Source organism: Gloeothece verrucosa PCC 7822, assembly GCF_000147335.1.
In the GTDB taxonomy this organism is placed as follows: domain Bacteria; phylum Cyanobacteriota; class Cyanobacteriia; order Cyanobacteriales; family Microcystaceae; genus Gloeothece; species Gloeothece verrucosa.
The window spans coordinates 1-47,550 of record NC_014503.1 but is presented as its reverse complement, the minus strand read 5'-3'; the positions used below and the strand labels follow the sequence as shown (position 1 = coordinate 47,550).

The 47,550-nt window shown below is 39.0% G+C and carries 36 protein-coding genes and 2 pseudogenes; 24 read left to right on the top strand and 14 right to left on the bottom strand.

Annotation, left to right across the window (positions count from 1 at the left end):
- Positions 1-16: 16 nt before the first annotated feature.
- The 5 genes from CYAN7822_RS34025 to CYAN7822_RS34005 are packed head-to-tail and all read right to left on the bottom strand — an operon-like array spanning position 17 to position 8,300.
- Positions 17-1,603, bottom strand: coding sequence for an AAA family ATPase (locus CYAN7822_RS34025; RefSeq protein WP_013325772.1), 1,587 nt, complete (start codon positions 1,601-1,603; stop codon positions 17-19).
- Positions 1,604-1,610: 7 nt separating this feature from the next.
- The gene (locus CYAN7822_RS34020; protein ID WP_013325771.1) at positions 1,611-2,858 is read right to left on the bottom strand and encodes a hypothetical protein; all 1,248 of its coding nucleotides are present in this window, start codon (positions 2,856-2,858) and stop codon (positions 1,611-1,613) included.
- Positions 2,859-2,904: 46 nt separating this feature from the next.
- Positions 2,905-6,261 carry a cell division protein FtsA gene (locus CYAN7822_RS34015; RefSeq protein ID WP_013325770.1) on the bottom strand — a complete coding sequence of 1,119 codons (3,357 nt, stop codon included), beginning with the start codon at positions 6,259-6,261 and terminating at the stop codon, positions 2,905-2,907.
- Between the two features lie 22 nt (positions 6,262-6,283).
- Entirely contained in the window at positions 6,284-7,819 is a 1,536-nt protein-coding gene (locus CYAN7822_RS34010) for an FtsZ/tubulin family protein (protein WP_013325769.1), read from the bottom strand.
- A 10-nt stretch (positions 7,820-7,829) separates the two neighbouring features.
- Positions 7,830-8,300: a hypothetical protein gene (locus tag CYAN7822_RS34005; protein WP_013325768.1), complete on the bottom strand. Its 471-nt coding sequence runs from the start codon at positions 8,298-8,300 to the stop codon at positions 7,830-7,832.
- Between the two features lie 220 nt (positions 8,301-8,520).
- On the opposite strand from CYAN7822_RS34005, the gene CYAN7822_RS34000 reads away from it, so the two are divergent.
- Positions 8,521-9,924 carry a hypothetical protein gene (locus tag CYAN7822_RS34000; RefSeq protein WP_013325767.1) on the top strand — a complete coding sequence of 468 codons (1,404 nt, stop codon included), beginning with the start codon at positions 8,521-8,523 and terminating at the stop codon, positions 9,922-9,924.
- A gap of 37 nt (positions 9,925-9,961) precedes the next feature.
- Here the strand turns inward: CYAN7822_RS34000 and CYAN7822_RS35235 are convergent, their stop codons facing one another.
- Complete coding sequence (locus CYAN7822_RS35235; RefSeq protein ID WP_013325766.1) at positions 9,962-11,623, bottom strand: pentapeptide repeat-containing protein; 1,662 nt, start codon at positions 11,621-11,623, stop codon at positions 9,962-9,964.
- A 1,036-nt stretch (positions 11,624-12,659) separates the two neighbouring features.
- Here CYAN7822_RS35235 and CYAN7822_RS33985 point away from each other — a divergent pair.
- The 11 genes from CYAN7822_RS33985 to CYAN7822_RS35230 all read left to right on the top strand — a co-directional run bounded on the left by CYAN7822_RS33985 (position 12,660) and on the right by CYAN7822_RS35230 (position 25,359).
- Positions 12,660-16,259, top strand: coding sequence for a DUF3987 domain-containing protein (locus CYAN7822_RS33985; RefSeq protein WP_013325765.1), 3,600 nt, complete (start codon positions 12,660-12,662; stop codon positions 16,257-16,259).
- A 225-nt stretch (positions 16,260-16,484) separates the two neighbouring features.
- Positions 16,485-16,688 (top strand): hypothetical protein, encoded by a 204-nt coding sequence (locus CYAN7822_RS33980; protein WP_013325764.1) that lies wholly within the window; start codon positions 16,485-16,487, stop codon positions 16,686-16,688.
- Positions 16,689-16,737: 49 nt separating this feature from the next.
- Positions 16,738-17,100 carry a hypothetical protein gene (locus CYAN7822_RS33975; RefSeq protein WP_013325763.1) on the top strand — a complete coding sequence of 121 codons (363 nt, stop codon included), beginning with the start codon at positions 16,738-16,740 and terminating at the stop codon, positions 17,098-17,100.
- Positions 17,101-17,514 (top strand): HNH endonuclease, encoded by a 414-nt coding sequence (locus tag CYAN7822_RS33970; protein ID WP_013325762.1) that lies wholly within the window; start codon positions 17,101-17,103, stop codon positions 17,512-17,514.
- Between the two features lie 93 nt (positions 17,515-17,607).
- Positions 17,608-18,372 carry a ParA family protein gene (locus CYAN7822_RS33965; protein WP_013325761.1) on the top strand — a complete coding sequence of 255 codons (765 nt, stop codon included), beginning with the start codon at positions 17,608-17,610 and terminating at the stop codon, positions 18,370-18,372.
- Positions 18,372-19,352 (top strand): ParB/RepB/Spo0J family partition protein, encoded by a 981-nt coding sequence (locus tag CYAN7822_RS33960; RefSeq protein WP_013325760.1) that lies wholly within the window; start codon positions 18,372-18,374, stop codon positions 19,350-19,352. The genes CYAN7822_RS33965 and CYAN7822_RS33960 overlap by 1 nt, the downstream gene beginning before the upstream one ends.
- A 119-nt stretch (positions 19,353-19,471) precedes the next feature.
- Positions 19,472-19,765, top strand: a complete 294-nt coding sequence (locus CYAN7822_RS33955; RefSeq protein WP_013325759.1) for a nucleotidyltransferase family protein — start codon at positions 19,472-19,474, stop codon at positions 19,763-19,765.
- Positions 19,762-20,112 carry a HepT-like ribonuclease domain-containing protein gene (locus tag CYAN7822_RS33950; RefSeq protein ID WP_013325758.1) on the top strand — a complete coding sequence of 117 codons (351 nt, stop codon included), beginning with the start codon at positions 19,762-19,764 and terminating at the stop codon, positions 20,110-20,112. The genes CYAN7822_RS33955 and CYAN7822_RS33950 overlap by 4 nt, the downstream gene beginning before the upstream one ends.
- 218 nt (positions 20,113-20,330) lie before the next feature.
- Positions 20,331-23,285 (top strand): DEAD/DEAH box helicase, encoded by a 2,955-nt coding sequence (locus CYAN7822_RS33945; protein WP_013325757.1) that lies wholly within the window; start codon positions 20,331-20,333, stop codon positions 23,283-23,285.
- 116 nt (positions 23,286-23,401) lie between these two features.
- Positions 23,402-23,803, top strand: coding sequence for a plasmid mobilization protein (locus CYAN7822_RS33940; protein ID WP_013325756.1), 402 nt, complete (start codon positions 23,402-23,404; stop codon positions 23,801-23,803).
- Complete coding sequence (locus CYAN7822_RS35230) at positions 23,800-25,359, top strand: relaxase/mobilization nuclease domain-containing protein (protein ID WP_013325755.1); 1,560 nt, start codon at positions 23,800-23,802, stop codon at positions 25,357-25,359. Before CYAN7822_RS33940 ends, CYAN7822_RS35230 begins: the two co-directional genes overlap by 4 nt.
- 402 nt (positions 25,360-25,761) lie before the next feature.
- Here CYAN7822_RS35230 and CYAN7822_RS33930 read toward each other — a convergent pair whose 3' ends face one another.
- Together CYAN7822_RS33930 and CYAN7822_RS40065 are read right to left on the bottom strand one after the other, a co-directional pair.
- On the bottom strand, positions 25,762-26,139 hold the full coding sequence (locus CYAN7822_RS33930) for a hypothetical protein (RefSeq protein WP_013325754.1): 378 nt from the start codon (positions 26,137-26,139) through the stop codon (positions 25,762-25,764).
- Positions 26,140-26,313: 174 nt separating this feature from the next.
- A pseudogene (locus tag CYAN7822_RS40065) lies at positions 26,314-26,742 on the bottom strand (transposase); the annotation flags it as partial.
- Positions 26,743-27,037: 295 nt separating this feature from the next.
- Here CYAN7822_RS40065 and CYAN7822_RS40060 point away from each other — a divergent pair.
- From CYAN7822_RS40060 to CYAN7822_RS40040, 6 genes and pseudogenes are all read left to right on the top strand, one after another.
- The gene (locus CYAN7822_RS40060; RefSeq protein WP_245602877.1) at positions 27,038-28,099 is read left to right on the top strand and encodes a TnsA endonuclease N-terminal domain-containing protein; all 1,062 of its coding nucleotides are present in this window, start codon (positions 27,038-27,040) and stop codon (positions 28,097-28,099) included.
- The gene (locus tag CYAN7822_RS40055; protein ID WP_245602876.1) at positions 28,074-29,117 is read left to right on the top strand and encodes a primase-like DNA-binding domain-containing protein; all 1,044 of its coding nucleotides are present in this window, start codon (positions 28,074-28,076) and stop codon (positions 29,115-29,117) included. The genes CYAN7822_RS40060 and CYAN7822_RS40055 overlap by 26 nt, the downstream gene beginning before the upstream one ends.
- Positions 29,026-29,307, top strand: a pseudogene (locus tag CYAN7822_RS40435) (hypothetical protein); the annotation flags it as partial. The gene CYAN7822_RS40055 and the pseudogene CYAN7822_RS40435, both read left to right, overlap by 92 nt.
- 18 nt (positions 29,308-29,325) lie before the next feature.
- Positions 29,326-29,763: a hypothetical protein gene (locus CYAN7822_RS40045; RefSeq protein ID WP_245602875.1), complete on the top strand. Its 438-nt coding sequence runs from the start codon at positions 29,326-29,328 to the stop codon at positions 29,761-29,763.
- Positions 29,763-30,773 (top strand): ATP-binding protein, encoded by a 1,011-nt coding sequence (locus tag CYAN7822_RS33915; RefSeq protein WP_245602874.1) that lies wholly within the window; start codon positions 29,763-29,765, stop codon positions 30,771-30,773. The genes CYAN7822_RS40045 and CYAN7822_RS33915 overlap by 1 nt, the downstream gene beginning before the upstream one ends.
- Complete coding sequence (locus CYAN7822_RS40040) at positions 30,754-31,233, top strand: hypothetical protein (RefSeq protein ID WP_049802735.1); 480 nt, start codon at positions 30,754-30,756, stop codon at positions 31,231-31,233. The genes CYAN7822_RS33915 and CYAN7822_RS40040 overlap by 20 nt, the downstream gene beginning before the upstream one ends.
- 289 nt (positions 31,234-31,522) lie before the next feature.
- Here the strand turns inward: CYAN7822_RS40040 and CYAN7822_RS33910 are convergent, their stop codons facing one another.
- The gene (locus tag CYAN7822_RS33910) at positions 31,523-31,705 is read right to left on the bottom strand and encodes a hypothetical protein (RefSeq protein WP_041934456.1); all 183 of its coding nucleotides are present in this window, start codon (positions 31,703-31,705) and stop codon (positions 31,523-31,525) included.
- 102 nt (positions 31,706-31,807) lie between these two features.
- Between CYAN7822_RS33910 and CYAN7822_RS33905 the strand changes: the two genes are divergently transcribed.
- From CYAN7822_RS33905 to CYAN7822_RS40685, 6 genes are all read left to right on the top strand, one after another.
- Positions 31,808-33,025: an RNA-guided endonuclease InsQ/TnpB family protein gene (locus CYAN7822_RS33905; RefSeq protein ID WP_013325753.1), complete on the top strand. Its 1,218-nt coding sequence runs from the start codon at positions 31,808-31,810 to the stop codon at positions 33,023-33,025.
- 282 nt (positions 33,026-33,307) lie between these two features.
- Positions 33,308-34,168 (top strand): tyrosine-type recombinase/integrase, encoded by an 861-nt coding sequence (locus CYAN7822_RS33900; RefSeq protein ID WP_013325752.1) that lies wholly within the window; start codon positions 33,308-33,310, stop codon positions 34,166-34,168.
- 280 nt (positions 34,169-34,448) lie between these two features.
- Entirely contained in the window at positions 34,449-34,889 is a 441-nt protein-coding gene (locus CYAN7822_RS33895; protein ID WP_013325751.1) for a toll/interleukin-1 receptor domain-containing protein, read from the top strand.
- Between the two features lie 66 nt (positions 34,890-34,955).
- A complete protein-coding gene (locus tag CYAN7822_RS35225; RefSeq protein WP_013325750.1) occupies positions 34,956-36,143 on the top strand; it encodes a toll/interleukin-1 receptor domain-containing protein in 1,188 nt (395 codons plus the stop codon).
- A gap of 2 nt (positions 36,144-36,145) precedes the next feature.
- A complete protein-coding gene (locus tag CYAN7822_RS33885) occupies positions 36,146-39,154 on the top strand; it encodes a WD40 repeat domain-containing protein (RefSeq protein WP_041934454.1) in 3,009 nt (1,002 codons plus the stop codon).
- Between the two features lie 54 nt (positions 39,155-39,208).
- Entirely contained in the window at positions 39,209-39,556 is a 348-nt protein-coding gene (locus CYAN7822_RS40685; RefSeq protein WP_157872072.1) for a WD40 repeat domain-containing protein, read from the top strand.
- Here the strand turns inward: CYAN7822_RS40685 and CYAN7822_RS35220 are convergent.
- From CYAN7822_RS35220 to CYAN7822_RS33860, 5 genes are all read right to left on the bottom strand, one after another.
- The gene (locus tag CYAN7822_RS35220; protein WP_013325749.1) at positions 39,531-41,351 is read right to left on the bottom strand and encodes a WD40 repeat domain-containing protein; all 1,821 of its coding nucleotides are present in this window, start codon (positions 41,349-41,351) and stop codon (positions 39,531-39,533) included. The two genes, CYAN7822_RS40685 and CYAN7822_RS35220, sit on opposite strands and share 26 nt — an antisense overlap.
- Before the next feature lie 15 nt (positions 41,352-41,366).
- On the bottom strand, positions 41,367-42,908 hold the full coding sequence (locus CYAN7822_RS33875; protein ID WP_013325748.1) for an ABC transporter substrate-binding protein: 1,542 nt from the start codon (positions 42,906-42,908) through the stop codon (positions 41,367-41,369).
- A gap of 76 nt (positions 42,909-42,984) precedes the next feature.
- Complete coding sequence (locus tag CYAN7822_RS33870; RefSeq protein ID WP_013325747.1) at positions 42,985-44,334, bottom strand: hypothetical protein; 1,350 nt, start codon at positions 44,332-44,334, stop codon at positions 42,985-42,987.
- Complete coding sequence (locus CYAN7822_RS33865; RefSeq protein ID WP_013325746.1) at positions 44,312-46,804, bottom strand: hypothetical protein; 2,493 nt, start codon at positions 46,802-46,804, stop codon at positions 44,312-44,314. The genes CYAN7822_RS33870 and CYAN7822_RS33865 overlap by 23 nt, the downstream gene beginning before the upstream one ends.
- Positions 46,794-47,543 carry a hypothetical protein gene (locus CYAN7822_RS33860; protein ID WP_013325745.1) on the bottom strand — a complete coding sequence of 250 codons (750 nt, stop codon included), beginning with the start codon at positions 47,541-47,543 and terminating at the stop codon, positions 46,794-46,796. The genes CYAN7822_RS33865 and CYAN7822_RS33860 overlap by 11 nt, the downstream gene beginning before the upstream one ends.
- Positions 47,544-47,550 lie beyond the last annotated feature (7 nt).

The following is a 47,550-nucleotide window of genomic DNA, read 5'->3' as shown; positions in this document are numbered from 1 at the left end:
ATTCTTCCTCATCCTCTTAATAAAAAACCACTTCTCCAAGTTCATAAAGACAAAATTTTCCCGCAGAATCATCCCAATAAACAATAGCCGCTTTCCTTAAAACAAACTTATTAGAACTTCTTTCATCATACCGACGACAATCAAAAACATACTTAACCGATTCATAATTATGTTCGTTAATAATTAAATTTTTCTTCGGAACTAAGAAATAATGGGGCGTTTTAAATTGAGGAACATCTGTTATCCAATAGCTGCCACTATCTAATTCCTCAAAGGTAATCAAAGAATCATAACCCGCTCTTTTATCCTCAACACTTTTTTTTGTTGCTGTCACAATAACTATCTGCTCAAGTAGGGCTTTATAATTATTATTATAAAGAGAAATTAAGTCATCTTCAGTTTTAATATCATCTAAATTTATCTTACTTGTTTCTTCTTTAAGCTGGCGGGAAGGAGATTCTTTATTAAGGACAGTTTTTACGGGATTAGAGCTAGTAGTTCTCCCCATCTGTTGCCATTGAGTTCTTTCTATTTCTTCTGAAATATTAGAAGAATAATCCGTTTTATTATAATAATTTTCTGGTTCTAATTCTTCTAAATTTGTGTTTTCTCTTCTGGTTTTTGACGGATTATTTAACAAATCTCGTTGAGCTTTTTTCCAAAAATTAAACTTGCGAAAAGCCAAAACTCCTATTGCCCCTATAATAACCAAGAAAACCAAGGGAACTAAAAAATTTTTCCCACTAGATGACTCTGTATTAGTTCCTTGATTAGGTACTGTTGTGACTGGTTCTTGTGTTGGGTTTTGTGCTTGTAATTGCCGTACCTGATTGGTTAAATTTTCAATCTGTTGATTTTTTTGTGCTAATTCTCTTTGTAATTGCTCTAACGCTTCCTGTGAATTATTACTCCTTGGAGAAGAATTATTTAACCTCTGTCTTTCTTTAGACAAAACCAGGAATTGAATCTCATCAATATTGTTTCTTATCTCCCCTATATTCTTAGTTAAAATTAGCTCAATTTGCCTCTGAGTGCCTTTGCCAAAAATTCCATCAGTCTCATCAGATGACGCATTTTCCCCAAAAAGCTCTTTTTGATAAGAAATGAGCGCAGGGATTGAAGAAATTGACTTTTTTTTCCGAAGCTGCTCTTGTGACTGTATAATATTATTATTTAAAGGCCCTAACACCCTTTCCATAGATGCCAACTGTTCATCAACCTTAGTCACAAAACTATTAACAGAATTTGGCTCTAGAGAACTCGCATTTAATTCATTTTTCCGTTGTTCCCAAGTTGTTTGTAATTGTTGTAACTTAGTTCTTGGAGTATTAAAATCTACCTGTTGCCGATCAATTTCCTTGTTATAAACTCGTATTAAATCCTGATTTAACCTATCAATTGACTCTTTTAACGACTTAGCTTGCTCCCGCACCGTTTCTAACCCAGAGGGAGAATCCTGTGGCGAATTATCAACTTGCGCGATTATAATAACAGCATCAGATTCCCCTGATGTCGCCATCACTAAGAGCGGTTGATAACTAATTACCAAACTGGGAACTAACGCTACAAACAGCCAAACCCGCCTTAAAAAGTCTTGATTCATAGTTAACCTACCCACTAAAATCTAAAAGCCCTTTCCCATCATTATCAAGCACCCATGTCTCCCCAGAAGACATTACAGATACTTTAGCAGGTTTTTTGAGCCTAAAATTACTTAGGTTTGTTATTTCTTCTATATAACCCTCACACTCGAACAAATTTTGTACCGATTTCATCTGATGATCATTAAATTTTTTATCATGCCTAGGAACTAAATAATATCCTTCTGTTCCCTTAATAATCCAATACATCTTCGTTTCCTCAGAATTACAAGTCAAAATCGCTAAATATTCTCGTCCGGTTCGCGCTTCTAACTCAGTATCCTTAGTGGTTGTCACCTCAATTTTCGACTCTTTAAAATCTACTTTATCATTGTATTTATTAACTACATTTTGTTCTTCAGAGGAGGAAACCGCAACCGTACTACTCGATGTACTAGACTCCTCACTCTCTGTTTCAGAGTTAGCCTCATCAGATGCACCAGAATCAGAATCTCTACTATTTTCATCTGTTTCACTTAATAAATTACTCTCGTCTAAATCTGTTTGAGGATCTTCTTTTCTTTCCTCAGAATCCTTTTTAAAATCTTCTGGCAGCTTACTGACAACAGCTTGAGCTATTATCTCAACAAACTCTGAATCGTCTTTTAGATTTTTTATAACTAGGGGAATAATGTTTTTAAATTGTTCATCTAAATTTTCTTTAACAGCCTGTTTAATATTCTTTGATACTTGCTCCATCAAGATTTCAACTTTAATTGGCTCTGGAATTTTATCATTAAGCTGTTGTTTAACAGTATTTTCAATAGTCGTTTGCTGATTTTTCAGTTCTTTAACTGTTTGATTTAATTCCTCAATTCTCTGGGGAATTTCTAATAGTTTATTAATTGCCTCGCTAATTGTTTTTCCAATATCAACCATTTTTCTCTGATTATAAAAAACTTCAATACCTTTAAATCCTAAAATAACAAAACCTTCTAATAAGAGAAGAGATATAAGAAAATTCATGGTGTTTTGAGAAGAATTTGCTCTAGCTTGGTTGTTATTATTATTTGATGGAGCTTGTTGATTGTTTGTTGAAGAGGGACTCCTTGGAGTAACCGGAGGAGAGGGAGTTGGAGAAACTGGAGGACTGGGAGGAGGAACTTGTGCGATAATAATTGGTGAATAATTATCATCAGCATAAACCCTTCCTGGTTCACCCCCCAAGACTAACCCAAAAGCTAAAACACATAATAGACTTTTAATCAACTGACCCATCCTCCCGATTGAATAATTAAAAAACGCTTTCAAAAGACAGGAAACATTATTTTCCTGCCCATTCCTTTCCTAAAACTTGTAATAATGCTTTCAACCCTAAAATAAATGGCGGCTCCCAACGGATTTTATCAGTGCTTTTGTCATTCTCATTTTTCTTAGCATCCCCATTTTTCTGAGCATCCTCCTTCAGCTTTAATAACATATTATTTAATTCCCTTTCCGTATCGTCCCACAATTTTTTATTTTTGTCCCGTTCAGGGGAACGAACATAACCTTTAAGCGGCGTAATTTCCTCAATATCCAAATTCCTCAGCGCATTATGAAATTCACACAGAAACTTCGGTAACTGCACCAATTCAGGCACTTTAAATTCAATCACATCCAAATCCTCATCAACCCACAACCGTGACTCTGCACTAATAATTTGAGTATTTTCCTCCTCATTATTTGCTTGATTAAGAGTTTTTATCTCAAACTTTTCTCCGGCAATTAACGGATCTTTAACCTTCTTCCCCATCCCTTTTAACTTCGTTCCTTGAAGCACCAACCCACAAGCCGCTTCATCCTTTGGACGTTGACTCAAGCGGGTTAACTGTTCAGTATCCTCAAATCCAGAACCCGCACTCAACATTCGACTCAGCAACTCATTGACCTCTGAATTTTTATTAAACTCCCCGCCATTATCCAACCATTTCAAAAAGCGTGACCCATTTCCCCCAATATAAACCGGTGTAATTTGACCTTTTTGATATTTTTCTTCTGCGTTCAGCACCTTAAGCAAAATGCCCACATAATAATATAACCCTGCTATGCCAATGGCCGTCAGCCGTACTAACCCCTGTAAATCGGGATCATCTTGCAATAAAGTTCTTTGACTCCTTAACCAATTTTCACTCTCTAAACGCAGCCACACATCCATTTTTGCATTAAACGCCCCCCCTCTCAAATCCTTCCATTTTTTCGGGTCAAACTTTAATTTTTGTTCCAAAAACTTCGGATTCATCGCCAAAAATTGTGAGAAAATATCCCGCCCCGCCAACTGCACCGAACACTGATGCAGCAGTTGATTATCTTCCCAAATAGAAATATCAGAAGTTCCCCCCCCCAAATCAATACAAGTGGTATAAACTAAATCATGTCCCTCAAAATCGGCAAAATATTGAGCGACCGCTAAACTCTCAGTCCGGAGATTATCCGAATCAATTTCAGGATGATTTTGCTTAATTCCCGTTGTCTTTTCTAATTCAGTTGTCAAATCTTTCCAAACTTGAGCATAACGTTTTTTATCTCGACGAGAAAAAGCCGAGGGATAAGACAAAGACCACTGAATTTCCTTGACTCCCGCCTTAGCCACCAAAGCCGTAATATATAACGCTAAATCTTTAATAAAAAGCTCATTAAACGGAATGTTTTCCGGTAACCATTTCAAATCTGTTTTTATCCAGTCTTCTTGGGGTTCAAATCTACTGCTATCAGGGACATAAATCCGACCATCTACAATAGACAACATTTTCTCATTTTTCACATTTCTTCCCTTTATCGTCAACACACTTGACAAAGGTAACGGTTTCTCCTTGGGAATAAAATCTTCAGGAATGAAATGTTCAAACAGTACAGTTAACCGAGTTTCTCGGTTACTTTTCGTGACCCGATGCAGCAAATTTTCTAAAAAAAGCGGTTCGGGAACATCTTTTTTATTGACATAAATATTAGTAAACGAAGTCCCTAAATCTACCCCCACAGACCAATTTTTACTTAAAGAAACTGTTTCAGGAGATTTAAGTAAAATTAAGCCAATAATCGTTTTATCCCCATCTAAACAATGAATACACTCAGGAAAAGACTCTAAATGCACCATTTGATAAGTTCCCCTTCCCTGTTTTAAAGCATGGGCGTATCTGGCTTTAGGAAAACTGACTTGAAACGTCGCCTCACCCAAATCTGCATCATAGTAAAACCCATAATACTCCTTCCATCCCTTTGCCTGAAAATTAGGCCAAACTTCTAACACCGGCAACTGGTCTGGCAGTAAATTTTCTTCTTTAAGCTCATAATCTTTGTACAATAAATAATCTTGAAACGGCCTATTATTTCTCGTACCATTACTGTTATTTTCCTGCACACCACTCAAAGGTAAATTGAGCATTAAACGGACTTTATTGCCTTCTCCTTTCAGCGTCTGAAACTTAATTTTATTCAATAAATCTTCAGGAGTAAAATAATCCAACAACATTGGATTCAACGAAATTAACGGAGTTACCCGCTTATTATTAAAAATAATCGAATCATTCCTTCTCGCATCTGGCAATAACGCCCCCGGTAACGCCTCATCTAAATCAATAAAATACAACTCCTCTAAAAATAACTCCTCCTTTTCAAGAACAATGACTTCTCCCTTCCAGCGCGTTTTTAACTCTTCTAACTCCTCTGGTCTTAAAGAGGCCAAAGTTTTTCCGCCATGAATCCAAATATTTTGCGGTTCTTCTCCCCATACCCCAGGCATGGCCGGGTCATAAAGCAATAATGGCAGTTTTTCCCCTTCTTTTTTCCCTGAAGCAATCAACTTGACACTAGACGGTTGCTCCGGTGCTTTTACCGGATAATTTAACCCAATTAACGCCCCCCGATTAATAGGAACTCCAAAAAACTGAGGTTCTTCACTTAAAATCTCTTTTTTAGATGGATCTGACTCCAGAGTGCTTTGAAACTCCCCAATCAACCCCTGTATAATATTTATCGCATCTTCATGTCCATTATGGTTATCTAACTCCTCATTTAAATTCTTCAACCACCCCCATAACAACCCCTTTTCTTCTTTATTTAATTGGGATTGTGGTGCTTCTAAACACTGTTTCTCCAGATTCCACCAAGGTAAATCCTCCCAATTTCCCGCTTCCGACGGCACAACTAAGGTAGAAGGCGAACTCATTCCCACTGGCTTATTATTCCATAAAAATACATAAACATCCTCCCAAGGATGCTTATTATTTAAAATATAAAGATTTCTTCCTTTATAATCTGGCAACAAATCCGACAAAGACTTAGCAAAACTCCTGTTATTTTTCCCTAACTCGATTAGCTGTGCTGTCAGAGGCAAACCTCGAAGTTCTGCTAACGCTAAAGCCGCCAACATCCCCTGCCACTGTGAAACCATTACGGGGCGCAGAGAATGTCGCCTATCATATAACACCATCTCCAGAGTCAGAGGCCGGGCCCACATCGTCGGAACTGAACTTATCCGATTAACCTCCCCTGGCGCATCATATTCTAAACTGTTAGCTACATCATTAAACGCCTTTTCCGGTTGTACATTCCATTGCCCCGCCACTTCTTTTTTGACATCACAATCTGCTTTTAATCGAGGCAGTAATAAAACCGGTTGTTTTCTATTATTTCCAGTCATGGTCATTTTTCCTCCCTTTCTCTTACCATTGACAAAGCACATATAAAGCCTTAGCTAACCCCACTGTTCCCGTATTTGGGGCAGCTAACTCAAGAGCCTTTGGATTCAATTTTTCCTTAATTTTTTGAATCTCATCTTGTTGTTTACGTCCTTCCTCTCGACTATCTCCTAAAACCAAATCTCTCAAATATTGCCCCCCTATTTGTCCATCAAAATTCTTAAACGGGCCAGTGCGAAATAGTTCAATTTCTCCTAAAGCACATTCATGGATTTCCCTAACCCAACGTAAATAATCTTCACACCAAGCCGTCACTATTTCAATCGCTTGCTGTTCAGAAGCATCATTTAAACTGGGTAACTCTTGCCCTTTCTTATCAAGCAGCTTACCCAACGCCCCATGTTCAGGATTGAAAAACTGCTCAAACCAAGGGGCCCCGCGACGAAAAGCCGCCACACCCACTTTTTGCGCCATCATCAACTCCGGCAAAATATTCGACAACCACACATAAGCAAACCGCACCCCAGTGACCAAGTTTGCTTGAACCTCTGCCATCTCCGGCAAATCCCCCCAACTCAGCTTTTGCCCATCTTGACGACTCGCTAACACTACCTTTCCTTGCTCTTTTTGAGCATAAAGTAAAAAATGTCGCGCCGCCAAAGCCGCATAAAGTTCAATAAAATGGGGTTCATTGCGTTGGGTATTCTTGCCAATACTAAACTTATATTCAGAAAAATTTTGATTCCCCAACAGATAAACCTTATCAAAATACTGATTCTGGTCCCGATAATAACGAAGCGCTGCCTCCGTATTCAGCAAAAACTGGTCACAACTAGCATAAACCTCTTGATTTGCCACCTTTCCCGTCGGCTGAAATTGGAAATAAGGCAAGACAAACAAACAAGCGATCTTGACACTCCCTCGAATATTTTCTTCATTTAACTTATTATCAATTAATCGCCCCAAAGTCGGCAGTCCTGCCGCTCCGGTTCCTCCAAAAATAGAGCCACACAAAAATACTTTCGGCTTTTTACTCCCTCCGGTATCCCCTTTAATTTGGGCGATTAAACTTGACCAAGGTTGCTCATCCAAATTATTTAAATCCAAACGACTCATGATTGCCGCACCGATTGACGGCCTGCCCCGAAATCCTACATCTAAATTCGCCTTCCGTTCATCTTCTGTATAGAGAACATCAAACAAATTTCCCAACTCCGGATCATTCTGAATCAAATTGTTATAACCAAAAAAAGACTCTAAGTCCTTATTGATTTTAGTGTTTCCAAAAGGCGACCACAAATCAGGAGTATAAGAATATAACTCCGTTTGCATCCATTGACAAGCCCGTTGTTCACTCTTGAGCAAATCATAGCCGCGTCGATAGATTTTTAGACTCCCTCTGGCCCGTTCCAAATTTCCATTAGTCTCATCCGCATCCACAAACAACATCTTAATTTGGTCTTCTGTGAACAAGCCAACCCCCGCCATTTGCAGAATGGCCTCTAAACATTTCGCCCCTGTTCCGCCAATACCAATTACATAAAGAGTATCCTGTGCCATAACCCTCATCCTAGCCAATTAAACGACGTATTAAAGGAGAACCCGGCGGAATATTCCGAAACAACCCCGGTGAACTGGTCACCGTTGGCAACCAATAGAGCCAAAACAAACCATTAAAAATAAAAAATCCTGCTAAAGATAGAAGCGCGTCATCACTTTCATTGAAAAAATAAAGAGCAATACAAATTCCTAAAATGGGCAACAGTCCCAGCAGCCACCAAACCACCTGCCAGCGAAACACATCAAGAGCGCCCGATGCTTTGGCCCGCGTCGTCATAAAAGTCCAGACTAAAGTTGCCCCCACAGAAGCCAAAAAAACAACCCAAGCCCCGACCGTATAATAATCACTCAGCCATGTCGTCAGGGGCACATCCGCTACCCGAATGAGCCGACTTTGATAGATCAGAGGCTGTCCATAGAACATCAAGACCCATCCCAGGACAGTCAGCACAATAATGCGAATAATCTCTCCAGGTTTCATCACCGCTTTCTCCGCTCACAAGCGTCTACACAAGGATTACTTTTTTTAACTAAACAATATTTACTCTTTGGTTAGGGAATGGATCTAAAATGACTCAATCGTCAAAAAACACTGGTATGGTCTAAAATTAAAATTAACTCCTCTATAATACGCTTAATTCGTCCCTAGTATAGCAACACTTACTGTTGGCTGCTTACATATCGTAAACTTTTGTCACAAGGTGATTCAACCTCAATTTCAACTCAAACGCTATTTAGTAGCCCTTGCTACCTTTTTTTTGCTCGTTTCGTGCAAAAGTCCCTCGGTTTACACAGAGCAAGACTTCCCCTGTAAACTAGAAACAAATATTTCTTCTGTTTCGAGTTCAAGCCCCCTAGAGATTGCCCTTCACGTCGATGGCAGTGGTTCTATGCTAGGGTATGTCGATAATCCCAACAGTCGCTATATTCAAACCCTAGACCTATTAGATAGCATTTTTTTGGGTCAAGGTTCTAGAGACCAAGTAACGCTCTCTTATTATCGCTCAGGAGGACTCAAAAACCAACAACTCAATCGTCAGCAATATCGAAACGCATTCAACCCCGATTTTTACACGGGAACTAACCCCACCTTTCCCAAAGTATCGAGTCAACTCGATAAAGCCATTACCCCCCCTGCAAAAACCGACAAACTCTTAGTTTTCGTCACCGACTTAGAGCAAAATGGAGGAGATGTCAACAACCTAGTCGACACAATCGAAAAGAACTTTTTCAAAGACAAACATAACCAATATTCCGTCGGAATTTTAGCGATAAAAAGTGAATTCAATGGCACAATTTATACAACAGAACCTAGAGTTTATTCAGATTTTTATTATAACACAAAGGGGGAAAAAATTGACCAATATCGCCCGTTTTATGTCGTTTTTATCGCTCCTTACTCTGACTTGGTATACTATTATGAAGCCATGAAAAACCAAGCCAAAGACCTCATCGAAAGTAGCCAGTTGGTGATATTTTCCCCCAACACTTTTATCAAAGAATCCGGCTATCCCAAACTCTCAACACCCCTCCCCAACGAAATTAGTAATCCCCAATCCCTTCAAATTGGCAGAGTTGCCTTTGAAAGCAGCCAATCAAACAGTGGCCAGTCTTCCTATACTCTTTTAGAAATCCCCAAACGCATCGACCAAAAAGAACTTTCTATTCCTTTTACTTTACCTTTTTCTCCAACCGACTACACATTACTTCCAGAGCCTGAAAAAATTAAAACCGAAACTACCATCAAAGCTTCTAACTCATTTGAGAAGAAATTTCTACCGCAAAATAATAACGCTTCCTTAAAACAAGCTTTAGAAATCAAGGATTTAAAACTCACAGATAACCAATTTACATTTACCACCGCAATTCAACCAGAATCCTTTTCTGAACCCGGTATTTATCTATTTACAATAGATTTAAGGGTTGAAAACTTACAAGACGCTTCTTGGTGGAAAGACTGGGACTGGGAAAGCCGAACAAACAGTGAAGATGGCTCAAAAACCTACAACCTTCTCAACTTCATGAGAAACCTAAAAACTCGCATGACAGACGGAGAGACAAAACCCGCCATTAGTCGCTTTTGTTACGCCATTCAGAAAAACTAGAGGGTTATCTGTTGGGTAGAAAGCCCACAATGTAACGTCAGTTCGGTCTGGGTAGTTTAGATTCAATCATTTGAAAGTGATTGACCAAACTTTCACTCAAACTAGAATTAACAATTTCCCAGTTAGGCTTACAAGTTTTTGCTCTCATTAATTCTACTGGATGTTCCGAATTGGTCAGAATAATAACTTCTCCTTTATGTAGTTCTATTTTATATCGTTCATCAGCATATTCAAAAGATTTTTTAGAGCGAATCATTAGCTTAATAATTGGAAGGACAATAGATAATCTAGCTTCCTGATTTTTTGATTCATATTCAACTAATTTTTTTAGATTCTCAATATCAGTAGAAATAATAAGGCTCTGGGTTTGACCATCGGCTAATACAAGAATCTTTCCTGAACGACTTTTTCCCGTCCTAATAGATTCTAAATCTTGAAAGTCGGGAAATATTTCCACCGAAGTCGTCTTTCCCGTTTGCAAAACCTGATACTTGATTCCCTTGAGCGGATTAGTAGCCTCTTCATAATTAATATAAAGCCTATAGTCCTTGGTAGGGCAATATTCTCCGTATTTGTTGAGAAGAATATTAGCTAATTTAATGGCTTCCTCTTCAAGAATTAATTTTTCCTTTAACTTGCTCGATTTTTCCCTTGATTGACGACACAAATAAAAAGTAGGAGCTAATAATAAATCATTAACCGGTAGTCCTGAACGCCCCTCAGAAGATATATATAAATTCTCTACTTCAATTGCATTAGTCTGAGTTCCCCAGACAGAAATTCCATAAATAGTACAGTTTTTCAGAATAGAATTATCTAGGCAAGCTTCGTTAAAATTTACTTCTCTAAGGTCACAATAGAGCAGTTTAGCTTCGCTTAAATTCGCTTTTCTTAAGATAGCTCTACTGAGGTTAACATCAGTCATTTTCGCTCCCTTTAAATTAGATTGCTCTAAATTGACTTCCCTCAACCCCGAATTGCTTATGGAAGCATTCTGAAGATTAGCTTCCCTAAGATTGCTATAATCTAAATTAATATCTGATAGCTCTACATTTTCTAAGTTCGCTTCCGTGAGATTAGCATAACTCAAGTCGGTTTCTGTCAACTTAGCCCCCTTTAAATTAGCTCCTACTAAACTAGCCCCTTCAAAAGAAATAACACAGCCACTAATATCTGCCAAGTTCGCTCCGTCAAGATTAAATCCCTGTAAATCTTCACATTCTTCTGAATTAAGGTCTATTCCAGCTAATTGAGGTAGAATATCAGGGTTTTTTTCTCTCCATTTATTCCAAGCTTTTTTTCCTTTTTTTAGTAAGGCCAAATGTTGTTTGTTAACTAATTCATTTTTAGAACCAAATGAAGTCCACAGTTCTGCCGTAACTCGACTAACTATCTCTAATTGCTCAGGGGCTAAAATTGAAATTTTATGAATTACATCGCTTAATACATCTGATTCTACAGTTGGGCCTACTCCTACATATTCATAGAACTGTCCCAAGTCCATCCCTGCTAACTTAGCTAGAGTCGGCCAATTCCTACGCGCAGGTAAGGCTTCTCCTCGCTCCCATTGCCCGATTGCTTGAGCGCTAACACGAGGCGAAAAGAGTAGGGCTAACTCCTGTTGACTTAAATTATGATTTTTTCGGATATCTTTAACTAATTGAGGAAATACTTCTTTTTCCCTTTTCTTAAAGTCCATTTACATCTACTGCTTCTTAATCTTAAACACAAACGCCATAATAATCTATCCTCAGTTTGACATATTACTGGGCATACACGACAACAAATCAATTGCCGGTGGGGTAACAAGTAAAAGTTGTTTAGTAAATTATAATTTTATATTGTAGACTAGAAAGCAATATCCCATTAGAAAAGAGCAAAATGCTATTGCAGATCTGACACACAACGGCGAGTTTCAAGACCATTACTTTATGTTAAGAGTCGCTTCCCTATCAATTTGTTTCAAAAATACAAATAAGGGGGGTATGGGTCAAGGACAAGTCATCACTCATCACAAAAGTTTAATTTAAGGGTTGCCTATTTCCCTCATCCGATTTTCAGGGTAAACTGAAAAACGAACTCTCGAAAAGCTAGAGACGAATAGTTGAGAGCTTTCCCTAAAAAAGCAACAACGCCGTCCTTTTGATTAGCAGCCAAATGACGACGTTTTAATTTAGGGGCCTCTCCGTTAACTCTATCTCTATAAAGAAAGAAAAGAAAAGGAGGTGCAATATGTAAATTACTAACCTCACATAGCCTTTAAAGCTTTACACGATAGTCAAGCTTTATTAGCTGCGATTGCTATTATGGTAACGCATTGTCGCAGTGATAGCAAGATTTTTTGTGCAAAATTTTTCTTTAAAAGGCGCAGCCCAAAACCGACGATCTCTGAGATCGCCCCACTTGAACCGTTATTCAATCGTTTTCAAAAAAAGAAAACTGGTGCGTTCCTTGGGTTGGGCTTGAGAGAGGAGGAAAAGAAGGTAAGGTTGGAAAAGACCAATCTAGCCAATTACTGAAATTCATTTAAAACTGTCATAGTTTATAGGCTGAACTCCTGTTTTTTCTGTCATAGCTGATAGATTCAACTCCAGTTCATCCCATCCTAGTTGGGAACAACACCCAAAAAAACAATCTAATTTATTTAATTATGACAGCTAATTGATTTTTAGTAGTAGCCTCCTATCCCCCAAGGAATCTCCAGTTCCCTTAACAACTAAAAGGAGATTTCCCGCATGACCGCTTTAAACAATAAACTTACTCTAGGACTACAACGCATTCAATCCACTGGGTTAGATTTGGCTCTGGTTCCTCTAAACAACAACAAACAACCCCTCGGTGATGGGTGGCAAAATCGACCCTATACAGCCACCCAACTGATAGAAGCCATTACTACTGGGGGAGTAGCAGTTCCTATCAAAGGAGAGATTAAAAAAATACAACTTCAAGGCTTCGGTGTCATTACAGGAACGTCCTTAACCCGTGAACACGAAACTTACACCCTCATGGCCGTTGACCTTGACGGGGCAAGTGCTACTAATAAAATGCTTGAACTTTCTGGGAGTAACCCCTTACCTCCTACCGTCGCCTTTACTTCTACGCGCCCTGGAAGATGTCAATACCTGTTTTTAGTGCCAGAGAAATTGAAAAATCTCATCCGCACCAAAAAAATTAAAACCGGGGTAGTTGGCGATGACGGTAAACCCGAACAAATTGAACTGCGATATAGTAACTTACAATCCGTTTTACCCCCATCTGTTCATCCCACTACCGGACAATATCACTGGGTTGAAGGCTGCGCCATCGATGAAATCGAGATAGCATTAGCCCCCGATTGGATTTTAGAACAAATGTTTATTGACAAATCTTCCCCTTCTTCCCCTGCCCTGAATCTTTCTTACACTACCCATACATACAACAGGGGCAAACAATGGAGTGACATTGACTTCGCTATCTCTTACCTCAATGCCCTTTCCCCCTTCCGTGCAGATGATTATGATGATTGGGTGGCCGTCGGGATGGCTTTACATAGCGTCGATGATTCGCTGTTAACCGAATGGGATAACTGGAGCCGCTCCTCAAGCAAATACAAACCCGGTGATTGCGAAAAAAAATGGAAGTCTTTTTCAAGGGGCGGCGGTGTACAACTGGGAACTTTAGCACACTTAGCCAAATTAGACGGGTGGACTTTCCCCCGTAAAAATACTTCTTTGGCTTCCCCAGTTAAAAAACCTTCCTCTAACCAATCAATTGCCCTCACTTCAACTGATAATGAAACAACTGTCACCGGTGACACTTTATCCAAGAGTGACACCCCAAACCCCCAATTACTGAGCGTTGCGGATACTGTCACTGCTGTCACCGCTATTCTTAAACTAGGGCTAAAAGACTATGAAGAACAAAACGAACTAGATTTACTACAATCTTATTCAACCTTCAGTAAAGCCGCTTATCAGCAGTTAGTCAGTGCTATTCGCTGTTCAGAGGATGTTACACAACCCTCTGACACTGATAGATTAAACCAACTGGTGAACTGGCATAACGCCACCCTAGACTTAAAAAAAATCATCCCTCCCCTTGCCCCCGTATTTATTCATGACGCATCTGTCCTCAATATTGACCCCATTAGCCTCTGGCAGTATTTTCTTCCCACTGTGCTATCTTTAGCCGGTAAACGGCTTGATCTAGATATAGAATCTCATCGCATCCCGGCGATCGCTTGGACTTGTTTAGTGGGTGAATCCGGAACCGGCAAAACTCGCGCAGAAGGGGTAATTCTCGCGCCGCTAAAACAACGACAATACCAAGAAAAGAAGCGATGGAAAAACGCATTAGCTGAATATAAACAGATTTTAAAGAACAAAAAGAAAGAAGATCCAGAACCATTCCCCCCAACCCCTGAGAGAAAATATCTCTTTGAAGTGGCCACCATTCAATCCGTCATGCGAAGATTAGCGGAGCAGACGGAAAATGGCTCTTTATGGGCACGAGATGAAATCGCTGGACTGTTTAAGTCTTTAGGACAATTTGGAGGCTCTAAAGAGGAAAATGAAGGGCTGGAATGCCTACTAAAAATGTGGGATGGAAGCGGGTCTTTTGTTGACCGAGTAGATCCTGAAACCGACTCCTACGCGGTAGAAGAAACCCGTTTAAGTATCGCTGGTGGCATTCAACCTGGGGCGTTTCGTCAAGCCTTTAAAGATCCCGATGACTCCCAAGGGGTTCAAGCACGATTTTTGTATGCTATTCCCCAAGTTTGTAAACCCAAACGGGTTAAGGGCTACTGTCAACTCAGTGACATTTTACCCCCTCTTTATGACTGGCTAGAAAACTGTCCCACTGGCTCAGTTAGATTATCTCGTGATGCGGACAAGTATTATACAGACTTAGTGGAAATTCTGGGAGAAAAAGCCGAAACCCATCAATCTCCAGCTATTCGCGCCTGGTTGCGGAAACTTTCTACCCAAATTTTGAGAATCGCTTTGGGAATTCATTTAGTTGATTGTTATTTTGACAAGACAAAAAATATCTGGGTATTACAACTCGATACCTTAGAAAGAGCAGTAGAAGCGGGTCGTTATTACAGCCAGGCGATGGAAGTTGTACAGGAAAAAGTAGGTAATTCGGAAAATATGAGCAGTATTCTCCTGAAAATCTGGGATATGTCCGTAAATGTGCCGGAGGGTGTTACCCCAAGAGATATTTACCGCAATATTAAAGCAATTAGCAAGAGAGCGGTTGAATGTGGGCGCTCAGTAGGTGCTTATACGATTGAGTTATTCTCCAAATTAGTCGAGATGGGCAAAGGAATTATCGAAAAGAATGGGCGTATTGTTCGCTTTAAAGCGATTATTAACCCGCCACAGCCCCCTAATAACCCTAATAATCCGGATTCTAACCCTAATAATCCTAATCTTCCCACTGCTCCTATCCCACCAACCCCCGCCATAGAGAACATGAGTTCTGATAGAGAGGAGAATAGCCAGTCCGATGATAATAATTATTCTGATGGGGCGGTGACAGAAGTGACAGAACCACCAACTCAATCTCAGCAAGAGTTAGAAGCGTCACCCGACTCCGAAGTGTCACCGGTGACAGAACCTGAATATAAATCATTAACCCCATCAGAGAATATAGATTGGTTAATAGAATTGTTAACGGATTTAGAATCAGGCGTTGTTCCCCAGGAGCGTTTTCAATCTATTGACGAGTTAATGACGTTATATTCAGAAGCCGAAAATCGTTTTAATTCTGTTTGGGACTTAATTAATCAAAAATGTCCTGATTACTGGAATCGTATTTATTTAGCTTTCGACAAATTAATCGAAAAATTTCCACAAAACGGTCAAAGTAAAACTGGCAATATCTCCCTTGACGCGGCGGAACAACAACCCTTTTCTCAACCGAACTTAGCATCCCTTCAAGGTTTATTATTAGCTTGTAAAACGTTGAGCGATTATAACTCCCTCAAGAAAAAACATAATCCACAACTGTTGGAAAAAGCTTATATGGCTTTACCTCAAAAACAACAGCTTATTGTAGATGGTTTATTGGCCACTTCTTTCCCAGAGCCAGTGTTTAAGTACAAAGGAGAAAAAACTGGGAATACAGATGGATTCGAGATTAAGCCAGGGATGTTAGTTTACCTAGACTCATATTCTCGTCAAGGGGCTTATTCGGTTAAGGTTTGGGCTTTAAATGGAGTAAAAGAGGGACAGTCTCAACCCGTGTTTGTTACTCGTTCAAGTTTGGAAGAGGTGAAAAAGCCTAGTCCAACATCGGAATCATCTTTGATTGACTCTATTCAATTAGGTTTTGAAGAACGATTACCGTAATAAATAATGATGATTATCAAGGAAAAGTCTTAACTAATTGCCGTGATGATCTTATATCAGCTTAGGGCGGAGTAACTCTTACTTGTATTGATTGAGTAAAAAACCAATTTTTGAAGTTGTATCATAAAAATTGTGTCCCTCTAACGATGGCTTGCTTATGTGGGTGGAGAGGGGTAGCATTAGATCTAACTTTACAATCTTTAAGTTCAGTTGGAGATTCCGTCCATGAATAACAAGTGCTTTCATCCCGATGATTTATTTACACAACAGCAGCAAACACGACTTGTTGAACTGATGGGGCACTTTCAAGAATCGCTGGCGACTGGAAACCCCCTTTCTCCTATTTCTAAGCAAGAATTAGAAAATTTAGTAGAAGCTGAGTTAAAGGCGGCTATTTCTCGTTCGGCTAAAATTCTGTCCTCATTATAAGCCGCCTCAAAAAATCTAAAATTGAACTAACCCATCTTAATAAACAACAATGGCAGAACTTACCATTCAAATTTCCGACGAACTAGCCAGCCGCTTAGAACCTCTGCGAGAGCGTCTTCCGCAATTGTTAGCACAACTGCTTGAAACCACAGACAGGAGCGCAGAAGTCACAGTTACAGACACAAGCTCTGTCTATGCTGAAGTTTTGGACTTTCTTCTTCATAGTCCTACCAAAAGTGAAATTATCGCCTTTAAAGTTTCCCCACAAGCTCAAGAACGTTTAAGAACATTACTGGAAAAAAACCGAGAATCTGCACTTACCCCCCTAGAAACGGCGGAGTTAGATACATATCAACAGCTAGAACATCTGATGATATTACTCAAAGCACACGCAGTTAACGCTATCAACTAAATGTCCACGATTCCAGCCGAACTCCGCTCTTTTGTCATTGAACGTGCCCAAGGTCAATGTGAATACTGCTTGATTCATCAAGATTTTTCCATTTATAGCCATGAAGTTGACCATATTATTGCTATTAAACATGGTGGTCAAACGACGGCAGAAAATCTTTGCCTCTCCTGCTTGTCTTGTAACCGTCACAAAGGCTCCGATTTGGCCACAATAAATCTCAACACCGGTGAAATTATTCCCTTATTTCATCCCCGTCGCCAAAAATGGACAGAACACTTTACTCTAAATAATGCTTATATTGACGGGCTTACTCCAATTGGCATTGCTACAGCGCGGTTATTAAAGTTCAACGCGCCCAACCGGCTCATTGAGCGGCAAATTTTGATAGGGCAAGGACGCTATCGAATTACATAACCAAAAATGATTACTCTGATTCCATTATACTTAAACACATAAATTTGACGGTTTTGTGGTCTAATTATCTCATCGAATCCATTCCTCAGTGCAATGACTGAACCGCCCACCCGCATCATCGCCCTATTCAACCAAGCCGGGGGAGTTGCAAAATCGACCCTCACTCAAAATCTCGGCTACCACCTAGCCGTTAAGCAACACCGTGTCCTCCTCATCGACATGGACCCGCAAGCCTCCTTAACAAAATTTATGGGCTTGATGCCCAACCAACTCGATAAAACGATTGCTGATGCCATCATTGATGAGCAGCCCCTCCCTATTCACTCAAACATTCATAATATGGACTTAGTTCCCGCTAACCGCATTCTCTCTGGGGCGGAAATGCAGTTAGTCAATGCCGAAATGCGAGACTTGCGACTAAAAGAAGCGGTAGAACCAGTCCTCGACGATTACAACTTCATTCTTATTGACTGTCCTCCCAGTTTAGGACTACTTTCCTATATCAGTTTAGTAGCCGCTACTCACGTCCTTGTCCCCCTCGAAACCCATCTCAAAGCCTTTGAAGGGACAAACGAACTTCTCCAAACCGTCACCAGAGTCAAAAACAAAGCTAACCGTAAATTACAAATAGCAGGATTTGTTCCTACCCGATACGACAGTCGTAACTCCGCCGATACCCGCACCCTAGCCGCTATTTCTACTCAACTGGCCAGTTGGGGACAAATTTTTCCCCCCGTTCCCCGTTCTACTGCCTTTGTGGATGCAACCGAAGAACGCGCCCCCTTAGCCGTGTACGCCCCGAAACATCCTGTCGTCCCTGTCCTAGAATCCTTAGCGGAAGCAATGGAGGCACTATAATGGCTCGTCGCAAGAATAACCAACCTCTAAAAAGTGAAATAACCGCGCCTTGGGCTGAATCTTTAGCTCCAACGACCTCAACCCCAGACTCAACAATTCCCATCACAGAAATTCATCTCAACAAACAGCAACCACGCCGTTACTTTGACCCCCAAGCTTTAGAAGAATTAATTAAATCTATTTCTCAGCATGGAATTCTTCAACCCTTGCTGGTTCGTCCTTTAGAAGATGGCGGTTATGAATTAGTCGCTGGAGAACGACGCTATCGTGCTGCCACTGAAGTCGGATTGACGGAAGTCCCCGTAGTGATTCGAGAGTTGAGCAATGAGCAAGCGCTTCAACTTGCCCTAATCGAAAACTTACAACGGGAAGACCTCAACCCAGTCGAAGAAACCGAAGGCATTCTACAACTTCTCTCTCTCCGTTTAAACATTACCTTTGAAGAAGCCCCTTCTGTTCTGTATCGTCTCCAAAACGAAGCTAAAGGTAAAGTTACCCGTAACGAAGAAGATAGCGAATTAGAGGAGCAGATTGTAGCCGTGTTTGACTCCATCGGAATTATGAACTGGGAGTCTTTCGTTAGAAATCGTCTCCCCTTGCTCAACCTCCCTGAAGACATCAAAACCGCCCTCAGAGAAGGCTTAATTGCCTATACTAAAGCCGTTGCTATCGCCCGAATTAAAGACGAAGCTACCCGTCGTCAAATCCTCACTGAAGCGATTGAAAAAAAACTTTCTCTGAGCGAAATTAAGGAACGAATTCTCTTTCAAAGTTCTCAACAAGAGTCTCCCTCAAACTCTGACTCTTTACCGCAGCGCCTGAAGTCCGCGTACCAACTCCTCAAAAAATCCCGCATTTGGGACAAACCTGAAAAGCGCGAACAATTAGAACAGTTGTTAGCTCAATTAGAAGTGTTGGCCAAAGACGATGAATTAAGTGAAAAGTCAGAAGAAGAATCCTCTGTTGTTAAGGAAAGCTAAGACGTGAGAGCGTTTTTTTTGATTGAATTGGCTTCCATCGGAGCATTACCCGTAACGTTACGGGTAAAAAATTTTATTGATAAAATTAAATAATAATTAACAAGAGAAGAACAAAGATTATGGAAATTGATAACTTACTCCGAGAAAAACGAGAACAAATTATTGCTATTGCTGAAAAACATGGCGCTCTTAATGTGCGAATTTTTGGGTCGGTCGCCAGGGGAGAAGCCGACGAAAAAAGTGACCTTGATTTATTAGTTGACTATTGCCGTGAACGTCGAAGCTCATGGTTTCCTTTGCGGTTAATTCGAGAATTGGAAGAGCTTTTAGGTTGTAAAGTCGATATAACTACTGAACAGGGACTCAAGGAACGAATTAAAGAGCGTGTGTTAAAAGAGGCTATTCCCCTATGAGAGACGATAGCGAACGGTTACGAGATATTTTAGAAGCGATTGGGCGTTTAGAAAAATATACAAATCAAGGAAAAACCGCCTTTGAAGAACAGGAATTAATCCAAACTTGGGTGATTTATCATTTACAAATTATTGGTGAGGCATCAAGGGCAACATCTCAAGAATTTAAAGCAAAATACCCTGAAATTCCTTGGCGAGAAGCGGGGGATTTAAGAAATCTGGTTATTCATGAATATTTCCGTATTAATTTAGCATTCATTTGGGATATTGTTGAGAATGATATTCCTTCCCTCAAACAACAAATTGAAGCTATTTTAAGAGAAATAGAGTCAAACAACAATAAGTGATAATTAACCGCAAAATGTGAGTATTTAGCATCAACAGACACCCGTTTTCTATCAATTGATTTTAAAACAGATTTACCCGTAACGTTACGGGTAAAAACAACAAACGAGCAACCATTATTAAAGCTAGTCATTATTTTTCCTCTCTCAGGATAAACGCAATTTTCAGTTGATAGGGGCATAATGGAATTATTGCGTGTAGAGGAGTCGAGCTAAGACTCATGTTAGAACAAAACACAATTTCAGCTATCCTTCAAACTTGGTTGGATTACATTCAGCTAGAAGAGTTAACCAATGCCGAAGTTGATGCCGGTTCTACTGACGACGACCCCCATATCTGGGACAAAGATATTAACCTATTAGGAAATCATCTCTTCCTGACGGAATCTCTTTTCAAAGAACTTAAGCAAGAATACAAAGACTTAAAGGAACAGAACAAATCCGACGACTTCAAAATTGCCGTCGCTTTCCCACAGATTTATCAAATTAAAGATAGACTTCGCAAATTTCGTCCCCTATTCACCCTTGATATCTCAATTATTTTTGCAGGGAACTATCAGAAAAGCGGATGGGATTTAACCAAATTCCTTTTTCAACCCGTGTTACCAAATTTGATGGATTTGTACGGACTTTCCGAAGATGAAGCCGAAAACTTAGTCATACGGGAAGGACTGCTAGTCTTTTTAGAAACAACCTTTAACCATCCCTACAAGGACTTACAAGACTTTCTCAACTTAATTGACTTACCCCCCCGCCCTCTGCGTTCTAAAGCTTCGCCCTATTTACTACGCTTCGATTATGCTCCTTATAGTTATAATCTCAAAAAAGATTTACAAAAAATCTGCTCTCAACCTCAATGGGATTGGGCAACCCCATCTCATCCGGCTTATGAATATCTCTTTGGTGTCCCTAAACCCCCGTCTCATGAAGTGTTCTTTTTAGGGGCATTTCCTACCAACCCCCCAACTCCCTCACAAGCATTAGCCCTTAAACACGCCCTATTAAATCCCATTACCGCCGTTATGGGTCCCCCAGGTAATGGCAAAACTAGCACTTCATTACATAAAATCGCTCAACAAATCGTCAAACGAGCTTATAAGTTAATCACATCAGGACTTGATGAAAGCAATTTAACTCTCGTAACCAGTACCAATAACCGAGCCGTCAATAATGTGGAAGAACGATTAGCGGCTGACATCTCAACCGAGCGATTTTACTTATCAGGAGGGTCGAAAAATTTAATTGACAAGCAAGTTTTACCCAAACTCCAAGCCGCCATTAATTGGTTAGAGCAAGCTGACTTTGATGAACAAGACTGGTATTTTACGAAAAATCAACTTTTAACTCTCGCCAACGAATTAACCGAACAAAAAAAGCAATACGACTTTGAGCGGCAACAACAGCAACAAGACGAACAACTTCTGAATAGATTATCCGAGGAAATCGAAGAACTTGAGACAGCTATATCCGACTTTTCTTACTCTTCTAACAGAGAAGAAGTCCCGAATTACACTTCTTTTCCCGCCAACGCTTACGAGCAAATTCTCCCCTATGTGGAAAAGGCGATAGCCTCCCTGCCTCCTGCGGAGTCTTCATCTATTAGAAGTGCCCAAAACGTTTTAGGAAGACTTTGGAACTGGTTACGTTCCCTTTATAGCTCACTTACCCAAAGTAGTGAACGACATATTCTCAAGCGATTATACAAACAGATAGAAGTTCCGATTGCCGCTACATTAGCCACCCCTTTCCCCTTTCAAATGCCTTTAACGAGAGAATCGCTTCTGTCAGCCAGGGAGATGATAGTATTTCAATTAAACCGTCAGAGGGAATCTACTCAAGCTCAACTCGATAGAGAAGAATCTACTCAACAGCAGAACTCCCTCACTACTCAACGAGACTACCTTTTAAGGCGTGTTGAGCAACTCCAAAGCCGATTAGCTAATTATGCCACAGAAGACTTTTACGACCTCTTCTACATCCAATTCCATGCCCAACAACAACAATTATTTACCTTATCTTGGCAGTATCTCCAACTTGAAGCCCTAAAACGAAAAGAAGAGGTTCTGACCTCCCTCAAGACTTACATGGGGGTTCTGATTCAAGATTGGGATGCGCGACGGGCACTCGCAAAAAATTGGCGGACAATTTACCGTGACCTCAGTTTAGTGTTTCCCGTTCTCATTAGTACCCTACATTCCGTCCGTAACCTCATCCCTTACCCCGATACGGGTTGTCTTGACCAAGTTATATTCGATGAAGCGGCTATGTCGCCTCAGCATCAGGCATTTCCGGTCTTAGTCCGTACTTCGTCTGCGTTTATTGTTGGCGACCCTTGGCAACTTGAACCGGTTATTCCCTTTAGCCAGGAGTCTTTAAAACAGTATGCTGGTGAATCGTTTTTAAAACGAGGCTTAACGGATGCTGACTATGACCGTTACAGTCCTACCTCGCATTGTACCGCCTATCATCGGGCAGCCGGAGCATCTGGAGAACAGGGGGATATCGGAATGGGAATTTTGCTCAAAGAACATTATCGCTGTGTTCCACCAATTATCAAGTACAGTGACCGCATCTGTCACTACGGAATCGACATCAAAACTCCTGATAAGCCCTCGGCTTTGGGTGCTAATCTAATTGCTTATCATGTACAAGGAAAATTTGATTCCCAGAGCAATGTAGCAGAAATTGAAGCGATTGAAGCCATTATTGACCATTTACTGAAACTGGGTTACTGTGTCAATTCGCCTAACAATGACAGTGCTATCGGTGTAATTTCTCCCTATCGTCATCAAGCTAATGCACTGAATAAAAAGCTACATTCAACCTGGGATGATTTTTCAAATAACAGTATTGGGACAATTCATACCTTCCAAGGTGGTGAAAAATCAGTCATTATTCTTTCCACTCGCCAATCTCTTGAGACAGACAGTCTTTGGTTTATTAACCGTCGCCCCAATCTACTAAATGTAGCTGTCAGTCGTGCTAAGGAATTGTTTATTTTAGTGGGCGATTTGGAACGGCTAAAGGAAGGGGGTTACACTCGGATGTTAGTTGAACATATTGAAGAATATGGCGAGATTAGGGAATTGCCCCAGAGCTTTCCTCAAGACACCCGCAAAAGAAGCAAAGCATCTCTTTCTCGCTCTCCCAAACCCCGAATAAGCAAGCCATCGTGAGAGGGGTACATTTTTTTAGTTAGCTCTCAAAAGAATCAGTGCTGACTCTACTATTTTAAAGATAGGATAGGGGTAAAAAATAACTCTTATCTTGCCTTTTTATAGACTCAAAAAATATGCCCAAAAGAAGACAATCAGAGCCTTCAACTGATAGTGAAAGCCGAAAAAAAAGCAAACGAGATGTAGAATATAAAATCCGTTTACGTGCGGATGAGCGAATAGAATGGGAAGCGAAAGCTAGAGCCTTAAGGATGAATTTAGCCGCCTTTATTCGTCGGTCAGTTAATCGACGACGAGTAGCTAGAGTACCTGCTGTTAATATAGAAACTAACCGACAATTAACCCGAATTGGAGATTTACTGACTCAACATATTACAGTTGTCCAAACAGCACTAAGTAAAGGACAACCCGTTAATATAGATTTGAACGTTTTGGAGGAATTAGCCGCTACTATCAAACAAACCCGACGAGAGGTACTCGGTATCGATACAGTTGAGAGTGAGGAAGATTTGACTTGATTGGCAAAATCACTAAAGGTAAAGCATTTGCTCCCCTAGTTAAGTATGTTCTTAACCCAGACAAGAAGGCGCGAGTTGTGGCGACGAATATGTGTGGGGAAACTCCGCTTCAGTTGATAGCTGAACTGCAAATAACCGAAGATTTAAACTTGAGGGTTCAATCCCCGGTTTGTCATATCAGTCTCAGTTTTCCTGTCGGTGAGACAGTCAGTGATGAAACCCTAAAAGAGATCGCCGGTGACTATTTACCTCAGATGGGATTTGACGATAATCCTTACTTTGTCGCTGTTCATGAAGATACTGACCATTTCCACGCTCATATCGTTACATCAAGAATTAAGTGGTCAGGGAAATGTGTACCAGATTGGAAAGATTACCAGCAAAGTGAAACAATTCTCCGCTCATTAGAACAGAAATACCAGCTTACCCCAGTTACACCGAGTTGGGAAGTCACCAGAGCAGCCGACACAACAGGGGAAATCCGTCGCCAACGTAAACAGCAGGAACAGTCTAAAAGTGTTAGACGGCAACTACAGGATGAAATCGATAAAATAACGAAAAATCGGGCTGTTTCAGTAACTGAATTATTTAAAAAGTTAGAGTCAGCAGGAATTGAAGTCGAAGTCACCCAAACGCCTAACGGATTAGGAATTTCATTTTCCTTAGATGAGGTGAGTATTTCTGGGACTAACTTAGGAGCGGCTTACACTTGGAACGGGTTACAAAAACACAAATCCGTTAGCTATGACCCCCAAGGAGATAAGCAAGCCGTCGAACAAGCAATTGTTAGTCGTCAATACCGATTGTCTAATGGTGAGGGGAGTGAAACAGAAACAATTACCCGTAACGTTACGGGTAACTTAAATGAAAAAACTAACAAGAGTAAGATGTCATCAAGAGAAAATCTCTTTACAGTAGGAGAAAAAACCGCTAATCAGGACGACCCTTATGCCGACCAAGAGACAGAACTCAAACAATTCCCAAGAGAAACTCAACGGACAGAATCCTCCTTCCTCAGAGCAATCAATCAACGACTCGCCGAACTTATTAATCTTGTTGGAAATGTTAGTCAAACAGAGCAACGAGATTCAGTCAGAACAAACGAGTCAGAATCAGAGAATCACACGCTTGGAGCAAACCAACAAGGAAATCTTGAGTCAACTGAGGGAGTTAAACGAGTTAATTTCAGAGAACAATCACGGCGAAGAGGTACAAGAACAAATCGAGTCAATCAAGGAGACACAGAAGCAGGTACTAAACTTGATGGCGGGACAAGCACAGAACACAGAACGGTTAACCTCGGCGATGAGTCAGAGTTTGAAAGACTGGCAGAACTCCAGACAGCAGCAAGACGAAGTATTGAAGAATTGGAGGCAGAATACAAAGAACGACATCCAGACGGGGATGGGAAGCGTCAGTCGGAGCATCAACAACCTAGCCGAAGGAGTGAACAATCTCAACCAGAAACACAACCAAGTTATCAACCATCTCAGCCAAAAACACAACCAAGTTATCAGCCATCTCCACCTAAGAAAAGCAGAGGATTCTCACGTTAATTGGACTTGGGGCAATGTAATCAGTTTAGTTGCCGGCTACTGCTTTCTGACAGTTGTTATAACGGCGGTAACATTTCAGTTTATTCCCCCAAAACTATCAGATGACGGGTTAGCTTACCTACAGGCCATTTATCAAAGATTGGGGTGGTCAAATACTAAGTTACAAAGGATTGAGAAGAAATTGGGGACTGAACCCAATCAGAGGTAGGCTTTCTTGGTTCACATAAAAAAATGCAATAAAGGCAAAACTTGGCTTTAAACGTAACAATTGGTTATGTTATAGGCAAATAATAGTCCTCTAATCAGATATCATAGGAAAAGCCAATAATTTTGTCCTTAAACTCGAATAAGTTATTGACTTGTCTGAGTAGCTGAGATTATTACTCCTAAGAAATATTTGAGTTAAACCAACGCTAAAAAAGGCTGCACAATTTCTGCTCCTGTCATATTTTCCTGTAAAAAAACGTGAGAATTAAATCCTTGGTCACAAAAGACCAATTTGGGCGAGGGAGATACTAAAGAGCGAAACCAAACGGCAAAAGCAGCACAGTCAAGTATATAACCATCTAAGCTAATTCCCTGTAAATCTCGATGTAATGCACCATCGATTCTTTGTCCAGTTTCAGGGCTTGTAATAATCCATTCTAGACAATAGTAATCATCTGGATTAGTGACTGTCTTAAGCTCAATTTGTGACCAAGATTTCTCTAAATCTTCTATCAACGCATCTGGGTTAATTCTCCATTCCGTTGATTCTGGGGGTGTAATGAGGTATTCCATGTTGGGATTCTCCTTATTAATTAAGACATAACGACAAGGCGACTAGGAATATTAAACTGTTGTAGCAAACTTTCAAAAAAAGGGACGGCTTCTTCAATGTTATATAGCAATCGCCAAGGCGGTTAGGACGCTTTCACAAGCACATCTTCCATAGCATCCGCTTATACAATTAAATTAATTGATTCGTTTACGAATTCGACTCTTTAACCATGACCAACATTGTTCGATTTTATTAAGAGCAGGTGAATAAGATGGTAAATATTTTAATTGACAACCGGCTGATTCAATTAACTCTTTAATCTGTCCACCTCTATGAAAAGTTGCGAGAGGCTGCAATTGCTATTTGTCCAGGCTTTAAACAAGTGTTTAACCAAGTTTCAAATACGGTTCGGTTTATCGCTCCTTCAACCGTAAATGTGGCGAATAATTTGCCATCACACCAAGCGGCTATCATATTAACACGCCCTTCTCTTTTTGTTTCATTTCTTTCTCGATAACCATAAGTTTTTTTTCCGAGTGAATCCAATTTTTTTTAAAGCTCTTGATCTTGTACGATCACCCGTCGCCTGGCCATAGTTTCGCCATCTCAGCTTGAGTTTTATTGAGACTTAAACCATATTTTGGCGTAATTTAAAATCATATTTTGGCGCGGTTATACGGAGTTTGAGGGTTTTTGCCAACCCTAGTTTCAACCATATTATGTCGTTGAGTTCGCAAAATCAATCATATTGTGTCGTTGAGTTCGCGCTTGTTAAAATTACTGCCAAGTCGCCTTTTATTTTTTAAGTCAAAGATTTTTGACGACAAAATATCATTGAAAACGACAAGATATGATTTATACTTAAAGAAGCCCAAGGTCTCAAACGTCCTCCCAATCGACCTAGTTGAGGAAAACTGATTGAATCCAACAGAATTTGCTCATTGGTGTCAAACCCTCTGTCTCGACTCAAAAACAATCGAGTTGATTGAGCGAATTCGGACTGCTCCTCCCACTCGACGAGTACAAGGAAAGGCTGGCAATGTAAGCGGAACATACCCAAGCCAGAAAATGGGAGTAACAATTCAGTTCGAGAGTCACCGGGTCGAATTATGGGCTATTTACCAAATGGAGCATTGTGAAGAGGTATTAGAATTTTATGACCAACCAGAGGGCTTTAAGATTCGCTATAAAAATGCAGCCGGACGAAACATTGGGCATTATCATACTCCAGACTTTTTCGTACTACGTACTGGAGGTGCGGGATGGGAAGAATGGAAAACCGAAGCTCAACTGATTAAACTGAGCGAAAAATATCCGACTCGTTATCAAAAAGCCGAAAACGGTCAGTGGTACTGCCCACCGGGTGAAGCTTACGCAAGTCAGTTAGGATTAAAATATTATGTCCGCTCGGATGCGAATTTAGACAGAATTTATATTCAAAATTTGATGTTTCTGGAAGACTATTTGAAAGGTAGCGTTTCCATCAACGAGAAAATCACTACACAAGTCAAAAAACTTGTCACGGAAAACTCTTCAATTACTTTTTCGTCCGTTAAAAATAGCATCAAAGGCATTCGAGCTAATGATTTGTATGCAATGATTGCGCTTGAACAATTATATGTAAATTTATCGGAATGTCCTTTAATCGACCAAAAGTCAGTACGCTTATATACAGATAAAGCCACTTACGACGCTGTGTCAATAATTAAACAAGTTTCGCTCCCTCTTTCAAAAGTTGATAGAGAAGTTGAACCTAACACAGTTATTAAATGGGATGGAAGAGTTTGGAGATTATTAAACCCTGGACAAAAAACGATAACTTTATTACCTGAAATTGGACAACCAATACAGATAAATCGGACTTTTTGGGAATCTTTACTTGAAACTGGGCAAATTAATTTTATTACAGAAAAAGAATCATCAGTTACCGCTCAAGAAGTTCAAACTCTGATGAGTGAAGCGGCGCTCCGGAGATCTTAAAGTAGCTAATAATCGTTTTCACTTAGTACAAGCTTATTTATCAGGTCAAACTGAAGAATGTCAGAACGTTTCGCAGCGTACATTACAACGTTGGTCGAAAAAATTTCGAGAAGCAACTGACAAGTACGGCTGTGGATATGTTGGTTTGTTACCACAAAGAAAAAAACAAGGTAATCGGAATGCGAAAACACCTCCAGCAGCACGAGAATTACTGGAAACTTTTATCACAACCCATTTTGACACACCCAGACAGGCTCCGGCAGCGTCAGTTTACCGAGCTTATAAAAAAGCTTGTACTGAGCAAAATTTAATTGCACTCTCCCATAGTACATTTTACCAACGCCTGAAAAAACGTCGCGCCCCTGAGCAACTAAGCAAACGATACGGAGCGACCATAGCTTATAACCAAAGTAGTTGGTATTGGGAGTTAAATGCTTCTACACCACGCCACGGAGACCGGCCAGGAGCGATTTGCCATCTGGACCATACACAGCTAGATATTGAATTACGTTCTTCTACCACAGGGCGACTGTTGGGACGACCTTGGATGACTCTACTGACTGACGCTTACAGCCGTCGTATTCTGTCAGTTTATCTAACTTTTGACCCGCCCTCTTACAGGTCTTGTATGATGGCTTTGCGAATCGGCGTTCAGCGTACAGGGCGCTTTCCTGAGTCATTAGTAGTCGATGGAGGCAAAGAATTCCACAGTGTTTATTTTGATAGCTTACTAGCAAGGTATTACTGTACAAAAAAAACTCGTCCTACCAAGAAACCCCGTTTTGGCAGTGTAATCGAGCGGCTGTTCGATACAACCAATACTCAGTTCGTCTATAACTTGTTAGGGAACACTCAAGCTTCTAAACAACCTAGAACCCTTACGTCAGATATTAATCCAAAAGGGCAAGCCGTTTGGACTTTAGGAGATCTTTACACTTATCTTCAACAATGGGAGGGGCGAACTTTACGATACAACCGAACATCCCGCTCTTTTTACCACACCTCTACTGGCTTATGAACAAGGGTTAATTTTAACAGGAGAAAGAGAGCATCGGCATATCGCCTACAATGAAGATTTTATTTTAGCTACCCTTCCTTCTTCCTCTTCAGGAGTTGCCCAAGTTCAACCTGGGCGTGGAATCAAGCTACATTACCTTTATTATTGGAGCGAAACTTTTCGTAATCCTGAACTAGAGCGAACTAAAGTCTCAGTTCGTTATGACCCGATGGATGTGGGTGTGGCTTATGCCTATGTACAAGGACGTTGGGTTAAATGTATTTCTCAGTATTACAGCATTTTTTCTGGGAGAAGTGAAAAAGAACTGTTTCTAGCATCAGTTGAGATTAAACAATTGAAAAAACTCACCAATATTTCAATTCCTCTGTCGGCTCAACGTTTAGCTGAGTTTTTATCTGATGTCCAAAAACATGAAACTTTATTAATGCAAAGATTACGAGATTTAGAAGCAAAAATGATTCTCGATAGTTTCCTCACCGAATCCCCAACTGAACAAGAAATAAAAATGCCTATTTCTAACCCTAGAAGTAGTTCAATTCCTCAATCCTCAAAACAATTAGAAGTATCAGCCTCCAATCAAGCCACTTACCCAATTTCTCTTTCTGTCGATGTATCAGAGTTGCCAATTTTTGAGGAGTACAGATAATGGAAGACTTTGATTTAGACTTCGACTTGGAAGCTGATTCAGATCCTCAATTAGCTAGTTTTAAAGAATATGCAGTGCTACACCCTAACTTGAAGGAAGTTAGCCAAGCTTTGATGAGTGCTATTATCGAGCCGGGCGGATTTGCTCATGTCTTAGTTTATGGACCATCGGGGGTGGGCAAAACAACAATGATTAAGCGTCTAGAAAAAAGGTTTAATAGTCAAACAAATAATGTTTCTCGAACCCCTAAAAATAAAAATAGTGTCTCCTCTCAAGGGTCGTTACCATTACTTGTTTTAGAAGTTCGCTCATCTGATGATGGTATTTTTAATCGGGCTAACTATTATCGTATAGCCCTGGAAACTCTCGGTGAACCCTTTTATGAACGTCGGCTACTGGTTGATATTAATACTGAACAAACTTGGGAAAAAAAAGGACGTAGTCGCAGTAAAAATGCACAATTTAATGACTCAACCGAATTACGTCGAGCTTTTGAAGATGCTTTAATTAAACATGGAGTACGGGCTGTCATTTTAGATGAAGCACAACATTTGATGAAAGTTGGTAATGGTCAGAGTGCCAGCAAATTATTAGACCAATTAGACTGGATAAAATCCATAACTAATGTCACTGGTGTCCTTCATGTTCTTATTGGAACTTATGAACTGTTAAGTTTTCAAAATCTAAATGGTCAAGCCGCACGACGTGGACTCGACTTACATTTTAAACGCTATCAATTTTCGGTTGAACAAGATCGTCGAAATTTTCAAGCCGCTTTATTGGCTCTGCTTAAACAAGTTCCTCTTAATACTGATATCGAGTCATTGATGCAGCAATGGTTTTATTTTTATGAACGCTCGATTGGGTGCGTTGGCGTTTTAAAGGACTGGCTTATTCGGGCAAGTGGAGCGTGTCTTCGTCGAGGTGAAGATACTTTGACGATAGAACGAATACAGGAGTATGCTTTTAACCTCGCGAGCGTGCGAACGTATGGCTATAGATGCAGTTGAAGGAGAGCAACAATTAATTTACTCCGCCAGTCGCCAAGACCATTTATCTCGATTATTAAACATGGAAGGGATTCTTACAAACTCTACTCAAGAAAAAGAATCTTCAGATGATAGTAGCACTTTTACAAGTCCTTCACTCCTCTCGACAAAAGCAACTTCAATAGATGACACAATAACTCCGACCTCCAATACTCATTCTCCTAGGCGAAAACGTACTTCAACCGCTTCTAAGACTTCCGATGCCTCTACTGTTAAAAAAGGAAGAAAAAAAACGACTTCAGTCAAAAACGATGAAATTGTCTCTCTACCCCATAATAATGAAACTTTATCAGAAGAGAGCGTAAAAGTAGAAGAAGCTGATTCCATTGATGCTACATCAACACAGAAAAAGACAAAGCGAAGAGTAGGAGCGCGTAAACCCAAACGCGACCAAGTTGGGTCCGAACCCGAAAAAGCCTGAACCTGTTTGACTTATCTGTACAAGTTTTAACAAGCAGGATGAGCGCGTAGCGGTCGGAAGGAGTGAGCGTGTAGACCATTTCGGTCTCTTAGCTTTAAATAAACATCAGCCACCGAATCCGAAAATCCTGCCACGGGGGGTCTGGGGGGAAACCCCCCAGGACTTAAAGCGTAGTGAAAAGAGACAGCGAAGCGAGCGCTTATTCATAAATTTATCAAATGGCTTTCTCTTATAGTAGTCCTTTTTTTCAAGCATATTTTGTCGTTCGCGCCAAAATATGGTTTAAGTCTCATTTATCTCCATTAATTTCCACAAATTCAACAAATTTTTCCCAGTCAAAAATTTTATGACCATTTCCTCGCGGTTGATTTTTCTCTAGAAGTTGGTTGTAGCGTTCCATCTCCACCGCTTGTTGATGACTTTTGGCGAGGAGCCATAACGCTGCATTATCTAAAAGATCCAGGCGTGCCAATTCTGCTTGAAATTCGCAGGGTACATCCGTCCAATCTGCGGGACTACCAACGGATTATTTTGTGTTACTATACTTTATAGCAAATTCTTTTCACTCTAAGTAATGCTCAAGGTCGTCAAAATAAGGCTGTATCCAGATGAACAACAACGGCAATCATTGGAGCAATCCTTTGGAAATTGTCGCTGGCTGTGGAATTATTGTCTTAATCTGATGAATGAGACGTATAGAGACACAGGAAAGGGCTTGTCTGGATATGAAGTCAAGAAGTTAATCCCTCAACTCAAAAAAGAGTACGAGTGGCTATCCTTGGCTTATTCTGCCTGTTTACAGCAGGTTTGTCTGAATCTAGGTGTGGCTTTCAATAATTTCTTTGAAAAAAGAGCCAAGTATCCTAGGTTTAAATCAAAGCACGGTAGGCAGTCAATACAATATCCTCAGAACGTTAAGGTGGCGGAGCAAAGTGTGACCATTCCTAAGATTGGAGAGGTTGAAGCAATTATTCATAGACCAGTTGAAGGGAAAATTAAGACTGTAACCGTATCAAGAAATTGCTCGGGTCAATACTTTGCTTCCGTGTTATTTGAAGATGGAAAAGAAAAGCCTTCAACATCTTCTGAAGGAAAAGCAATAGGGGTTGATTTAGGATTAGCCCATTTTTGTATAACGAGTGATGGGTCTAAATATGATAATCCTAGATTCCTAAAAAAACACGAAAAGAATTTAAAGGTTAAACAGCAACATTTATCTAGAAAGCAAAAAGGTTCTAATAATCGAATCAAGGCTAGAAAGAAAGTTGCAAAGGTACATACAAAAATTACTAACTGTCGTGAGGATTTTCTGCATAAACTATCACGTAGGATAGTTAACGAAAGTCAAGTTGTAATTGTAGAAAATCTTAATGTCAAAGGCATGATGCAGAATCATAAACTAGCCAAAGCTATACATCAAGTTGGTTGGGGTCTATTTTGTACCATGCTTAAATACAAAGCGGAACAAGACGGAAAAGTTTATCAAGAAGTAGATAGATTTTTTCCCAGTTCTAAGACTTGTCATATCTGCTTAAATCAAGTTGGCAGTTTACCGCTTGACGTAAGGACATGGACTTGTGAGTATTGCCAAGCCAAACACGATAGGGATGTAAACGCAGCGATTAACCTCAGAGACGAGGGACTACGAATTTTGACGGGGCGTATAAACCCTGGAGGTTTCCTCCAGGGACAGCCCCTCACCTCCGGGACGGGGGATAAAGCCTGTCGCCCAGATGTAAGACGCAGTAATCGAGGACGCAAGAAATCGACTACTGCGCTATCTGTTGGGTAGGAAGCCAACGCTCACTCCTTCAGGAGCGTTGGTAGTTCACTGTCGGGATACTAGAAGTTGTGTAAGCAAGGTCAAACCCTTACCCAGTCTTAGCTTGAGGTGTATTTTTGAAAAAATTTTTAACTTTTTTTTCTTACAACTTGTGAGCAAATTTTTCAGGATCGTCTTTCCCTTCAAACGCTTGACGAAGTGGGGTGCGCTCACGCGCACTCTTAAATAGAGACTCGCGTCTAGACGCGGAGTGCGAAGTATGATGAAAGATAATCATGTTTATCTTTCATCATGGGGACGAGGAAGCTGGCAACAGCGATGGAGTTGAAACTGATACAGATGTGGCTACACGGCAAGTCTCCCGACTCCCGCCGCTCGTATATGCGCGACATTCAAGATTTTCTGGAGTTTACCCATAAACCCATCGAGCAAATTACTATCGCTGATATTATTGATTGGGATAGCGCTCTAGCCCTACGTTATGCCCCCACCTCCCGCAAGCGAAAACTGGCCGCTATCAAGTCTTTGTTTAGCTTTGCTCACAAAAATGAATTAATTTCAACCAATCCAGGGGCAGCAGTCCCCTCACCGAAAACCAAAGACGCGATCTCCGAAAGGATCTTGACTGAGGACGAATGGGAACGGATGCTATATGCTGAACCGAATCGTCAGCATCAATTAATGCTGACATTACTCTACGAGACTCGCGCTAGAGTTTCAGAATTTTGCGCTCTCAAGTGGAAAGACATCAGAGAAAAGCCGGATGGGGCGGCTCTAGTTACCTTATTCGGCAAGGGAAACAAAACCCGTAAAGTGACGATTACCCCTCAGTTGTGGCAAGTCCTGAAAGCGACCAAAGCCGCCGATGCTAAAGGAGATTCGCCCCTTTTCCTCAATTACAGGCATAAAGCTTACTCGACAGTTCAAGTATGGCGCATCGTCAAAGCTGCCGGAGAGAGGGTGGGAATATATGGGGTCAGCCCCCACTGGATTCGACACACAGGGGCAACACATCAATTAATCAATGGTAGCCCGCTTCACCTTCAGCAGCAAGAATTGGGACATTCTGGGTTAAACACGACCAGTAAATATTTACACATTTTGCCGGGGGATTATGGAGCGCAGTACACGAAAGTTAAGCTGCCATTTTAAATAGTAAAGTACCCCACCCTACTTGCGATTACCCGATAATTTCAACCCCTTCTAACTCGAACTCAGTTTGAGGCATGATTTTTAGATTTACTTAAGATTTTAAATAGTTAAGCAATGATTTTTGAGAGTGGGCGGTAGGGATTTTTAAACAGGAGTAGTGATCTCTGTCCCAACAAGAGTAGTTTCATTACCTCGCTATAAAAGCAGAAAAGATCAAGTGTCTCTTTCTTAAAGTAAAAAATAAGATAATATAGGTAGGAAACAGTATATATCAAGAAATATGAAGGAAAAATCAAGTATTCAGATCTTCTTGGCTCATGCCAGTGAGGATAAACCACAGGTGTTGGAGCTATATAACAAACTCCAAGATGAAGGCTACAAACCTTGGATAGATAAAGAAGACTTGCTACCAGGGCAAAGCTGGCCAGAAGAAATCCCCAAAGCTATCCGTAACAGCGATATATTTATTGCCTGTTTGTCCTCAACATCAGTTCTGAAGAGGGGGTATATACAGAGAGAGTTTAGATTAGCCTTGAATTTTATGGCAGAAATGCCAGCCGGACAAATTTACCTTATTCCTTTGAAGTTAGATGAGTGTGAAGTGCCAGATTTGCAGCAAGTCGACTATGGAATCGCGTTAAAAAATATCCAATGGTTGGATTACTGGAAACCAAATGGATTTGAAAGGTTGCTCAGAACTATAAACAATTATTTTTCTTAGTAAATTCTACATTTGTAGTCAATTTAATTGGAGTTAATAGCTAATAAATTTTTGGCAAGAGGAAAAATGACAGAAAAGTCAAGTATTCAAATTTTTTTGGCTTATGCCGAAGAAGACAGAGAGGATGTGTATGAATTATATGAAAAACTCGAAAGCAAAGACTACAAACCTTGGTTAGCACCGAAAGACTTAAAAGCAGGACAAATTTGGCCAGAAAGAATTTCCCAAGCAATTCGTGAAAGCAGTATATTTATTGCCTGTTTTTCTGAGACATCAGTTAAAAAACAAGGATACGTGCAGAAGGAGTTAAGGCAAGCTTTAAATCTTATGGCAGGAATGCCAGTCGGACAAATTTACTTTATTCCTTTAAAATTAAATAACTGTGAACTGCCAGAGTTACTAATACCAAATATAGGATATTCGTTACCTGATATTCATTATATTGATTACTGGACAGAAGATGGATTTGATCTGTTACTCAACTCAATTCAAGAACAGTTTCCTCAAAAAATTGATACTTCATCTCTCATACCTCCTATTATCCAGAAAATAATCGCCGCTACTAATGCTGGCGACTTTTGCTATATATTTAGCTCTCAATTTAATCATAAAGAAGAGCTTTTGAAAGACTTCAAAAATGAGTTGAACTCCAAGCCTGATGAAATTATTTATAAGATGGTTAGCCAAATTAATTTTAAAAGTTTTTTAAATAAAAACACTAAATATTCCTTAAACGATTTAGATAAAGACCCAAGAGGACTGATCAAGAACAATTCTGATAAAAAAATTTTTTTTATCCTTGATTTTTTTGAAGCAGAAGACAATAATTCTAGTTTAGAAAAAAAAATAGAATATCGAAAAAAAGTTTGGTTAAGTCTTCAATTAATGTATAAGAAGAAACGTAATCAAGAATATAAAAACGTTAGTCTAGTTTTTCTAGATACTCTCCCCAAATCAACAGAAACAGTAAATAGTAATTTTGAAAATATAATACTAGGATGGAAAATTTCTGTCCAAAATTCATTATATCCCAAAGGAGAACCTATTACAGGGCTATCAGCGCATTTGAAAAGGGAAAAAAATATTCACGACTGGATTTTGTCTTGGACGAATGGTCATCCCTATCTAATACAACAGCTTTGTCAACTCGTTTGTTCTCCCGAATATCAAACCAACCCCAATCAAAAAGAATCTAATTATATTGATGAGTTGGTTAAGTCAGAAATTATTCAACCTTTAACAAATAGAGGTTAAGAATGTTTTTACAAGAGTATTTCGATAATCTTAAGAAGAAATTGTTGTTTAACGATTCTCCTCAGCAGGATTCTCAATTTCCTGATGAGTATTCTCAATTTCAACGGCTGATTATTTATCAAAAAGTTCTGCTCAACCCATCAAGCTCCCATTCAATCAATAACTCGCAAAACCTTGAATCATCCAAGCAATACCTAATTGAGCTTGGCTTAGTTATTGACTGGGAATCTAACTTACAAATTGCTAGTCGACTTCATCAAGAAATTATAAATTTAACTTGGATTCAAGAGGAATTAAAGAATAATTTTATTTATAATAATATCTCCGAATGGTCATCAGCCATTTCAAATTTGTTAAACTTACTAGATCAAGAAGAAGATTTAAAAAGTAAAATTATTGATTTAGTTATTGATCTAATTACACTAAATTCTAATACAGTAGAGGGCATTGAAGAGCGCATTGAAGAAATAATAAAATCAAATATTATTGGAAACTGGGACAATCCTCAAATACCTTGGGGACAGAATCTATTATCAAATTTAATAACCAATTTATTATTAGACAATTCAGAAGACAAATATCGACAATTCCAACGTCTCATAATCTATCAAAAAATTCTTAATTCTTCATTACCTAAAGCTTACCCTGATACTCATCCAGTTTACTCAGCCCAAGAAGAGTTAATTGAACTTAATTTAGTAAACCGACAAGAAGGGGATTTTTTAGCTTTAACCAATCCTTTAAATGAAAAAATAGTAGATGCAAATTTTATTCAAGAAAACTTAATCAGAAACCCTTTTTATCAAGAAATACAAAAATTGTCAATTAAAATTCCATCATCTTTAGACAATCTTATCGAAGAGTCCATTAATAAACTTTCAGAAACAGAGCCAAATAAAATTCCCAAACTTAAATCAATAATAACCCCTCCCCCGAATGGGTGGCGAATTTTACAACAAAAACTAATTTCATGCTGGAATAAATTTGGTCAATTTATTGGTAAAGTGAGAAGGCGCTGGAGAATATTTTTGGGGTTATTTTTTATGAGTTTAATAATAGTAATATGGATTCCTCCTTACAACCCTTTTGTCAATCGGGAAATGGGAAACAACGCAACTGAAGCTCGAAAATCTTTCCCAAATAATCAATTAGACTCCCTTATTTCAGCTTTACAGGTAGGTGATCAATTAGAATCAAAATATAAAAAAGCAACTAATTGGTCTAATTATCCCACTCTTACCCCTATATTTGCCCTTCAATATATTTTCAACAATATTTATGAAAAGAACTACTACAAGGAACATGATTCGCCTGTTTTAACCTTAAGTTTTAGCAAAGATGAGAAATATTTAGCATCAGGGGGTGATGATGGCTCAATCCGAATTTGGGATCTAGAACTGCCTACAGAACAACCATTTAAGAACCCCCCAGTCTTAATAGATCCAAAACAAATAAACCAAGGTAATCTTAAAAGTATTAGTTTTATTCCTAATACTAGCCCTCCTATAATTGTCACAGGAGGTAACAAAGGTCAAAACTTAAAATTTTGGGACATATCAGGAAAGTCTAGGGGGGAATTTTTTATCGATAAGTATGAACATGGAGAAATAGGAACAATCTCTTTAAGTTCTGACGGTAAACTCTTAGTAACCCTTTTAAAATTAGAGGCACAGAATAAAAACTCTGTAGTTCAATTGGCTAGAGTTTCCTGCAATTCAAAATGTCATGTAGAAAAGATTGGAAACTTACCAGGAGACAAATTTACCACTGTTAGCTTGAGTCCAAAATTAAATGAGCAAAAATATGTAATTGCTACGGCCAACAGAGAAAACCAAGTCCAATGGTGGACAATATCAGAGGATAATAAAATTCTTCCCTTAGAAAATTATCCTATAATTAATACAAAAGAAAGGATACAAAGCATCTATTTTTCCGCCAATGGACAATTCCTTGTTACTGTAGATAATAAATCAGGAAAAGTCCAATTATGGGAACTCCAAAAAAACTTAAAAAGTGATTCTTTAGACCTAGGTAATTCTAAAAATATTCGTTTAAGCTTTGTTTCGTTAAATATTAATCAACGAAAGATTGAATATTTAGCGACAACTGGTCCTAGTGGTAAAATTAAATTTTATAAAGTTCCTGCCTCTTCTGATAGCCAATCGAACCCATTACTAACTCTCGATGAATTGAATCATGATATCAGCGACTCCTCTAATCCTGTCAGTAGTATTAGTTCTAGTCCTCAAGGAAAATATCTCGCAACTGGGGAAGAATCTTCAACGATTCGACTTTGGGATTTATCTAATCTGAAAAAGTATCATGAGACGATTTTTCTTGATGATGAAGGAACTATTAAAGATCTTAAGATTGTTCAAACTCAAAACGGAACTCAATATCTTGCTTATTTAATAGAGAAAAAAGATAATAAACGAGATTCTTCCAACAGTTCAACTCTTGAATTGAAAAAAATAAGTGATAAAAATAAAATGGATTTAAAAAATTACTCTGTCAATCAAATCAGCTTTTTTCTAGATCTTGATAATGACAATCAGTCCCCAAATAATAGTCGGTTAATGACTGTCGCCTACAAAGATAACAAAAGTGTAGTTAGTCTTATGGATTTTGAAACAGCAAGCTTAAAAGAGTATGTTGTCGTTGATTCCAATAAGATAACTCTAATCGCTGGAAAAGACAACTTTTTTATAACGATCTACAACGACAATAAAAAAGCTTATCTTTATCAAGGGAAAGATTTAAAAAACCCAAAACCATTAAATAATGATTTTGATAATATTATAAATGCTAACTTTACCCCAGATGGAAACAAGCTAGTTACCATAGCAGAAAATGGTCAAGTTAAACTTTGGAATCTAGAACAAAAAATTCTCGATAAAAATTGGCTTTCTGAAACAGGACTAAAACAAATTAGCTTTAGTCCAGATGGCAAATATATCCTCGGCCTTGACGAAAAAGGGCAAGTAAAAATCTGGTCTTGGCCATCTTTTTAGCCGGAAGAAAAGCCTTTACTCGAAGATTTAGAAGAACTTGCTGACGAGAATAAAATCACAAAGGTAGAATTCAATCCTGATTCATCTTTTGCCCTAATTGCTACAGCATATAGTGATAACAATCAAATAAAACTTTGGGACTATAAAGGTCGTCAAATAGCCCAATTTGAGGGAGATTGGAAGGAAACGGTAAGCATTAGTTTTACCCCAGAGGGGAAATACCTTTTTGCCGCAGGTGATAATGGCATAATCCAACAATGGAACGTCGGAGAAATTAACTTAAATACTTTATTAACAAACGGTTGTAATTGGTTGGATTTTTATTCAACCACCCATCCTACAGAATATAAAAAAGTAGGGCAAGGCTGTGGCAAAATTAAAACATCGGTTTCCAAATCTTAATTAATTTATCCCTTCCCCCACTTACCAAAAAACGCCCATCCGGACTAAACGCCACCCCATAAACATCACTTTGATGTCCGGTTAATGTACATAAAAGTTCACCGGTTTTTACCCTCCACAACTTCACCGTATTATCGAAACTTCCACTCGCTAATGTCTGTCCATCAGGACTAAACGCTACCGCATAAACTTCTTTAGAATGTCCCCTTAATTGATGTAGCATTTCTCCCGTAGTTAAATTTAACACCTTAACCAGCCTATCCCGACAACCACAAGCTAATATATTCTCAGCCGGACTGATAGCTAAATCCCAAATTAACCCCATATATGTACCCAAACTTTTCTCTAACTTACCCGTCTCCAGATTCCAGCGCTTAATTGTATTGTTGCCATTACTACTGACTAAAATTTTCCCATCCGAACTAATCGCTAAACAACAAATCGCACTATCCTCTTCTGTCAGTGTCTGGCGAAATTCGCCACTTGGCAAATTCCAAATATTCAGCTTTTTGTCTGCTCCCCCACTCGCTAAGGTTTTTCCATCAGGACTAATCACCACTGCAAGGATGCGGTCAGAATGACGCTTTAAAAATTTTGTCTCATCCTTTAACAGATCCCATACTTGCAAATAACGCAGGTCGCTACCACTCACCAGGATAGGTGCAATAGGACTAATGGCAAGCTTATTAACTCTAGCAGCTACAGACACAGTTTCAATCAATTCTCCTGTTTGCCAATTCCACAGCCTAATCGTATTATCATATCCACCACTAGCAATTATACGATGTGTTTCCTCAGATTCCTTCCAACACCCAACTGCCAAAGTCCGCACAGAATCTGTATGTTTCTCTAATGTCTGCACTAATTCCACCCTTTTCCATTTTTTAGATAAGTCTTCTGAAGGCTCTGATTCTTGTTCTTCTTGCTCAATTTCTAGCTCTTGTGAAGGGATAGGTTGAGACTTGCTCATCAATTCAAACAACTGCTCAACCTTCCTCTCCAATTTTAGACGCTCTTTGCTGACAATCATTAGCTGCTGCTGCAACTCTTCTACCTTCATCTTAAGTTCATCGCGCTCCTGGGTGGCAATCATTAGCTGCTCCTGCAACGAATCGACTTCTCCTGGTCGCATTTCTATTAACTGTCCTAACTCATGCTTAAAATACCAAAAATCTTGATTTAATTGTTTCAACTGAAACCCAATTTGTAATCTTTCTTCTCGCATCTGGGTCAATTCTTCTCGTAATTGGGAACCCACAGACCTATCCCTAAAATCTAATATACCTAACTCTTCTAAAACCCATTGTTCCCCGTCAGGACTTCTCGACACTTGAGCCGCTTGAATCAAGGTAAACTCCTTCGTCTGAGAAGCTTGATACCCCTCACACTTAAACAAAGATTCAACCGTTTTCATCATCTGAGCATTAATTTTAATCGTATCCTTGGGAACTAACCAAAAGTTCTCCGCTTCAGTCCCAATTACCCAATAATTGCCATTACCCGTTTTTTCCAGACAAATCTCCCCTGCTAATGGGTTCTCATAACTCTGTGACATTAAAGACACTTTAATCGCTACTGCTGCCAACACCTGTGGACAATCTTGATATAAATCCACTAACTGCTCGCTCGTAATATTCAACATAGAGAGTTTTTCCCCAATAACCCCTCCAACGACCCGGGAAGCTTTCAGCATCCCCCAAGGATGACTCCCCTCTTCCAAGGCTTTTTCTAAGGCTTGAAATTTCTTTTCCAACTCAATTAGCCGCTTAATTAATTCTTGTTCTTGCTGTTCCATAAAAAAATTTTTTGACTAAGGTTTAGACAAGGGCTTAAAGCCAAATTCAGCACCTTTTGGAGCCGGAGCATCTTTACTCGCTATGACCAAAACCGGTTGAGAAGAACGTTCTCCCTCCTGAAACTGCAACGCTTTCCCAGAAGCTTCAGAATTTACGTTGATAGAGGCTAAATTTGTTGGAATATTTTGGCGAGTTGGATTAGTGGGACTGTTTTTAATCGCTTCAATCAATGCCTCAGTTGCATCAAAACCCGCCACCGTCCGCCAATTAATCTGTCCTCCCCAAGACGGGTTTGCTTCGGTTTGGTAATTATCAGAAGGGGTAACGGGTGCAACCACCACCATATTCTCAACGGCATTTCCTCCCTGAATTAACGTATCTGGGAGATAAAGCGCGTCACCCCCTAATATTTTCATTCTTCCCTTAATTTCCTCAGCAATTCTAATGGCTACCGATGTTGTCTCCGTACTAGGTAGTAAAATTGCCGTGTCTCCTCCTGCCTGAATACTGCTGTCTACATTTGCCTTAACATCAAAATCAGGAGGATTAATATCTATCCGGTCTTTAATTATCGCAGGGGGTAATTGACTTTCTATTTCCTGCAAAAGGCTTTTACTATAATTACTCTGAGAATCATAAAAAATAATAATATTTTTGGCATTTAAATCATTGGTAAGGTAATCACCCATAACCTTTGCCGTAACTCCATCATTGGCCACTGTCCGAAAAAAAGTATTTCCTTTTAGAGAGGTACTGGTAGAAGTGGGAGAAATCATTGCTATCCCCTTCTCTTGATAGCAAGGCAATGCCGCCTGAGAAGCCTCACTAGAATTATGCCCAATCACCCCCAAAATTGTATCATCCTGACTAATTTGTTGAGCAATTCTAGCGGCAACCTGGGGGTCATTTCCATCATTAAAAATCATTACTTCCAACAAGCGATTTTCTGCCCCCCCGTTTTGATTGAACTTTTCCTGAGCATCCGCTACCCCCCGCAAAATTTCTTGGGCGGAAGTGCCTTTATTATCAATGGGTACGACAACCGCTACTTTAAAGGGAGATTTTTTATACCTTGCTAAAGCATTATTATAATAAATTTTCGGTTCAGGGTCTGTTCGAGCGGCTTCTTTTGCTTTTTCAAAAAACTTTGCCGCCGTTTCATAATTTCCCAGCTTAAAATCCTCAATCCCCCGCTTAAGATCTAAATTAATATTATTCTGAGAAAATAAGTTTCGTTCCCCACTGCTAACCCGTTCCGTTTCTAGGTTGGGTCCACTAACCATACATTGACTCGAACTAGAAGGCTTCACAAATTGAGAGCGCAACCCATAAGCCGCCACTCCCCCCAAAGCCAAAATAACCGTCGCTCCCCCTAGCATTAACCCTATTTTAGACCCTCCTCCTCCTGGTTTTATCATAGCTTCTCGTGGCAACCCACAATCAACACAATGGGGATAATTGGGACGATTTTCAACGGGAGAGTGAGACTTACCTTTTCCTTGGTATTTGGGATTTTTCGGAATTCCGTCACAAGTCCATTTTTTATTATAATTCATCTGTTTAGGCTTTAATTAAATCAGTATTGCTTTCGGTTCTATCTTAGCTTAGAAGCAAAAGGAACTGGGCAGAAGTTCAAGCATACTCCCCTGATTCAAACTGTAAAACCCCTTTTTCGGTTAATTCCCACTCTTCGCCGCTTGCTCTAATGACTGCTGGTTTGAGCAATTTAAATCTTTTAGAAAAATCTGGCTGATAGCCAAAACAAATAAATAATTCTTCAAAAAACTGAAAGTTATTCTCATTTAATTTTAAGGTTTTTATAGGAACTAGATAAGTTACATTTTTTACAGGGATAAGCCAATACATCCCATTAGTTTGAAGGCTTAACCTCGGTTTTTTCTGTCTTTCGTAATTGGGGTTGATTATAGTTTCATCGGTTTGAGAAACCCTGAGCGCATTAGGAGCATAAAAATTGGGATTCTGATTATAAGACAAAACTAACTCTTCATATAAAAGCGTAAATTCTTCATTTTTAGCAGGGATAAGTTTTGGGGGTTGTGGAATTGATTCCGCAGTAAATTCTTCTACAGGCGGCAACAGGAGAATATTTTGGGCTTGATAAATTTCTGCTTTAATTTGCTCAATACTTTTCTTAATATTTTCTAATTCTTCATTATATTTAGCTTCATTATCGGGTAAAAAAGGCTGATTAATTAACCCGTCTATTCCCTGGATGGACTCTTCAATATGTTTTTCGATTAACTCTGGTTTATCAAATAAGTTCTCTTCTGATTGATATTGATAAAGCCGAGTCAAGATTTTATCTTTAATGATGATGAGGATAAAAATAAAAATCCAAAAAGTTAATAAAATTACGATAATTACTTCTCCTTTTATCGGAGATGGATCTAAGGTTTGATTGGCTTTTTTTAGATGTTTTTTTAAGTCTTTATTCTGATTACTTAAATAAATAATTGCCTTATTTAACTGTTGATTAGTATTGAGACGACCTGGAATATTTAGAAATATTTGAACCTTATAAAGATGCTTGACATCAATTTTATTACCTAACAATTGAAAAAAGGGATCTAATTTTTTTTCTATGATCTGAATTATTAAATCAATCTCTTGATGATTGTTAGCCGCTAATTGCTCTCTCAACTGCTCAGTTGCTCTTTTTAATTGCTCAAGTTTTTCACGAGGATTTTGATAATCAACGTCGTTTGGACTAAGTTCTTTTCGATTTACTTTATCTAAGTCATCAATAAACTTATTCAAACTCCGCTCAAAGGCAGAATAAGAAATATTTAATTGCTCCATTTTTTCAAGTAAAAGATGCTCATCTCCTTTGAGTTTTTTCTCATTTACAACCGTTTCTTTCTTTTCAGCAAGGCTTATATAATTATAGCATAAATAGCCATCAAAAGAGAAGAAAAATAATCCTAAAATTAGCCAATATTTACCTCGATTGCTCCTCATCATAAGTCCCCGACTCCACCCACTCCTGTCCTAAAACCTGTAACAACGCCTTCAATCCTAAAATAAATGGTGGTTCTCTAGAAAAATGTTCTTTTTTATTCAACAAATAGCTTTCTAAATGTCTTTGAGTCTCATCCCATAACTTCTTATTCTTGTCTCGTTCAGGGGAACGAACATAACCTTTAAGCGGCGTAATTTCCTCAATATCCAAATCCCTCAGCGCCTTATGAAACTCATATAAAAACTTTGGTAACTGCACTAATTCTGGTATTTTAAAATCTATTACTTCCTCACCCTCTTCAAGTTTTAAACGAGATTCCCTACTAATCCTTTTAGTGTTCTCTTGGTTTTCCCGATTATTAAAAACTTTCAAGAGAAAATCTTCTCCAGCAATTAAGCCCTCATTAATATTATTTTCTATTTGACTTAACCTTGTATCATTCAACACTAACCCACAGGCCACTTCATCCCCCAAATGCCGAGATAAGCGTGTTAATTCTTCAGTATCTTCAAACCCAGAACCGGCACTTAACATCCGACTAAATAATTCATTAATTTCGGAATTTTTATTAAATACGCCTCGATTATCTAACCAATTTAAAATATGTGACCCTCTTCCCCCCAGATAAACTGGAGTAATTTTATTCCGTTTATATTTCCCCTCACGGCCGAGAACTTCAAGAATAATTCCCACATAATAATATAATCCCGCTAACCCTATACTCGTCAGTCGTACTAAACCCTGTAAATCTGGGTCATCCTGTAATAAAATTCTTTCACTTTTTAACCAATGATGACTTTCCCAACGTATCCAAACATTTAACTTTCGCTCAAAAGCTTCTCTCGTTAAATCTTTCCATCTCCTGCGGTCAAGGGGGTCAAGCTTGAATTTTTGTTCAACGAATTTAAGATTACTTCGCAAAAAATCTCTGAATAAATCTTTTTCCCCTAATGAAATTGTCGTCTGATGAATCAGTTGATTATCTTCCCAAATGCCAATATCAGCAGTCCTATCTAAAAGATAAACACAAGTTGTATAAACTAAATCATACTCCTCAAAATCCCGAAAATACTGAGCAAAAGCTAAACTGTCAGAACGGAGGTTATTAAAATTAAAATCAGGACTTTTTTGAATAATCCCTGTAGTTTTTTCCAGTTCGGTTGTTAAATCTTGCCAAAGAGAAACATATAATCTTTTATATCGTCGGGATAAGGGGGAAGGATAAGACAAAAACCATTCGATTTCCCTTACCCCTGAATAAGCGGCTAATGCTGTAATATGTAATGCTAAATGTTTTAAAAATACTTCTATATAAGGGAGATTATTAACCGACCATTTTAAATCAGTTTTAACCCACTCTTCCTTGGGGTCAAATCGTGAACTATCTGGCACATAAATCCGACCATCTAAAATCGGTAATAGCTTCTCATTCTGGGGATTTTTTCCATTCATCGTCAGGACAGTTGGCAAAGGCAATGGTTTCTCCTTGGGGAGAAAAGCTTGAGGAATGAAATATTCAAACAATACAGTTAACCGAGTTTCTGAGTTACTTTCCGTCACTTGATACAATAAATCTTCCATTTTAAGCGCTTCAGCAACCCCTTTATCATTAACATAAACATTAGTAAACAAAGCTTCAAAATCAACCCCAACTTTCCACTTCTTTTTTAACTCCACCGTTTCGGGGGACTTCAGTAAAATTAACCCAATAATAGTTTTATCCCCATCTAAACAATGAATGCACTCAGGAAAAGACTCTAAATGCACCATTTGATAAGTTCCCATTCCTTGTTTAAAAGAGTGAGTATATCGAGCATTAGGAAAACTAACTTGAAACGTTGACTCACCCAATTCTGCATCATAATAAAACCCATAATACTCCTTCCATCCCTGCGCCTGAAAATTCGGCCAAACCTCCAACACCGGCAACTGGTCTGTCAGTAAATTTTTCTCAAACAGGGTATAATCTTTAGATAAAGAATAAACTTTCGGATTCTCATTACTCTTATCTGACTGTATCCCACTCAAAGGTAAATTGAGGGTTAAACGGACTTTATTTTCCTCTCCCTTAAGCATTTGAAACTTAATTTTACTGACCAAATCTTCAGGGGTAAAATAATCCAACAATATCTGATTTAACGGAATTAGCGGCGTTACCCGTCTATCATTAAAAATAATTGAATCATTATTTTTCGTTTCTGGTAATAAACCACCCGGTAACGCCTCATCTAAATAAATAAAATACAACTCGTCTAAAAATAAATCATTTTTTTCAACGACAATAACCTCTCGATTATTTTTTAAATCCTCTAATTCTTCTGGAGATAAAGACGCTAAAGTTTTCCGTTTATAAATTAAAATATTCTCAGTATTTTCCTGCCATTGCCTTGCTATATCATCATCATAAAGCAACAACGGTAAACTTTTTCCTTCCTTGACAGCAGAAGCAATTACCCTAACATTAGAAAGCATCCTTAACCCCCTCCTCAATAACCTCTAAACGACTTTGTAACCCTTCCATTTGAGAACGTAACACCTGATTTTCTTTTAATACTTGTTCCAATAAACATAATAATTTTTGGCGTTCTTGTAACCTCCCATCCCTTTCTTGACTTCCTTGAAAAATTTCCCCTAATCCTAATAAATACAGTTCTCCTTTATCTTCCAGCTTCCATTGTTTTCCATTGGATAACCAAGAAACCTTAGCCGGACTCATTAAGAAAAATTCTGAGTTTTGACTTTTTACTTCTCCTTGAAAACTAAATAAATGTTGAACTGTTTTTAATTTATAAATATCAAACTTAAGACTGACTTTAGGAACTAACAAATGAATTTCATTACCTGTGCGGATAATCCAATAATTCCCCGTTTCACTTTCTTCTAAAAAAATATTCCCCTCAGTGGGTTCTCGAAAACTTTCAGGCGTTAACGCCACTTTTACGGCATAAGCTGACAAAAGTTGTGGAATTTCATTATATACTTCTATTAACTGAGATTCGGATAACTCAACTTTATTTACTTTAGCTTGTTGTAAAAAACCAGTCACCCTAGCAGCATTGGGTAAATCATGATTAGAGGAAGAAGAACGATTTTTAATTTCAAGTAAACTTGTTTCTAATTCTCCTAATTTAGTTTCTACAAAATAAATCGCTCTCATTAAATACTCAACCTTTTGAGTCATTGGATTAATAGGTTGATTTTTTTTATTCATCTGTTTA

What these genes read in the sequence shown, in the direction of transcription:
- CYAN7822_RS34025 (WP_013325772.1), bottom strand. Translation starts at nt 1,603, where the DNA reads ATGAATCAAGACTTTTTAAGGCGGGTTTGGCTGTTTGTAGCGTTAGTT.
- CYAN7822_RS34020 (WP_013325771.1), bottom strand. Translation starts at nt 2,858, where the DNA reads ATGGGTCAGTTGATTAAAAGTCTATTATGTGTTTTAGCTTTTGGGTTA.
- CYAN7822_RS34015 (WP_013325770.1), bottom strand. Translation starts at nt 6,261, where the DNA reads ATGACTGGAAATAATAGAAAACAACCGGTTTTATTACTGCCTCGATTA.
- CYAN7822_RS34010 (WP_013325769.1), bottom strand. Translation starts at nt 7,819, where the DNA reads ATGGCACAGGATACTCTTTATGTAATTGGTATTGGCGGAACAGGGGCG.
- CYAN7822_RS34005 (WP_013325768.1), bottom strand. Translation starts at nt 8,300, where the DNA reads ATGAAACCTGGAGAGATTATTCGCATTATTGTGCTGACTGTCCTGGGA.
- CYAN7822_RS35235 (WP_013325766.1), bottom strand. Translation starts at nt 11,623, where the DNA reads ATGGACTTTAAGAAAAGGGAAAAAGAAGTATTTCCTCAATTAGTTAAA.
- CYAN7822_RS33985 (WP_013325765.1), top strand. Translation starts at nt 12,660, where the DNA reads ATGACCGCTTTAAACAATAAACTTACTCTAGGACTACAACGCATTCAA.
- CYAN7822_RS33980 (WP_013325764.1), top strand. Translation starts at nt 16,485, where the DNA reads ATGAATAACAAGTGCTTTCATCCCGATGATTTATTTACACAACAGCAG.
- CYAN7822_RS33975 (WP_013325763.1), top strand. Translation starts at nt 16,738, where the DNA reads ATGGCAGAACTTACCATTCAAATTTCCGACGAACTAGCCAGCCGCTTA.
- CYAN7822_RS33970 (WP_013325762.1), top strand. Translation starts at nt 17,101, where the DNA reads ATGTCCACGATTCCAGCCGAACTCCGCTCTTTTGTCATTGAACGTGCC.
- CYAN7822_RS33965 (WP_013325761.1), top strand. Translation starts at nt 17,608, where the DNA reads ATGACTGAACCGCCCACCCGCATCATCGCCCTATTCAACCAAGCCGGG.
- CYAN7822_RS33960 (WP_013325760.1), top strand. Translation starts at nt 18,372, where the DNA reads ATGGCTCGTCGCAAGAATAACCAACCTCTAAAAAGTGAAATAACCGCG.
- CYAN7822_RS33955 (WP_013325759.1), top strand. Translation starts at nt 19,472, where the DNA reads ATGGAAATTGATAACTTACTCCGAGAAAAACGAGAACAAATTATTGCT.
- CYAN7822_RS33950 (WP_013325758.1), top strand. Translation starts at nt 19,762, where the DNA reads ATGAGAGACGATAGCGAACGGTTACGAGATATTTTAGAAGCGATTGGG.
- CYAN7822_RS33945 (WP_013325757.1), top strand. Translation starts at nt 20,331, where the DNA reads ATGTTAGAACAAAACACAATTTCAGCTATCCTTCAAACTTGGTTGGAT.
- CYAN7822_RS33940 (WP_013325756.1), top strand. Translation starts at nt 23,402, where the DNA reads ATGCCCAAAAGAAGACAATCAGAGCCTTCAACTGATAGTGAAAGCCGA.
- CYAN7822_RS33930 (WP_013325754.1), bottom strand. Translation starts at nt 26,139, where the DNA reads ATGGAATACCTCATTACACCCCCAGAATCAACGGAATGGAGAATTAAC.
- CYAN7822_RS40045 (WP_245602875.1), top strand. Translation starts at nt 29,326, where the DNA reads ATGGATGTGGGTGTGGCTTATGCCTATGTACAAGGACGTTGGGTTAAA.
- CYAN7822_RS33915 (WP_245602874.1), top strand. Translation starts at nt 29,763, where the DNA reads ATGGAAGACTTTGATTTAGACTTCGACTTGGAAGCTGATTCAGATCCT.
- CYAN7822_RS40040 (WP_049802735.1), top strand. Translation starts at nt 30,754, where the DNA reads ATGGCTATAGATGCAGTTGAAGGAGAGCAACAATTAATTTACTCCGCC.
- CYAN7822_RS33905 (WP_013325753.1), top strand. Translation starts at nt 31,808, where the DNA reads ATGCTCAAGGTCGTCAAAATAAGGCTGTATCCAGATGAACAACAACGG.
- CYAN7822_RS33900 (WP_013325752.1), top strand. Translation starts at nt 33,308, where the DNA reads ATGGGGACGAGGAAGCTGGCAACAGCGATGGAGTTGAAACTGATACAG.
- CYAN7822_RS33895 (WP_013325751.1), top strand. Translation starts at nt 34,449, where the DNA reads ATGAAGGAAAAATCAAGTATTCAGATCTTCTTGGCTCATGCCAGTGAG.
- CYAN7822_RS35225 (WP_013325750.1), top strand. Translation starts at nt 34,956, where the DNA reads ATGACAGAAAAGTCAAGTATTCAAATTTTTTTGGCTTATGCCGAAGAA.
- CYAN7822_RS33885 (WP_041934454.1), top strand. Translation starts at nt 36,146, where the DNA reads ATGTTTTTACAAGAGTATTTCGATAATCTTAAGAAGAAATTGTTGTTT.
- CYAN7822_RS35220 (WP_013325749.1), bottom strand. Translation starts at nt 41,351, where the DNA reads ATGGAACAGCAAGAACAAGAATTAATTAAGCGGCTAATTGAGTTGGAA.
- CYAN7822_RS33875 (WP_013325748.1), bottom strand. Translation starts at nt 42,908, where the DNA reads ATGAATTATAATAAAAAATGGACTTGTGACGGAATTCCGAAAAATCCC.
- CYAN7822_RS33870 (WP_013325747.1), bottom strand. Translation starts at nt 44,334, where the DNA reads ATGATGAGGAGCAATCGAGGTAAATATTGGCTAATTTTAGGATTATTT.
- CYAN7822_RS33865 (WP_013325746.1), bottom strand. Translation starts at nt 46,804, where the DNA reads ATGCTTTCTAATGTTAGGGTAATTGCTTCTGCTGTCAAGGAAGGAAAA.
- CYAN7822_RS33860 (WP_013325745.1), bottom strand. Translation starts at nt 47,543, where the DNA reads ATGAATAAAAAAAATCAACCTATTAATCCAATGACTCAAAAGGTTGAG.